Origin of the sequence: Flavobacterium ginsengiterrae (assembly GCF_039539785.1) — a bacterium.
Classification (GTDB): domain Bacteria; phylum Bacteroidota; class Bacteroidia; order Flavobacteriales; family Flavobacteriaceae; genus Flavobacterium; species Flavobacterium ginsengiterrae.
The window spans coordinates 115,344-157,351 of record NZ_BAABDU010000001.1 but is presented as its reverse complement, the minus strand read 5'-3'; the positions used below and the strand labels follow the sequence as shown (position 1 = coordinate 157,351).

General features: G+C 37.0%; 42 protein-coding genes (1 of these 42 only partly in view). 19 read left to right on the top strand and 23 right to left on the bottom strand.

The window, feature by feature from the left end; genetic code table 11:
- Both ABD859_RS00660 and ABD859_RS00655 read right to left on the bottom strand, forming a co-directional pair.
- Positions 1-2,364, bottom strand: a 2,364-nt coding sequence (locus ABD859_RS00660) for a DUF7507 domain-containing protein (protein ID WP_345138855.1), incomplete at its 3' end; no start/stop codon positions are given.
- 10 nt (positions 2,365-2,374) lie between these two features.
- Positions 2,375-2,995 (bottom strand): hypothetical protein, encoded by a 621-nt coding sequence (locus tag ABD859_RS00655; protein WP_345138853.1) that lies wholly within the window; start codon positions 2,993-2,995, stop codon positions 2,375-2,377.
- Positions 2,996-3,524: 529 nt separating this feature from the next.
- On the opposite strand from ABD859_RS00655, the gene ABD859_RS00650 reads away from it, so the two are divergent.
- Entirely contained in the window at positions 3,525-5,066 is a 1,542-nt protein-coding gene (locus tag ABD859_RS00650) for a helix-turn-helix domain-containing protein (protein ID WP_345138851.1), read from the top strand.
- Positions 5,067-5,206: 140 nt separating this feature from the next.
- On the opposite strand, the gene ABD859_RS00645 is transcribed toward ABD859_RS00650, so the two are convergent.
- From ABD859_RS00645 to ABD859_RS00630, 4 genes are all read right to left on the bottom strand, one after another.
- Positions 5,207-5,488 carry a hypothetical protein gene (locus ABD859_RS00645; protein ID WP_345138849.1) on the bottom strand — a complete coding sequence of 94 codons (282 nt, stop codon included), beginning with the start codon at positions 5,486-5,488 and terminating at the stop codon, positions 5,207-5,209.
- A gap of 19 nt (positions 5,489-5,507) precedes the next feature.
- Complete coding sequence (locus ABD859_RS00640) at positions 5,508-5,780, bottom strand: DNA-binding protein (protein ID WP_345138846.1); 273 nt, start codon at positions 5,778-5,780, stop codon at positions 5,508-5,510.
- Between the two features lie 72 nt (positions 5,781-5,852).
- Positions 5,853-6,164 carry a hypothetical protein gene (locus tag ABD859_RS00635; protein ID WP_345138844.1) on the bottom strand — a complete coding sequence of 104 codons (312 nt, stop codon included), beginning with the start codon at positions 6,162-6,164 and terminating at the stop codon, positions 5,853-5,855.
- A gap of 54 nt (positions 6,165-6,218) precedes the next feature.
- On the bottom strand, positions 6,219-6,602 hold the full coding sequence (locus ABD859_RS00630) for a hypothetical protein (protein WP_345138841.1): 384 nt from the start codon (positions 6,600-6,602) through the stop codon (positions 6,219-6,221).
- 40 nt (positions 6,603-6,642) lie between these two features.
- Here ABD859_RS00630 and ABD859_RS00625 point away from each other — a divergent pair, with 40 nt between their 5' ends.
- Together ABD859_RS00625 and ABD859_RS00620 are read left to right on the top strand one after the other, a co-directional pair.
- Positions 6,643-7,485: a S8 family serine peptidase gene (locus tag ABD859_RS00625; RefSeq protein ID WP_345138838.1), complete on the top strand. Its 843-nt coding sequence runs from the start codon at positions 6,643-6,645 to the stop codon at positions 7,483-7,485.
- An 814-nt stretch (positions 7,486-8,299) separates the two neighbouring features.
- On the top strand, positions 8,300-9,331 hold the full coding sequence (locus ABD859_RS00620; protein ID WP_345138835.1) for a lipid A-modifier LpxR family protein: 1,032 nt from the start codon (positions 8,300-8,302) through the stop codon (positions 9,329-9,331).
- 601 nt (positions 9,332-9,932) lie between these two features.
- Here the strand turns inward: ABD859_RS00620 and ABD859_RS00615 are convergent.
- Both ABD859_RS00615 and ABD859_RS00610 read right to left on the bottom strand, forming a co-directional pair.
- On the bottom strand, positions 9,933-10,997 hold the full coding sequence (locus tag ABD859_RS00615; RefSeq protein ID WP_345138832.1) for a hypothetical protein: 1,065 nt from the start codon (positions 10,995-10,997) through the stop codon (positions 9,933-9,935).
- Positions 10,994-11,152, bottom strand: coding sequence for a hypothetical protein (locus tag ABD859_RS00610; protein WP_345138828.1), 159 nt, complete (start codon positions 11,150-11,152; stop codon positions 10,994-10,996). Before ABD859_RS00610 ends, ABD859_RS00615 begins: the two co-directional genes overlap by 4 nt.
- Before the next feature lie 1,592 nt (positions 11,153-12,744).
- On the opposite strand from ABD859_RS00610, the gene ABD859_RS00605 reads away from it, so the two are divergent.
- From ABD859_RS00605 to ABD859_RS00575, 8 genes are all read left to right on the top strand, one after another.
- Positions 12,745-13,614: a sporulation delaying protein family toxin gene (locus tag ABD859_RS00605; protein WP_345138825.1), complete on the top strand. Its 870-nt coding sequence runs from the start codon at positions 12,745-12,747 to the stop codon at positions 13,612-13,614.
- The gene (locus ABD859_RS00600; RefSeq protein ID WP_345138822.1) at positions 13,601-14,179 is read left to right on the top strand and encodes an SdpA family antimicrobial peptide system protein; all 579 of its coding nucleotides are present in this window, start codon (positions 13,601-13,603) and stop codon (positions 14,177-14,179) included. The genes ABD859_RS00605 and ABD859_RS00600 overlap by 14 nt, the downstream gene beginning before the upstream one ends.
- Positions 14,163-15,068: a sporulation-delaying protein SdpB family protein gene (locus ABD859_RS00595; protein ID WP_345138819.1), complete on the top strand. Its 906-nt coding sequence runs from the start codon at positions 14,163-14,165 to the stop codon at positions 15,066-15,068. Before ABD859_RS00600 ends, ABD859_RS00595 begins: the two co-directional genes overlap by 17 nt.
- Complete coding sequence (locus ABD859_RS24150; protein ID WP_425554211.1) at positions 15,050-15,499, top strand: DUF1648 domain-containing protein; 450 nt, start codon at positions 15,050-15,052, stop codon at positions 15,497-15,499. Before ABD859_RS00595 ends, ABD859_RS24150 begins: the two co-directional genes overlap by 19 nt.
- An 894-nt stretch (positions 15,500-16,393) precedes the next feature.
- On the top strand, positions 16,394-17,632 hold the full coding sequence (locus ABD859_RS00590) for a hypothetical protein (protein WP_345138817.1): 1,239 nt from the start codon (positions 16,394-16,396) through the stop codon (positions 17,630-17,632).
- Between the two features lie 443 nt (positions 17,633-18,075).
- Positions 18,076-18,294: a hypothetical protein gene (locus ABD859_RS00585; protein WP_345138814.1), complete on the top strand. Its 219-nt coding sequence runs from the start codon at positions 18,076-18,078 to the stop codon at positions 18,292-18,294.
- Between the two features lie 35 nt (positions 18,295-18,329).
- A complete protein-coding gene (locus ABD859_RS00580; RefSeq protein WP_345138812.1) occupies positions 18,330-18,902 on the top strand; it encodes a hypothetical protein in 573 nt (190 codons plus the stop codon).
- Between the two features lie 144 nt (positions 18,903-19,046).
- Positions 19,047-19,433: a transposase gene (locus ABD859_RS00575; protein ID WP_345138809.1), complete on the top strand. Its 387-nt coding sequence runs from the start codon at positions 19,047-19,049 to the stop codon at positions 19,431-19,433.
- 158 nt (positions 19,434-19,591) lie between these two features.
- Here ABD859_RS00575 and ABD859_RS00570 read toward each other — a convergent pair whose 3' ends face one another.
- Positions 19,592-19,762, bottom strand: a complete 171-nt coding sequence (locus tag ABD859_RS00570) for a hypothetical protein (RefSeq protein WP_345138806.1) — start codon at positions 19,760-19,762, stop codon at positions 19,592-19,594.
- Between the two features lie 257 nt (positions 19,763-20,019).
- Here ABD859_RS00570 and nhaA point away from each other — a divergent pair, with 257 nt between their 5' ends.
- The gene (nhaA, locus tag ABD859_RS00565) at positions 20,020-21,201 is read left to right on the top strand and encodes a Na+/H+ antiporter NhaA (RefSeq protein WP_345138803.1); all 1,182 of its coding nucleotides are present in this window, start codon (positions 20,020-20,022) and stop codon (positions 21,199-21,201) included.
- A gap of 21 nt (positions 21,202-21,222) precedes the next feature.
- On the opposite strand, the gene ABD859_RS00560 is transcribed toward nhaA, so the two are convergent.
- From ABD859_RS00560 to ABD859_RS00550, 3 genes are all read right to left on the bottom strand, one after another.
- Complete coding sequence (locus tag ABD859_RS00560) at positions 21,223-22,533, bottom strand: DUF389 domain-containing protein (protein ID WP_345138801.1); 1,311 nt, start codon at positions 22,531-22,533, stop codon at positions 21,223-21,225.
- A 112-nt stretch (positions 22,534-22,645) separates the two neighbouring features.
- The gene (locus ABD859_RS00555; RefSeq protein ID WP_345138798.1) at positions 22,646-24,418 is read right to left on the bottom strand and encodes a chloride channel protein; all 1,773 of its coding nucleotides are present in this window, start codon (positions 24,416-24,418) and stop codon (positions 22,646-22,648) included.
- Positions 24,419-24,552: 134 nt separating this feature from the next.
- Positions 24,553-24,936 (bottom strand): hypothetical protein, encoded by a 384-nt coding sequence (locus tag ABD859_RS00550; protein ID WP_345138796.1) that lies wholly within the window; start codon positions 24,934-24,936, stop codon positions 24,553-24,555.
- Positions 24,937-25,211: 275 nt separating this feature from the next.
- Here ABD859_RS00550 and ABD859_RS00545 point away from each other — a divergent pair, with 275 nt between their 5' ends.
- Entirely contained in the window at positions 25,212-25,565 is a 354-nt protein-coding gene (locus ABD859_RS00545) for a YciI family protein (RefSeq protein ID WP_345138794.1), read from the top strand.
- Complete coding sequence (locus ABD859_RS00540; protein ID WP_345138791.1) at positions 25,558-26,775, top strand: DUF6596 domain-containing protein; 1,218 nt, start codon at positions 25,558-25,560, stop codon at positions 26,773-26,775. Before ABD859_RS00545 ends, ABD859_RS00540 begins: the two co-directional genes overlap by 8 nt.
- A 240-nt stretch (positions 26,776-27,015) precedes the next feature.
- Here ABD859_RS00540 and ABD859_RS00535 read toward each other — a convergent pair whose 3' ends face one another.
- The 4 genes from ABD859_RS00535 to ABD859_RS00520 form a co-directional block, all read right to left on the bottom strand.
- Positions 27,016-27,468 (bottom strand): response regulator, encoded by a 453-nt coding sequence (locus ABD859_RS00535; RefSeq protein ID WP_345138788.1) that lies wholly within the window; start codon positions 27,466-27,468, stop codon positions 27,016-27,018.
- Between the two features lie 979 nt (positions 27,469-28,447).
- The gene (locus ABD859_RS00530) at positions 28,448-28,609 is read right to left on the bottom strand and encodes a hypothetical protein (protein WP_345138785.1); all 162 of its coding nucleotides are present in this window, start codon (positions 28,607-28,609) and stop codon (positions 28,448-28,450) included.
- Positions 28,610-28,937: 328 nt separating this feature from the next.
- Entirely contained in the window at positions 28,938-29,555 is a 618-nt protein-coding gene (locus ABD859_RS00525; RefSeq protein WP_345138783.1) for an ATPase, read from the bottom strand.
- Between the two features lie 127 nt (positions 29,556-29,682).
- Positions 29,683-29,958 carry a hypothetical protein gene (locus ABD859_RS00520; RefSeq protein ID WP_345138780.1) on the bottom strand — a complete coding sequence of 92 codons (276 nt, stop codon included), beginning with the start codon at positions 29,956-29,958 and terminating at the stop codon, positions 29,683-29,685.
- A 472-nt stretch (positions 29,959-30,430) separates the two neighbouring features.
- Between ABD859_RS00520 and ABD859_RS00515 the strand changes: the two genes are divergently transcribed.
- Both ABD859_RS00515 and ABD859_RS00510 read left to right on the top strand, forming a co-directional pair.
- Positions 30,431-30,853, top strand: a complete 423-nt coding sequence (locus ABD859_RS00515; protein WP_345138777.1) for a hypothetical protein — start codon at positions 30,431-30,433, stop codon at positions 30,851-30,853.
- Between the two features lie 4 nt (positions 30,854-30,857).
- The gene (locus tag ABD859_RS00510; protein WP_345138775.1) at positions 30,858-31,019 is read left to right on the top strand and encodes a hypothetical protein; all 162 of its coding nucleotides are present in this window, start codon (positions 30,858-30,860) and stop codon (positions 31,017-31,019) included.
- Positions 31,020-31,707: 688 nt separating this feature from the next.
- Here the strand turns inward: ABD859_RS00510 and ABD859_RS00505 are convergent.
- Entirely contained in the window at positions 31,708-32,262 is a 555-nt protein-coding gene (locus tag ABD859_RS00505; RefSeq protein WP_345138772.1) for a fasciclin domain-containing protein, read from the bottom strand.
- 587 nt (positions 32,263-32,849) lie between these two features.
- Between ABD859_RS00505 and ABD859_RS00500 the strand changes: the two genes are divergently transcribed.
- Together ABD859_RS00500 and ABD859_RS00495 are read left to right on the top strand one after the other, a co-directional pair.
- Positions 32,850-33,380, top strand: coding sequence for an RNA polymerase sigma factor (locus ABD859_RS00500; RefSeq protein ID WP_345138770.1), 531 nt, complete (start codon positions 32,850-32,852; stop codon positions 33,378-33,380).
- Positions 33,380-34,168, top strand: a complete 789-nt coding sequence (locus ABD859_RS00495; RefSeq protein ID WP_345138767.1) for an anti-sigma factor — start codon at positions 33,380-33,382, stop codon at positions 34,166-34,168. The genes ABD859_RS00500 and ABD859_RS00495 overlap by 1 nt, the downstream gene beginning before the upstream one ends.
- A gap of 700 nt (positions 34,169-34,868) precedes the next feature.
- Here the strand turns inward: ABD859_RS00495 and ABD859_RS00490 are convergent.
- From ABD859_RS00490 to ABD859_RS00480, 3 genes are all read right to left on the bottom strand, one after another.
- Positions 34,869-35,288, bottom strand: coding sequence for a hypothetical protein (locus tag ABD859_RS00490; protein ID WP_345138764.1), 420 nt, complete (start codon positions 35,286-35,288; stop codon positions 34,869-34,871).
- Positions 35,285-35,623, bottom strand: coding sequence for a hypothetical protein (locus ABD859_RS00485; RefSeq protein WP_345138762.1), 339 nt, complete (start codon positions 35,621-35,623; stop codon positions 35,285-35,287). The genes ABD859_RS00490 and ABD859_RS00485 overlap by 4 nt, the downstream gene beginning before the upstream one ends.
- A gap of 261 nt (positions 35,624-35,884) precedes the next feature.
- Positions 35,885-36,604: a hypothetical protein gene (locus tag ABD859_RS00480; RefSeq protein WP_345138760.1), complete on the bottom strand. Its 720-nt coding sequence runs from the start codon at positions 36,602-36,604 to the stop codon at positions 35,885-35,887.
- A gap of 707 nt (positions 36,605-37,311) precedes the next feature.
- On the opposite strand from ABD859_RS00480, the gene ABD859_RS00475 reads away from it, so the two are divergent.
- Entirely contained in the window at positions 37,312-37,884 is a 573-nt protein-coding gene (locus ABD859_RS00475) for a Crp/Fnr family transcriptional regulator (RefSeq protein ID WP_345138758.1), read from the top strand.
- Positions 37,885-38,097: 213 nt separating this feature from the next.
- Here ABD859_RS00475 and ABD859_RS00470 read toward each other — a convergent pair whose 3' ends face one another.
- The 3 genes from ABD859_RS00470 to mobC form a co-directional block, all read right to left on the bottom strand.
- Entirely contained in the window at positions 38,098-38,289 is a 192-nt protein-coding gene (locus ABD859_RS00470) for a cold-shock protein (protein WP_345138755.1), read from the bottom strand.
- 370 nt (positions 38,290-38,659) lie between these two features.
- Entirely contained in the window at positions 38,660-40,168 is a 1,509-nt protein-coding gene (locus tag ABD859_RS00465) for a PAS domain-containing sensor histidine kinase (RefSeq protein ID WP_345138752.1), read from the bottom strand.
- A gap of 728 nt (positions 40,169-40,896) precedes the next feature.
- A protein-coding gene (gene mobC / locus ABD859_RS00460; RefSeq protein ID WP_345138749.1) for a conjugal transfer protein MobC crosses the window boundary here: on the bottom strand, positions 40,897-42,008 show its 3' portion. It continues 874 nt past the right edge of the window; only the last 1,112 of its 1,986 coding nucleotides appear in the window; its start codon lies beyond the right edge, outside the window; its stop codon occupies positions 40,897-40,899.

Below are 42,008 nucleotides of genomic sequence, written 5' to 3'. Positions count from 1 at the left end.
ATATGGATCATTTACCGCAGTTGGCGCATGATTTACAGTTGGTGTAGCTGAACCAGAGTTATTTCCTGGCGCAGGATCACTTTCTGAACCTGTAATAGATGCTGTATTCGCATATGAACCTGCTGCATTTACCCTTGCTACCATGGTAAGAGTTGTGCTTGCTCCATTAGCAAGATCTCCAATAGTCCAATCTGGAGCTGACCATGTACCTGTCGAAGGTGTGGCACTCACAAAAGTATACCCAGAAGGAAGATTATCAGTAACCGTTACTCCTGTCGCTGCACTAGGACCTGCATTAGAAGCTGTAATGGTGAAAGTAACATCACTTCCAACATTTGGTGTAGTATTGTCAACAGTTTTCGTTACAGAAAGATTCGTTTGAACTAAAGGCGTTGCAGTTGCCGAGTTATTTCCAGTTGTACCGTCTGGGTTATTTCCAGAAACAGTCGCTGTATTGGCATAAGATCCTGTTGCTCTAACAGTACCTGTAATCTGCAAAGTTGCACTTGCACCTCCCGCAAGACTTCCTACAGTCCATGTTGGTGCAGTCCAGGTACCAGTCGAAGGAGTAGCACTTACAAAAGTATATCCTGAAGGAAGTACATCGTTTACAGTTACCCCTGTAGCTTTATAAGTACCATTATTTTTGGCGGTAATGGTAAATATTATCGTGCTTCCCACACTGGCTGAAGCCTGATCCGCCGTTTTGGTGATCTCAAGATCAGCCGGGCAGAGTACTGCTTCAAAAGCTCGGGTCGTTACCGATGTTCCGCCACAGGCCGCAGTTACAGAATACTGTACCGAAACGGTACCTTCTCCAGTAAAGTTCAGCGTGTTTCCCGATAAGGTTCCAGGACCGCTTAAGATACTAAGTGTCCCTCCTGCAGGCGTTGGATTCAGCTGCACAGGATCGTCAACGCAGTATTTAGAATCAGGTCCCCCTCCGGCTGAAATGGGCTGAATAGCTGGATTTGATTCTGCGCCGCAGATCTGTACGTTAGCTGTTTTAAAGGTGTAACTGGTTTCATTGGTATTGTCGTTAGTACCATCTCCCATACTGCCGCTGATTCTATGTCCGACATATCCAAATTTGGTTTCACAGCTTTTTACCAGCATTGAGGTATGTCCTCCTGTTTCTACAGCAAGATAATTATCTGAAGCTGTCAGACCTCCTGGAACAGCAGGGTTATTAGCACTGCCGCTTCCTAGTCCGAGCATCGATCCTGAACTGTTACCGAAGGCATAAATTTTATTATCGTTCGTCAAAACATTTACTGAAGCATACTGAGAATCATGCTCCTGGGGGCTGAACCATTTTATGTTATTCATTACAGGCCCTGTCGTAGAAGTATATCTAGGCTGTATCCATGATAATCTTTCTCCATTAGTCCAATCACCCAATTGTCTGCTGCCGTTTTTACCTAAAGCATATAAATTACCATCTGCCGCTAAAATATAATGTGAACGTGTTGATCCGTTATTTCCTGACGAACCAATCATTTTGGGTGTAATCCCGGCAGGAATTGTCATCTTTGCAGCATAATGCTGATCCGCAGCCGCTGTATTATCTCCTAAAAAAACACTGGTTCCCCATACATACACTGTACCGTCAGATTTTAAAGCCATAAGACCATCGTTATTACCGCGGCAGGCCACTACATCCGTTAAAAATGGGTTCCCTGATTCCGAAGTCTGCACTCTATACCAATTCAGTGCGTTCCCGGCAGCGCCATTTCCTCTCACTGCAGCTGTCTGCGAAATCACCCATACATCACCGCCGCAGGTGGTAATAGCAAGTGTTTTGTAAGTTGCAAACATCATTTTAACATCCCCAGGCGTAACTCCGGGAGGCAGACCATTGGCGTTACCGCCTATCGTCACCTTTTGAAAAGTGGTATTCGTGGTCAGGGAAGCATCCAGAATGACCCCTCTGTAGGACCAGGCATATAAACCATCGGTTGCTAAAAGTATCCCCTGGACATTATCAGATGAACTGCTTCCCAGCATCGCCTTTAAAGGAACAGCACCCGTTGACAAGGCTGGAAAATTAGCCTTATTAATCGTTAAAGGCGCTAATTGATTGGCACCTGTGTTCGAAATCTTTTCACCCCAGGTCTGGAAAGAACCGTCTGAAGTCCTCACAATGGTCGTGTGAAAACTCGATACGAAATTATCATATTCAATGGTTGCCGCATTGGTATTGGATGCAGCTCCAAAATTAGACAGATCGGTATTGGGACAACCTGCAGGAGGTGTGGCACACTGTGCTGCCGCTGTCTGGCTGCCTATAAAAATTACAAAAAACAAAAGGGCTGTTTTTTGTAAATTCAATAAACGATTTGCATTAGTGTAATTTTTTATCATACTGTATGGATTATTTTATTACCTGAGGCAGATTGTAAGTCTGTACCTGATTGTTAAAATCATAAAAATCAAACATCAGATACGTTTCCTGATTAACGATCCCTGATAGTTTATACTTCATTAATTTTGTTGTGTTCACGGCCATGATTTCTTTTTCAACAGCAGCACCGGTCAAAGCAACACCAATTCCCGCTATAGACATGCCCGGCATTGGAAGTTTTACCGCATTGTTTTCCCTGCTGCTGATTTTAGCGGGAACGGTAATAATTAAATCTGAATAATTTCGTCCTCTGACAATGGGCTCCGAGAAAGTAATCTTTGAAAAATCAAAAGTGATTTTGACCGGTTCCACCTTGACACGAAACCGATCAGGAAATGAATCATGAGTACATGCATCGTCATGTTTTTTAGATTCCTGAAAAGTAATATCATATACGCCCGGTTCCTGAAAAGCATAGGCATTGACCTCATTGCCCCGCAGGGTACTGTATAGATTCTTTTCAGCATTGGCCACTGTCCAGATGACGGTCTGGTCTATATGTCCAAAATCAATTTTTTCACCAAATGAAATCACTTTGTAGTAATCCTGGTGATTATTATTTTGAGCTGTTACTTCATAATGGATCAACATCAATACTATTAAGTTGAAGCCGCAGTACCTGGCCATACTTTTATACCGCCTGTAAATATTCCCGATCATAATTATAATTTTCAAAATTTGACCGCGAATGTACCTTTTTGAAAGTCTCTTCCTAAAGTATTGTCTTTACCAATTACGTAAAATAAAAAATATTCAAGCGCTGAAAAAAACACAAATCACTGTTAATATGACAGTTACACAAAACGCTAAATTGTATGGTTCTGTAGAAGTAAAATAAGGATTACGACAGGCGGGTGCTCGATGTGAATCGCCTTACAGAAGCACAGATGTCATAAAAAAGCTTAAAATCTACAAGATCTAGGGATATCACATTAGAATTAATTTTGTTATACTGTCTAAAACTATTTTTTTTAAAATCGATTTTCTTACATTAGCAGCTTTGACCGTCTGACGGTTTATCGTTGATCTGGGAGTATCGCTGTACTGAAACTGCCCGAAAATGTAATTTCTTTTACCAACGTATTTTTTTCACCGCACTTTAGAATTAATTATAGTATATATGCACTTTAGAAACACTCTGCTGTCTTTTATCATACTAATCATCAGCAATCCTTGTACCGCTCAGGAGTCTAAATTTGATCGTATTTTCACAGAAACTGCACAAAAACTGTTGAGTTCCAATCCAAAAAAAGCATTAGAAAATACCGATTATCTCTATTCTATTGCTGTGGATGACAGCCAGAAAATGAAATCCTGCATGCTTAAAGCTACCTTGCTGCGCCAGTACGGCCTGAGAAAGGAAGCAGTAGCTTCACTAAAAAGAGCCGACAGTATCGCCGCCAGAGCAGATAACTATACGATGCAGGCTCGAATCAACGGATTTTTATCAACGCTGTACAGGGAAAATAATATCTACAGCTTAGGCAGCATTCATCTTCAAAGGGCTGTAAAAGCCAGCAGGAAGATCATCGATAAAAGTGAGATGAATAAGTTTCTGGGGAATCTTTCACAAGAAACGGCTTATTACCGTATGTATGCCTCGGAGTATAAAAAAGCAATCAGCCACCTGAAAAATGGAAACAAGCTCTTTCAAAAAACAGGTCCTGAGGTAGATAAAAATTTTCAGACGGCCGTTAATGACGAGATGATTGCTAAAAATTATCTGTCCCTAAACGAGGTTGATTCAGCCTTCTTTTACTACGACAAAGCCCAGAGAGAACTTTCAATTTCCGGATCAGCTGAAAGTCCATTGAAAGGTTTTATATTAAACGGTCTTGCTGCGGTTTACAGCAAAAAAGACATGCCGGCAAAAGCGCTGGAAAATTTTAAAGATGCCGAGAAAATTGCCGATGATTCCAACTTTTTTACGTTAAAACAGGAGGTGTATACTTCTTTAATGGATTTCTATAAAAATAATGATGCCGCACTGTACATTACTTATAATGAAAAAAATCAGAAACTAAATCAAAACGAAGAGAACAGCAGGAAAGCCATCGCAGATGAACTTATAAAAACCCTTCGCAGGAAGCAGTTTAACAATGAATCCCATTATCAGCAGACCACATATATAATCATTGGATGCTGTATCTTTATTGTACTGATTACCCTGGCACTATATTTCTATAAGCGCCAGTCCGATTATAAAAAATTCAAAAACTACATCAACAAACAGGACTCAGCAGTCATCAAGGATGTACAGGCATCGCCCAAAAAAGAAGTGGGTAAAGAATATATGTCGGAGACGGCAGAAAACAATATTCTCAAAAATCTGGATGAATTCGAAAATTCACAATCATTTCTGCGCAAAGATATTTCTTTAAATTCGGCAGCTGCAGAGCTGGGCGTCAACCACCGTTATTTATCCTATGTGATTAATAAGCATAAATCAAAAGATTTTGCGGGTTATATTAGTGAACTGCGTATCAATTATATAGTAGAGCGTCTAAAAAATGATCCAAGTTATTTAAAATATAAGATCAGTTTTCTCGCTGACCAGGCCGGTTTTTCTTCACACAGCCGATTTACCATCACATTTAAAAAGGTGACGGGGTTTTCACCGCTGACTTTTATAACCTATCTCCAGAAGGAAAATGAAAAATAAAATGCTGTCTGACTGCCGAATTGGAATTCCTTTAATTTAAGGAATGCCGTAAAGAGTCTTCTTTACCGTTTCAATAGTGCCTTAAAAATACATGGTCTTTCATGTCCATGCAGCCACATCATAAACTCACAGCCCGCTGATTACTGTTGAATCCGCCACTTGAAGTGCAGATTAATTTCGCTTCTGCAGGCCGGATGGTAAGAAGGCTGGTAACTTATACAGCCTAAATCCTGAAGCTGTTTAAAATATTTATGATAGGTTGGAATCGTATGTATATGCGAAAGCGCCATGATCCTTCTTCTGCTGACTTGGATATTCTTTATACGTCCCTGGCTGTATCCTATATTTAGTAAGGCAATAAGGATAGCCAGATGCCACACGTTTAGATTTTTATCACTCAAATAAAGGGAAAATAAGTGCATGATCTGCTCCCTGTTTCTTTCATTTTTCATCTGTAAATAATTTTTGAAGATCCTCTCTGTTATAATAATACGAACCCAGGACTTTTTTAAATCTGACCCTGCCTCCTATTCTAAGAGCCTGCACCGATCCTGCCGAGATATCCAGCATTTTTCGAACGGCTCTGCTTTTGAGCCATTCCGGCTGGATTTCAGCAGTCTTTACATCCAGCGATTCTTTCAGAACTTCACCAACTTTATCTAACAGCAGTATGCCAAACTGCCTCAAATCTTCTTTTGTTACCGCTTTTCCCATATCCTTTCTTTTGACATAATTTCAATATTCACAGCCAGAATCCTGCACAAAAAATCCTCAAAATAAATCCCGTCATGGCTTTGAAATGGTACGTATTTCAAAATCAAAAAAATAGATCCTGCTTCCTCTTGTCTTTTTAAAGGAGGGCTCATATCTAAGATAACCGTATTCATGCAGTTCCTGCAGGCATTTATGATAGGTATACTTGGAGGATATTTTAGCAATGGGTGATAATTCCCCCCTGAAAACTTCTATTGGATTACTAAAACCCTTAACAGCACGAAAACAAAGCAGCGCCGTATAAATGGCAATATGCGTGCTGCTGATCCTAAAATCTTTTTCGATAGCCGAAAAAAAATCCGTTAAGGGTTTTAGATTTTCCATAAAAAATTTATTTACATTCTGAAATACAACAGGCTCTGTGATTACTTTTAAAAATCAGATTGACGCGCCCTGTCTTCGGGACTGCTTTTTTTTCTTCCCTTCATCCTGATCTGAATCGCTGTCATTTTCGGTTCCTTTTTTCATTTCTTTAGAGGTGCTTTTGGACTCTGACTCGCTTTTCTTCTGCTCTTTGCTTTCGCGGTCATTGATGCGCTGCATCTGGGAATCATACATCCTGATAGTTTTAAACTGCGGATTGGCTTCCACAAAACGTTTTCTTTCCTCTCCCTGAACGACAACAGTTACCGACTGGATATTTCCTTTTTTAAGAGAATTAATCAAATCTTCCCTGAACTTAGGCGTATCCAGCTCCTTTATCGAATGCTTTTCCAGTGCCGCTTCCAGATTATAACCGTAATTCTGATGGTAATGGGTCATTTTAAAGTTTCCATTAGATTCGGCATCAGAAAAGTCAAGCTTGCACCGTGACGATCCGGAAGTTTTGGAAAAAGGATTTGGGTGCGGTACTATCAGCATCTCTAAAAACGGCTTTAAAAATCTGCAGGGACACGCAACAAAAGTGGCAGGAATAATAGCGGCAAATCGTCAAAATACTATTGGGATAAATGGTATTGCGGAAAATGTTAAAATTATGTCACTTAACATTTCCTATTCCGGAGACGAAAATGATAAAGACATTGCAATGGCGGTTTATTATGCTGTAGATAATGGCGCTAAAATTATTAACATGTCATTTGGAAAAGAATTTTCGGTACATCAGCAATGGGTTTCAGATGCATTTAAATATGCTGAAAAGCATAATGTTTTATTAGTCCATGCGTCAGGAAACGAACGTTTTAATGTCGATGAAAACCCGTATTATCCAAGTGATAATACTTTTGACGGCAGACCTGAAGTAAGCAGTAATTTTATTAATGTCGGATCCATTTCAGCCCGATTAGACAAGACATTTGTTTCGAATTTTTCGAACTACGGAAAACAAAATGTGGATTTATTTGCTCCGGGTGAACAAATTTATACAACAGCGCCGGGGAATCAATATAAATCTGATTCGGGAACTTCACTCGCTGCTCCGATAGTTTCAGGAATTGCCATTATATGGTCATATTATCCTACACTTACCGCGGCTGAAGTAAAACACATTATACTAGAATCAGGAACAACCTACAACCTGGAAGTCATTGTACCCGGGACAAACGACAAACAGATTTCATTTACAGAATTGTCAAAATCCGGTAAAGTTGTAAATGCCTTTAATGCTATGAAACTTGCCGAGAAAATAAGTAAACACAAAAAATGACTCTGCTTATTAAATCAAATACTTGCCGCAATTTGTCCGTTGAACGTCTTTACTTTCTTGATCTAATTTTATACTTTTTCCCGCGCAAAAACTTCATCCGATTACGAATGTAGCGCCGATTTCGCCCATAACTCTCTGCCTTAATCAACCGTTAATTATGGCAAAAATTAACGTATTTAGAAGAAAAGCCCATTATAACTTCGTAAATTTGTAATTAGACAAATTGGTGCAATCCAGCTGGTAACCGTAACAGTAACTAGTATGAAAAAGCTTTATTTATTCTGTTCAAGCAGATGACGGCCGCAATTTCAAATGCACAAACATCCAAGGAGCTTCTTGGAAATGGAATTGGTAAAATGGACACAAAACAGCGGAAGTGAAAAAGACATTCAAAATTACTTAAGACAGATCAGGTTTATCGGATTTTATTGACGGCGGCAAATTCGAAAGTAAGGTGGGTGAAAACAGACACCATGGCAGGTGGAAGCTGTCAAAATATAACAAAGAGCTGACGATCATATCTGCACTTCTGCCAGTCAAATTTCGAGCAGATTCTTCTGTAAGAACCAAAGGATTATAACCTGCGGACAGCTGGGAGGCTTTGAGTGCAAGAAAGTACAAATCAGCCGCAATAATCACATACAAATAAGGGGCCGGCCAGCCGTCTACTATTGATGATCCATTCTGGATATAGTTTTATTTTTAAAAATCCGTTTCAACATTGGAGCTGGTAATAAACGGCTAAGACTTTTACTTTGAAATGGGTTTCACATTGCAATATTGACACTCGTTACTCAATTACATACTAACTGTTATGAAACAATTCTTTTTATATCTGCTTCTGCTGCATTCGGTTAATATCCTGCCGCAGGGCAGATCCGGTTTCCAGGCTTTATTGACAACAGAGAATGATTTTCTGGGCATTCATAATAAGGACGAGAACTATACAGGAGCCGTCAAATTTGAATTACTGACGCCTGAAATAAAATGGAAATGGCTTCCGTTCTATAAATTTAAAAATGAATCTCCGGTGTTCAACATACAACGTTTCGGTTTCGGAGGAACAGCCTATACGCCTCAGGATATTGCGGCCTCCGAAATTGTAAAAGGTGACCGTCCCTATGCTTCGCTATTATTTGTCAGTGTGGGAAATATATCCTATGACAGATCCCGGGGATTGATTTTACAATCTGATCTTGTAGTGGGTTCTATCGGCTCTCCGGGTCCGGGCAATGCTCAGGCTTATGTCCATAGAAATCACTGGTTTGGTTCAGAAAGACCTGAGCCTGAGGGGTGGGATAACCAGATTGGATTCAATGGTTCACTTATTGTAAACTACAATACCCGTATGCAGGGATTGATTACGCCGCAGCAGTCCTTTTCAAACTTCCAGTGCGTGGTGCCCTACTGGACCGCAAAAGCTGATATTGGTAATTACATGATCAATCTGCAGGGAGGCTTTAAATTGGATTTATTCAATTACAACTCTTCCATACTGCAGGATTATGCCGTCAGTTTCCCTGCCTTAACAGAAAACAGAGAGACGCCGAAAAAAAATATACGGTTTAATTTTTTTGTCGAACCAAGCTTTCGAATCGCTGCCTACAATGCCACCCTGGAAGGACTGCTCTTTAATGATCGAAGCGTCTATACGATTTCCCATCAAGATGTCAACCGTTTATTATTTGAAGTTAACGGTGGCATCAATTTCATAGCAGGTGATTTTTTCTACGCTAAATATTCTTTTTACGGCAGAAGCCAGGAATACCGAGGCGGCAAATCCTTTCATACCTGGGGAGGCATCACTATTGGTTTTTCCCCCTCAAAATGGTATACTAAACGCTAGTTAACAATGCTGAATCCCCACATCTAGCTAGAGAAAAATCCATATTGCTTTCGAAAAAAAACTTTAGAAATTTCTAATGTTTATGTATTGCAGGATTTCGAACTAAAAGCATTTCCCTGCTGAAGAACCATATTTACCACTAGTAATAAACGATAATTTAATCCTATATTTTCATATTACCAAGCACTCATTACTCACATTAATACCTTATAATACAAATAGTTACAACTTACTTATCCTAATAATCTACTGCTATTAAAGGCATAAATTTACTTTTCTTTTCTTTTAAAAATTTATTACTTACTCGGAAAATACTTCTGTTTAAATCAGCCAAACTTTTCAACCAACCTCACGTTCACAGGCCACAACTCAATGAAAACAATCTTTAAAAGAATAAAAAAACTAAGTACAAATTAAGTAACCAGCTAACCATAACAAAGCATTACCGCTAAAAGTGTACTTTAACATTTCCCGATACGTCAGGATTACATTATAATTCATGATTAATCTATTACACACTAGTTTTTTCTGTTCGAACTGCCGCAGCTTATTAATCTTTTTTTAACATATTCTGAAAATCCAGCATGGTCATGCTCTTTTATCACACCTGCTTTTCCAAGATATCCTTTCCATAATTATAACGGTATTTATTATTATTATAATTGTTTTGAGTTTCAATAATTGGATACCATAAATCGATATAATTTTTGTAATCACTAAACTGCTGGCTGGTTAATATATCTATCAGCTCTTCGGTAGTACTTACATTATAAATATTAAAGCTGTAAAGTCCTGTTTGTTTAACATTTTCTTTAACTCTTTTCTTATTTTCAGCTCTGCTTTGTGCCAGTGCTATTTTAATGTCAGATTCTTTTACTTTTGCCGCAGTTAATGTATTTCCTAATTGCTCTTCTAACAGCTTGTCAGGATTTATTTTGAAATTCAACCTAATGGTGAGTTCTTCCTGCTGTTCCTTTGTCAAAGTTTTAACTGCAAAACCAATCTGATTTATCATCGTCTTTATCACCAAAAGAGTATCCTGAGAACAGATCGTTTGATAAGCTTCGTAATTATAATTTACTGCAGTATCAAATTCATTCACAGACAGTTTTTGCCGTTTTTCATCCAAAATTAGTTTTTCTTCATATTTATCTTTTGAACCGTACCTTTTATCAATATAACTCTCAAAACTTAAGCTGCTTCCCTTGTCAATTACTACGCTGAGGTCTTTATCCACCAGACAGGGCATTAGATACTGGTTATTAAAGGAAAAAGTATCGGTAAAGTAAACTACAAAATAATTTATCTTTTTGCTGTTGAAGTCTAAAATACTTGTAACAACTGGATTATTCTCAACTAAACGAGTGGTCTTATTATCCATGAAAACATAAAGTCTCTGCAGATATAAAACTAAATAGTAGTTTTTGTTTTGTATAAGCTCTGGCTTAAAGTCTTTCTTCATCCTGATCTTAAAAACCGGAAGCACTTGAGCATCTCTAAACAGCGCCTTTTTGTTTTCAATGGGATCAATTTTCTTTATGATACCTTCCATTTTTGAATCTCTGTTTATCTGCTCATATATCATCTGCTTCTGCTTTTCTGTTTGAGCATATACAGATACAGCTGCCTGAAAACAGGCAGCTAGTAAAATTATCTTTTTTATCATGGTTTAACTCCATTAATCTGATAGACACCCATTGAGACATTTATTTGGTCTGCAGTGTAAGTTTCATATGCACGGGTATTGCTGTCAACGGCCATAAAAGGGCCAGTTGTTTCGTCATAGCCCGCTAAAGCTGCTTCGTGCCTAAGAATTATCATATATTTTCCTTTTATATAATTGGGGCAGAGTAAGCTTTATGCTGCTTACTGTTTTGTTATTTATTTTATGCACTGTTTGCCTTTCAAAATAAACTTTCAGAGTTTATAGAGATACTTACCCATAATAATCTGAATATAAACTAGTTGTACTACACCACCCTTTTTATTTAGTAATTTATGTTATAAACATTACTTATATAAGATTAATAAGTCTAAGCTAAAAACTTTTTGCAGGGTTTAAGTACGGGAATCCACATTTGGCAATATTTTTTTAACAAAGAAATTTCTTTTATACTGACCAAAAATAAAAACGACGTAGGCCCATTCTAAAAGCAAATGAAAACCATTTGCATTATTAGTAAACTAGAAAACTCTCTATTCAATTATACATTAAAATTATATGATCTAAAAAAATTAACAAATCTGGCGTAATTATCATATGTTTTTCTTGCGGTAGTATGGGCTTTATTCTATTTTTCATTTTATGGATCACCAGTCTTAGAGTTCTGGCAAAATCATGGTACAAGGGGTTTGGAGTTGATACCTTTTTTGCCACAAAATGCTAAGGCGAATTTGGAATATTAATTTTCTTTTTAAAAGAGAGACTGATTTATATAGCATCCCAAAAATGGAAATGTACAATTATAAAAAACAATTAGTAAGCCTAAAGCCACTGTAAAGAGGACCGTACAAGCTATTTTCATAATCATGGCTAAAAAATCAAATGTGCAAAAAAGAAAAAAACAGCCGTTGATGCTGTCCTGTACGCCCTGCAGGGGCGTTTTGAAATGAAAACACGGTTAATGAGTCGAATCATGGGTTCGCTTTTGGGCAACCTCAAAAAAAACATAAACCACTCATCATAAAGACCTTCCTAAAACACAAATGTACATTTCATTTTATATTAGTGTACTATTTCATTTTTTCGCTAAAACACGAGCTTAAAATCAAGATGTAAACAAAAATTATTACAAACTTCCTAATGTAGATTTAGCAGAATCAAATTGCAATACTGTTGAACTTCATACCTTTGCTAAACAAAAAATTCAACGCTAATTTTATTCATTTTCCACAAATCTACTTTTCGTGGCAAAATCGCGGCACATTATTTTTTAAGAAATTAACCCCTCAGTAAAATCAACATTTATTGAATTTAGGTTCGAATATAAGTGTCACGTAAATATATTAGGAAGAATTGACATCGAAAAATTATAACTAAGAAAATATCGTAAGAATTACAGCTTGTTACTACGAGCAACTTGTTTGAATACGTATTTCAAACAATTCTAAAGTTATTTTAAATCTAGAAACATGGGGTAGATCCCCTGCCTTTGGGCATCTACTTAAAAATACGGATATAATATATTTTTGTATACGAAACATCTTGCATTTTCGACATTATCTTCTATATTTGCCCTAATTAGTCTGAAATTTTTCACAAATACTATGACAAAACTTACCAATACAATCTATTATGAAACAGCGGGAATATGCAGAAGGCATCTTAAAAAATAATGGTTTGACTATTAATAATTATCACATATTGAATATATAAAAACTAATTAAAATCTATTAATCAAAAAATTTAAACCATGTATGTAATAAAAAACTACTTATCTAAAATCACATTCGCTTTAGCATTTAGTTTAATAGTAAGTTGCAGCCCATCCGAAAGCAGCCAGTCCGGAACAGAAAAAGCAGCTGACTACACCGATGTAGAGCTATTCAAATCCATTTTCTTTGGTGTTGGAGAATTTGCAGTCCATATTAACCAGTTAAAAAGTAAAATAGATTTAACCAATAGCCTTAAAGGCGATAAAAGAATTGAAGTGGTTAATAAGCTGGACCTTCTTGTGAAAGAAATCAAAACCAAAAATCCAAGTTTTTTCCCCGAATTCAAACAACTTGTCACAAGTGGTGATCAAAGAAAAGTACAACTTGGCATCGAATTGGGTTCTACTATGATTAAAGAAAATTTTGAGGTGATATTTCCTGAACTGAAGAAAGTTTTTCGTAAAGTAAAATCTGACATATATACCGGTAAACTCAAACTTAATAAACAAGACAGTTTTAAAACATACATTGAAACATTTCAGACAGCTATTGACAAAGGAGAATATGACAGTTTACTCAAAAAAAACATGATAACCGATGAAAATGAGACTGTAGTTCCCTGCACATGGGCTGTTGCCTGTGTAGCATATTTTGCGATAGCAGCACACAATACAGTGGCAGTTACCGCCTTGATTTATTTTAAATTTGCATTTTATGGCCCTAGTATCGATTCAGGTAATCAAGTAAACTATGACGGAGCTATTAATTGCGGGTTAGATTGTACGGGAATGGATTATATCGGGCCTGACGATATAACGCCACCTGGTCCAATAGTAGATCCTGAGGAAGCTACTTTAAGAACAGAAACATTGGTTAATGAAATTGCCGAATATTATGCAGAGAGGTAAGATACTCGATGGGACAAAGTATTTTTTTACTTTTGCCGTCTGTGCCATTTTTGCATTTATATTTATCGCAGGAGTTTTCCTTTACACCGTAAATGAGAACCCGATTAAACTAAATATAAATTTGGAAAATAAACTTTTTACATTTGTTCCACAAGGCTGGGCTTTTTTTACAAGAAATCCAAGGGAGGCTCAAATTGTAATTTACCAGAAAAACGCCGACAATAAATTCGAAGAAATTTCGCAAAGGCACTCCTCTCATAATAATTTATTCGGGCTAAAGAGAAGGGCATCAAAGATACTGTCTGAATTACAATTCATTAAAAGGGAAATAAATGATAGTCTATATCATAATACGATGTGGAGCTATCAGGAAAAATTATATTCTAAAGTGCCCCTGGAAGTAATTTCAGTTAAAAATCAGATGGAAAACCAAATCTTGTGCGGTGAATATATCGTAATCTATCAAAAGGCCGTGCCTTGGGCCTGGAGCCGATCGTTAGGCAGAATAAAAATGCCTGCAAAAATAATTCGCCTTAACATAATATGCAATGATAGAGAAAATTAATAACCGCATTAAAACTTCTTGTTTAGAGCTTTTCCCATATACAAATACTGTCGGCTTTGCAAGGAGTATACTTGCCCTGGGAACTTTACTTACTTTGGTTTTAAATCCAATTAGTATTTTATTTCATAAGAAGATAGACGGTACAATAATAAACCCTGTACTAAACCCCATTATACCTATAAATAAATACAACTTTTTTACATTATGCGGCTTTGACAATATTATATACATGAAGGGATTGGCTATAATAATTCTTTGTATAACTATTTCAGGGTATTTCATAAAGATTACTTCATTATTGCACTGGTGGGTTTGCATAAGTTTTCTTTACTTTTCTTCGATCATCGACGGAGGCGATCAAATTGCATCAATTTTAAGCTTCTTATTGATACCATTTTGTTTAACTGATCCAAGAAAAAATCATTGGATGTATATAAAACCTAATGACTCAGCAAAAAATATTATTGGATTGTTTTCAATCTGGATTATACGAATTCAAGTCGCAATAATATACTATCACGCTTCTTTAGGTAAACTAAGTGTAGCGGAGTGGGTAAATGGTACAGCAATTTACTACTGGTTTAACCATAGCGTCTTTGGAATGCCTACAGGTATTTCGGCAGTTATGAACAAACTTTTAAGTAATCCAATTATTGTTTCATTACTTACTTACGGTGTTATTATATTGGAAATTTTATTATTCTTAGGATTAGCTGCATCTGTAAAATATCGCAAAACAATTCTGTGCTTTGGAATATTATTTCATTTTTTTATAATCATCTACCATGGAATATTTTCGTTTTTCTTTTCAATTTGTGCCGCTTTAATACTATTTCTTTATCCTACTTATCAATCTATTAATTTTAACTTATGGTATCAAAAAAAATAAAACTACTTTACCTCATTAGTATATCGATATTTTTAACCTATCTTGTACTATTACTATATCATTATTCAGAAATTGCACAAACAGTCGCTTCTCATGTGGATATAACTGGGAAGGTAGACGGTTACAGCAGTAAAAAGTCATTGCTGATTTCTTCTGGAGTTAATCTACTTATACTACTTTTTATAGGATTTTTGGTAAAAAACCCACAATCAGCTAATTACCCAGTTGAGATCACTGACGAAAATCGAGAAAGTCTACATAAAAAAATGCAATTTTTTTTATGTATTATAGCAATTATTACCACCTCCGTTTTTTCATATATGACTTTTAAAGCAATTGGCATGGAAAAAAACTTTATATATCTAATTTTATACTTAATAATTGCCCCATTAATTACAATTCTATATTTTGGGAGAGGACAAAAGATTTAAAGCTAAATTCAGCAATTAACTCCTAGAGAAAATTGACACCTCTCAAACAAATTTAAGTTGAATTTAGGGAAATTTGTAAGGTTTAAATTTTGTGCCAAATTTTGACACATCATTTTCATCAATAGTAAAAATCACAAAAAGCGGTAAAGAATTTAGGTCCGAGTAGATGAGGAATGAACAAAAGAATACTATATTAACCAGAAAGACGAAAGTACTTTCAGGCTTGCCAGTATCCCACTATAATAGCCCATTAATAGAGATTTTTTCCGCATCGTTTATCGTATAGTAATTTGGCAAATCTTCATGAATATGATCTATAATTTCTTCTTACTGCAAGACTGCAATGTTCTGAAATTTTTCACATTTACATACTTAATAACATTTGTCCGGTCAATTTTTCGTATTCAAGTATGGACTCTATAACGATCATCACTACAAAACCAGATGGACTTCATACTTTTTTCACATAAAAAGCTGAGACGAATTTTGCCGATGCTTTACCGTTCTAACTTTCGTGTCAGAATCATGGCATACTGATTTTTGAGAAAGTGAAAACCCAACAAAATCAAGCTTTGCTGAGTTTAGGTTCGAATCGGATGCAGACAGTAATATTGCATTAAGTAATAATGACCACTATGGCTCGAGTCCCTTTACGCCTATAACATGCTCAGCTATAACAAAATACAGCAAAATACGATTTTTTATTGACTTTGAAAATTCATTTACTAATTCAAAAAAAATAATTCTGCTAACTGAAAAACAACAAAAATATTCCTTTTCTCATGACTTTTACCAATTACGGAAAACCGTGAAATATTCTTTCAATTTATACATATATTTGTCTTACTATATTTTCTTACAAACCATTTTTTTTTACACTTAACTAACAATTACATGAGAATTTTCAAATTTCATTTTTCATTAATTTTACTATTTGCGTATATTCTAACATTCTCAAGTTGCGCAAGCGATGACAATTTAGAAAAAAGCACAGTCCAGCCAGAAACTCCTTCACCACAAATACCACATAAATTAGAGTTTTCATATCAAACTATTTTTAACGACAAACAAATTCAAAAGCTTGTAAAAACAAACGACAATGGTTATATAGGCATTTTCACTGACACTGATTATATTAACCCTGACTATATAGTAATTAAATTTGATATTAATTTTAACATTATTTGGGAAAAAAGATATGGGGGACGTAAAAAGGATTATCCAAATTCTATTATACAAGATAAAAATGGTGATTATATAATTATAGGACGCTCTGAATCCAATGACGGAGACCTAAGTGAAAACTATGGAAATTTTGACCTTTGGCTGTGTAAAATTGACAAAAATGGCGATTTATTATGGCAAAAAAGCTATGGCGGATCAAAAGATGATCTCTTTCAGGACATACAACCAGATGGAAACGGATTTGTATTAATTGGTATGTCTAATTCTAATGATCATGATTTTCCAGCAAACAGAGGAAGTTTTGATAGTTGGCTTATCAAAATAAACAAAGATGGAATTATAGAAAATAAAGTGAATCTAGGCACAAATTTAGATGACTATGGATCTCAATTAATTCCTTTCAATGATAATTTTATCGCACTGATTTCATCTGTTGGTAATAGCAGCTACCAATCAATTATACAATTAAGTTCAAACGGTCAAATTATATGGAAAACGCAATTAAATGACTTGAATTCCGGGGCAATGGCATTAACTCAAACAGGAGATATTCTTGTCGTTAATAACAGCGCTAAAGATTACATATTATACCGATTAAGCTCAAATGGAGCCATTAAATTACGGCAGAATATTACTTTTTATGATAAGTATAAGAAACAACCTTTTACAAAATCAATAATAGAATCAAAAGATGGCGGTGTAATAATAGCTGGAGAATTAGGTGGAGGAAATTATAGTGATGCCATTTTCTTTAGAACAAATTCAGATTTTTCTTCTCTGATTTCAAAACACATTATTGGAAATGACATGGACCTTGTCGCAAATATTATTCCTCTACAAAATTATAATTATATTATTCCCATCATGACCTCATCAACCGACTTACCAATGGAAAGGGATAAAAATATATTTATCTCAACTATGTTTCTTTCTATAATAGAAGATTAAAAAAGAACCTACAACACACACAGAACGCCCTTGAATAAAAATTTCAAATTATTATCTTAAATCAAGGCAATTTCTTTAATCATCTAAATTTGTGGAAATTTGTCAGTGGAGGTCACTCTAGTACATAAAAAAACATTCTAATTACAAGTAAAACTAAACTTAAATAAAAAAGAGCCTTAATTAAATTTCAGATTGAGTATAGAGCAGCCCCAGCCCCGATAGCAGTGGAAATCCTTTTGTGCCGGAGTTCGGTATAAAATATTGAAACGCATAGCGGGATAAAACTCCTATAAAATTAAATTAAAACAGCATAATAAATTATACAGTGCTCCCCACTCCAATGAACCCGGCTGAACATCAAACGGCCCTAAATAAAAATAAAATCCTAATTTTGCCTTTCACAACAGATATTAAGCTGCCGCCCTTAAAGCTGCAGGCAGAGAATGAAAAAGTTTGAAATAAAAAAAACAGCGCAAGGCAGCTGGATGGTTTCCGATAATGAACTCCCGAGGTTTACCTGCCAGTTCGAGGAGAGAAAATTCCATTACTCAAGGACCATCACAGAACTCTTTGACCCCACAGGCGGCCCTGGAGAAATAAAGCTTCCGCAGAGGATGGAAAAATGGCTCGCGCATTACCATATGGACAAAATAAACGGCTGAAAACCGAAAATCGGCTTAACTAATAAATCAGAAAAATGAATAAAATCACATTAACATGCATAGCGCTCTGCCTGTCGTATTTCTCTTCCGCCCAGAACAGAAGCCAGCAGAAGTGGGAAAAGGTAACCTCAGAGATGACAAAGGCAGCCCAAGGGGATACCATCAGCTCCAGATCCAAAAAGAATCTGCAGTGGTCTGATTTTAAAATGACGCCCCAGTTAAACAAAAACACCGGCGCCCATATAGAACTGACATTTGGCGTTTTTACCAAAAAAGTTAATGTCTGGACCGGAACCATCACGGTTGACTCCTATGGCGGGATCAGAAGGGACCTGTCATGGGCTGATCCAAAACAGCAGTCCGAGCAGCTTTTAAATTACCTGCAGCTGAAATATGAGATCGGGCATTATTTTGCAGAAAAATCAGAAAAAGAGATCAACGGCAAAAAGATAAATGCGGGCAGTGTAAATAAAATCAACGGCATCATCGAGACCTGGATCAATACCCGCGATAAGGCCCTTGGCGAACTAGATGCAGAATCTGATTTTGGAAAAAATGAAGAATCTCTCGGCAGATGGCGGCAGAAAATCCTTGGCAGTGAACTTTAAAATAACACAGCCACAAATAACCGCTTAAAAGGATAACCTCTAAACAAACATAAATGAAAAAGACAATCCTGCCTGTTATGCTCCTTCCGGCATGCGCCGGCTACCCGCAGCAGTCCAAATCCCAAATGTCCTTAAAAAATTTTGATGAATGGCGCACAAATTTTTGAAACGCTGGTTTTTGTTCCTAAATGGACGGAATCTCCACCTGAAAATTTTAAGCTTTTACTGGATGGAAAAGGCACAAGCTTAAAAGTTTTTTGGATTGTTTTTCATTCGCTGCACGAAATCACCTTTATTCTTGCTATTATTTTCTGCTGGAAAATTGAACCTGTTAGAAATTGGTTATTGGTATCGTTTGTTTTCCATTTTGCCGTTAAAGCTTGGACACTTTCTTACTTTGCTCCTAACCTTATCGATTTTCAAAAAATGGCTGAAAGTGCAACTTTTACAGAAGATCTTGCACATCGAAATTTTCTTTGGCAAACACTTAATTATAGTAGAGTTATCCTATTTGTTACCATTTCCTGCTAACTAATTCCGCTGTGCATCAAATTATTCAGTCTAAGGGCATAAAATACGAGAGGCAGCACAAACTTGCGCTGCCTCTCGTCTAGTTAGAATTTAATTTTAAACTAACATGGATGGGCTTTACAATTTTAAGTATATGTTTTGCCGTAAATGTTTCATCCTTATATTTTATAAGAAAGCCACAGCTGAATTTCGGCTGGTCGTATTTTGGGTCTGTAAATTCGATGCTGTTCACTAGAGCTATCTTTAAATATTTTATTTGAAGAAACATCCTGTCCCCGGCAGCCTGCTGCCCATAAAATCACAATAACAGAAAAAATGCTGCATTTCATAATGCTTCCAAATTTAGGGTTCACTATCAGCCGATGCAGAAACTTCACTTTGCTTTATACTGAGTTTTAAATATAGAAAAACAATTGTTATTATAGACAGAAGTAGAAAAGGCGGCAGAATGCGAATTTCAATGGCAGATGCTTCACATTTAAAAATGGCCTGTCATTACAGCATTGCTTTAAAATCTTGTATATCCAGCAACCTGGGAAATCAGCAAAGGGAGATTCAATAAAATAAAATCCCTAAATTTGCAGTTATGGGAAAACTGATCAATCTAAAAAGCTTTAAACATTTTTTTACCTCATCATCTGCAGGCGGGGTTATTTTACTCTTATGCGTTGTATTATCTTTAATTATAGCCAATTCAGCCCTTGCTGAGCCGTTTTCCAATGTTTTAAACTACGAACTGGGTGGAGAATTCCAATTGTTCAGCTTAAAATATCCTGTCTTAATATGGATTAACGACGGCTTGATGGCGGTTTTCTTTCTTTTGGTCGGCCTGGAAATCAAAAGAGAAATTATTGAAGGGGAACTCTCCTCCTTCAAACAGGCTTCGCTTCCCGTGCTTGCCGCACTTGGCGGCGTGGCTGTACCAGCTTTAATCTATGCCTTATTCAACTCATCAGATCCCCGCGCCAGTTCGGGCTGGGGCATTCCTATGGCCACAGATATTGCCTTTGCTTTAGGAATACTTTCGCTTCTGGGAAATAAGGTTCCTGCGGGACTTAAAATTTTACTTGCCGCACTTGCCATAGTGGATGACCTGATCGCGATTTTGGTGATTGCCGTATTTTATTCCAGCGACATCCATTTCAATTATCTCGGTTATGCAGCGGCAGTTTTTCTTCTACAGATACTCTTCAATAGAATAGGACTTAAAAACCTTTTCTTTTATATTATTCCAGGTATTTTCATGTGGTATTTTATACATCATTCTGGCATACACGCCACCATTGCAGGGGTTCTTACCGCACTGACGCTTCCTACAAATGAAGATGACAGCGAGTCGCCGCTTGAAAAGCTCGAACATATGCTTACCCAGCCGGTAAATTTTGTAATAATGCCGATTTTTGCTGCTGCCAACACCAACATAACCTTTCAGGACGGTATGGCCGAAGGACTTCTTGGAAATCTCGGACTGGGTATTGTACTAGGTTTATTTCTGGGCAAACCTGCGGGAATATTTTTCATGTCCTGGCTTTCGGTGAAGCTGAAAATTTCACAGCTGCCGGAAAATACGAATTGGCCTCATGTCCTTGGTCTTGGGCTTTTAGGCGGTATCGGATTTACGATGTCGATATTTATAGCCCTGCTTTCTTTCAAGAATCCCGAATTTCAGACAGAAGCAAAATTTGCTGTTCTGACTGCATCAGTATTATCGGGCATCTGCGGTTTTATGCTGCTGAGCAGCTATAATAAAAGAAAGTCAGACTCCTGATTAAATCTTATTATTTTAAAATTACTGTTTTCTGTAAAGCTCAACATTTTTTAAGGAAAGCCTCTGCCTCAGCCAGCTTTTGAATTTTTCTTTTTCTTCAGGTTTCAGATCCTTATCTGCTTCATAAAGCACGGCAGTTATTTGAATGATACTGTCTTTTTCATTAACCAGCTTGTGATTTGATATCGAAAGTGCATGAAGCGAGGGATATAGGATTCGGGATTCCTTTAAAATCTTTACATTATCAAAACTGTTTTCGGCCAGCTGTTTTTCCAATTGGGCGATCTTTACATCCTTGGCATTGATCTGGTTTTCAGTCCCCTTAATCTGGTTTAAAATATCTCCTTTCAGCGCGCTGAACCTGTCGGTGGTATCCTGGCGGATCACCAGATCAGTCCCTTTTAGAAACCTGTTTTTTTCCATCAATGAATCTAAATGATTGATTTCTTTCTTTGAAAACCTCTTGGTCAGAAAAGCAAGTTCAAGGGTCTTTTTTGCAGGAGTAAAAGAGCTCTTTTTAAATATTACGGTATATCCCTTAGAAGCAAATTCGTTTTCAATGAATAAATCCGCATTTTTTAAAAACTGCTGTTCACGGTAAAGCGAAAATGCCAGATAAGCGCTTGGAATGAGCATAACGGCGGTAAGCAGTGTTATGGTAAGGCGGACCTGCTTCTGCTGGCGGTCATCCACCTGTCTTTTTGCGGGATATTTGAGGTATTTAACAATCAGGAAAGTCGCAATGCCGATAAAAACACAATTGATGCAGTACAGGTAAAAGGCACCCAGGAAAAAAGTCCACTGTCCCGTTGCAAGTCCGTACCCCGCCGTGCACAGTGGCGGCATAAGCGCTGTCGCTATCGCAACACCGGGAATTGGATTGCCTTTTTCTGTTCTGGTTACTGCAACCACCCCGACAATGCCCCCGAAAAAAGCGATCAGAATATCATATATGTTAGGCGAAGTGCGTGCCAGAAGCTCCGATTGCACTTCCTTAAACGGGCTTACGGCAAAATAGACAGCAGAAACTGTTAAACTAACAAGTGTAGCGGTAAGCAGGCTGCGCAGGGATTTCTTGAGAAGATCAAAATCGTATATGCCAAGAGCAAAACCAGCACCCACGATCGGTCCCATCAGCGGCGAGATAAGCATCGCTCCGATAATCACAGCCGTGGAATTCACATTAAGCCCCACAGAGGCGATTAATATTGCGCATGCCAGTATCCATAGATTGGCACCTTTAAAGCTGATATTTTTAATAACGCCTTCCAGTGTTTTTTCCTTATTATCTTCCCCTTCGCGCAGGCTCAGCAGATCAGTTAGTTTATTCATGCGGCTTTTTTATACACTAATCTAAGCATTCTGCTGCTGGAAAACAAAAATTAAAACTTTTATATTCAAAATCAATTTGATTTTGAATATAAAAATACCCGCAGGCTGCCTGTTAATCAAACATCATTGCCTTTAACTGATTACGATAGGCCTCCAGAGCACTTCCTTTGTCGATGTATCCGTAATACAGACCGTCTCTTATCACAGGGAGATAAAACTTTCTGCTCTTTTCGAGTCTTTTCATCACTGTCTCCATGGTGTCTGAATAGTCCAGGGTTTCGCATGCAGCTTTCATGATATCTTTCATCAAAATATTGTCCTGCTGAAAGATAATTTCACGCACTTCAGAAAAGTAAATGACACCTGTCAGTTTCTGATTCTCTGTAACAGCAAACATACCCTGATCGGTTTGGGTGATCAAAGCTCTTAATTTTTCCATACCGTCATCTGCCGACAAGGTTTTGTGGTCTACATGAATAATACCGTCCGGATTCAGTGTCCATAATATATTGGTATCCTTGTTACTGGTAAATACATTTCCTTTTTTAACCAGCCCTTTTACATCGAGCGAATGCTGTTCAAATCGTTTTGAAATGGCATAACTGATAGATGCGGCAATCATAAGGGGAATAATCAGCCCATAGCCGCCGGTTATTTCGGCAATAAGAAAAATAGCCGTCAGCGGCGCATGAAAAAGTCCGCTCAGTATCCCGGCCATGCCGACCATGGCAAAATTGCTGACAGGCAGATCAGTGAGTCCTGTGAGATTTAAAAACTTAGAGAAAAAATATCCGGCATAGGATCCCAGAAAAAGCGATGGGGCAAAGTTTCCTCCATTTCCGCCGCTGCCCAGTGTAATTCCCGAAGCAAAAGCTTTGAGCATCATAGAGAAGCCGACAAAAAGCAGCAGAATCCATTCATTGCTGCTGAAATCCTTAAAAAGCGTATTTTCTAAAAGCTCACCGGGATTCGCATCGGCAAGTGTTTTAATGCTTTCATATCCTTCACCAAAGAGTGTCGGGAATACAAATATCAGCAGGCCGAGCAGCAGAGATCCTGCTAAAGCTCTCCTGTAAACTCCCACTTTTAAACCCGCGAAAAAATGCTCTGTCTTTAAAAAATTTCTGGAATAAAATACGGAGATAAATGCGGTAAAAAATCCAAGCAGTATATAAAATGGTATATTGTGATAGTCAAAAGTTTCCTGATGCCTGAAGCGCAGCAGCACCTCTTCGTTAAGGATGATAGCCGAAACCAGCGTACCGGTTGCGGCCGCTATCATAATAGGGGTAAAAGCTGAAATCGCCACATCAACCAACAGCACTTCTACAGCAAAAAGCACTCCAGCAATAGGTGCATTAAAAGCTGCCGCTATCCCAGCCGCCACACCGCATCCAAGTAAAAGAGTCCTCTCCTTGTAGCTGAGCCTGAACTTCTGTGCATAATTTGATCCGAACGCCGCCCCCGTAACCACTATAGGGCTTTCCAAACCGGCAGATCCTCCCAGTCCTACGGTTAGCGAACTCGTAATAATCTGGGCATACATCTGTTTTGGCGGGATAATGCTTGCTTTACGTGCCACAGTATGGAGAATCTGAGAGGTTCCTTTTTCGATACGGCCTCCCAGTACCTTCTGTACAACCAGTACAGTCAGCAGGATTCCGGCAACTGGAAGCACGCTGTTTATAAAACTGAGTTTCAGAATGCTGTTCCCATATGAGGCCAGCGAATAAACCCAGTGTGCAAAAGATTTAAGGAAAATTACGGCAAAGGCCGACATGATTCCAACCATAACGCTGGAAATAAATATAAACTGCTTTGGGGAAAGTTTTTTCCGCCCCACAATCAGCAGCGCTTCAATCTGAAGAAGTTTTTTCTTGAACATTTAGTATGTAAGTGATTTAAAAGTGGCACAAAAGTCCACCTGAATTAATGCAGCGATTAACCCGATGCATAATCTGCATGGGGCAAAATACAAACTAGCGCCCGCTGCTCGATGCAGCTGCTCATCGTTACATTTTAAAAAAGCTGATAGCGGTGGAGATGACCGTGAAGTCTTATGGAATATAAACTCGTAAGCCCGAAGAAGTCTCTGCCTGAATCATATTCAAACAATACATTTCTAAACAGATAGAAAATGCTAAGCTGAGTATATTCTAATTCTGTGGCTTTTCTTTTGATCTGAAAATCAGCCGAAAAACCCTGTTCCGAATCTTTCTTAACCAAACAAACGCCTTTTGCACTGTCCATTTGTAATTTAAATGCATCAGAAGCAAAAGGAATAGAATCTGACGAAATTAGATAACCGGCAGCTGCTCTTTTGGGAGAAATCCTTTGGGAGCCATCAGCTGAAAATGAATGCAGAAAGGCCAGAAATATATAAATAAGCAGCAGACGCTTCATCGGTTTAATTTAATTGCAGAGCGGCAAAGGTACAAAACTTTAAGCTCGCTGCTTAAAACAGTTTTACGAAGTAAAAAAAAAGCTTTACAGATTCTCGCGCATATTGGCAAATTTTTCCTACTTTGTACTGCACGCATCCGCATTATTTACAAAGAAATAGATCCTATATTTTTAATTAGTTTTACATTTTATAAAAATCCGCTGAAAAAAAATAAAAAAAATGTCCAAAATGCAGAGTCTTAAATGTCTTTAATTAAACTTAAAAACAATTTACAATGAAACAATTTTTATTATTACTTCATGAAGACGTGCAGAAAATGGCAGAACTCTCACCTAAAGAGATTCAGGAAATTGCCGAGGCGCATATGAACTGGGCCGCAAAATTAGCGGAGAAAGGTCATTTGATTTCCGGGGACGGTCTGCATGAAAAGGGTGTTCTGATCACAGGAAAAGACAGCGTTGTTAAAGACGGTCCCTATATGGAGTCCAAAGAAATTATAGGCGGTTACTATCTGATCCAGGCAGATGACCTGCAGACCGCAGTTACGATAGCAAAAGAATGTCCCACACATCATTTTGGCGGCACCACCGAGATTCGTCCTATAATGGAAATGGAAGATTATGAATGATTCTGTATTTCAAAAGGATCAAACGGATTACAGAGCACTGTCCGGCAGGCTGTTCTCTGCATTATTATCACGGTTTGGAACAGATTATATCTCCGAAATTGAAGACGCCGTACAAAATTCCTTTTTGAAATCACTTAAAATTTCAGATCATAAAAAAAAGCCCGATAATCTGGAAAACTGGCTTTTTATAGTGGCCCGGAATGATGTGCTGAACCAGATTAAAGCTAAAAAAGAAAAGCATGATACTGACGGCTTCCTTCCTGAGCAGGGTGATCAGCCAGCTGATCAGCAAAAGGATTTAAGGCTCCAGACCATTCTTTTTATCGCTTCAATGGATATCATTTCGGCGCAGTCCAAAATAATTTTCATCCTCAAAAATATTTTTGGACTCAGCGTCGCTGAAATTCACAGCTGCACGCTGCTGAGCGAAGAGGCAATCTATAAAAGCGCCGGCAGAACAAGAAAAAGCATCCGGCAGCAATACCATTCCAAACCGATAGACCTGCACTTCATTGGGAAAAAAAAGGAAACTGCCATCATTGGGGAAGAAATCTTATATTCTGTTTTTAATATCGGCTTTGACTCTTTTAGTGAAAAGACACAGGATATCGTAAACATTGATTTATGTCTTGAGGTCTTTTCTCTGGCCAGACTACTATTGAATGAATTCAAACTGGATTCGACAAGCAATCTGCTGGCAGTTTTCAGCCTGCATACAGCGAGAATTCCTGCAAAAATCGAGAACGGAAAACTGATTCCGTTCTTTGATCAAAATCGGTCAAAGTGGAATGCCGAATTGTTCCAGCTGGGGGTGCTGTACCTCAAAAAGCCGAAGATTGAAACCCGGTTTTACATCGAAGCCCTTATAGCGCTGAAGTACATGACCGTTGAAACTTTCGGAGAAAATGACTGGAACGATATAATAAACTTATACAAACTCCTGCAGCGGATTTCACCTTCCCCTATCGTAAAATTAAATTACTGCTATTGTCTGAGCAAAACAGGAAACACGAAAGCTGCACTGGAGATGCTGGCGGAAGTGGAAAAAGAGCTGCCGGACCGGCATGTTTATTTCAATATCATAAAGGCGAAAATAATGTCCGAAACAAATCCGGCAGAGTCGGCCGATCTGTTTAATTCCGTGGTTAATGACTTAAACCAAAAGATTAGAAAAGAACATTTACTAGAAAATGAATTAATACGGTTATAGCCCCAGAATTTTAAAATCTGTATTAGATATTTGTGGAATTAGTCATTCTAATTTTTTTTAGAAATAATTCCTTTAAATCTTTATTGAAAAAAAATCCTGTCTGTACTACACAAAAAAGGTTCAATATCGGTGTTTTGCTTAATTTTTAAAGATAGATAAAAAAGAAGCAAATACCTCTTAGCTCTATATTTTTCCGGGGTTAGTTCAAACAATTTTTCAATGGCAATTATGGGCCGATAATCATCTGACATGAAAGACTTTATCTGTTGTCTCTGAACTTTTCCAATCATTTTCAATAACCAATTCTACAAGATTTTTAAGGTCCTCATATCTGCTTGGTTTCACTGCATAATAATCAGCTCCTAATGAAAATCCTTTTTGAATACTCAATTCCGAACTATCGCCGGAATAAATTATAATCTTTATTAAAGATGGGGCATTAATCCTATTCTTAATAAGCTCAAGACATTTAAAACCGTCTATGCCCGGCATGGCAATATCTAAAAAAATAAAATCTGGAAATCTTTCTGTCATTTTTGACAGCTTTTCCATAAGCTCCTCTCCGCTGGCTATTTCAACAATCTCGAATGGTTGTTTTAAAGATAAAAACGCTTCATGCAGAAGCATGAGGTCGTCCTGATCATTATCGGTAAGAAATATTAACTTTGCAGCTTTTTTTCCAGTTTCCGGCATGGTTTGTTAGTTTCTTAAAAAAAATAAAACTATAATGTAAGAGTCATAGCGGGGTAATTTGAATCAGCTAATTGCCTTCTTAAAAAATCGAATTATATCCATAATCCATTTATAATACTTTGAAGATATGACAAGTATTTGAGCAAAGCAATGAAATACATTACATTTACATAATTTCCATTCTATAAATGGGAATTATGTAAATACACAATAAGAATTAACTTACTATTTTGTATTATCCTACTTATAGCAGTTGTGGTAGAATAAATTTTCAGAAAAAACTTCTTCGCAGGAAAATGACTGCAGAACCCTCAAAATCCCTTTGCTCTTGTGGACAGGACAGCAGTTTTACTGATAATCCATAAAATTACCATGGTTTAAAAATGATAAGATACTTTAAAATCTCAAACTTTTTTACTGCCTTGAATCTTGAAATAAATCAATTCTCAATCTTAATCGAACATCAGCTGCAATTGCAGATTTAAGGTGCATATTGTAAAAAAAAAGAACTATAAAATAAAATCAAAGGAAAGCTTTAAAGAAAACTAAAGTTTCTTAACGCGAGTAAAAGAATCTAAACAGTCTTGGAAATCCCAATGTCAATAACCCTAAAATAATCCTTCCATTCAATTTAGTGAAAGTTCCAGCTAATACTCCCTTCACCGTCCAAAATCAAATTAAATAAATCTAAAAAAATTAAAAGCGCCAATTAAAAACAATCTGTAGAAAATAGAAGAAAAGAAAAAAAATATAACTAACTAACTAACTAACTAACTAACTAACTAACTAACTAACTAACTAACTAACTAACTAACTAACTAACTAACTAACTAACTAACTAACTAACTAACTAACTAACTAACTAACTAACTAACTAACTAACTAACTACTCTATTTCAGTTCCATCACTTTTCTTATAAACCAATAAAAAAAGCCCTCATTTCTGAGAGCTTCTAATTCCTATTATAATAGTATCAAGCTATAAAGAACTCGCTTTTATCCTTATAATCTTGCCGTCCTGCATAACCACCAGATCGCTGTTATTTTTCTTTTTAAATTCAATTAATTTTGCAGAAACTTTATCCATTGCCTCTATAATCTTCTTCTGAGTCGGTGTAGTTGTTATTTTGCATTCTTTCATCAGTGGGTATTTATGAGTTTATCGAATTTGATATATAACAACACTATTACTTTAAAATGTTTTTTGCGCTATTAAATCAGCTTTTACGCATTATGCTTTTATTATCAATCTATTACAACACTCCTTATATTTGTGCAAGCGGCACTTGCATAATTCGAAAGAAGGGTTAAACTTCTGAAATGTTAAGAGGAATTATCATCAACTAATACACAAGTCATCCTCAGACGTAACTTTAAGAAAAAATAATTATTTAATATCCCAATAGATCTGGTTAATTATCGTGACACTGTCACGACAATCCTCCTTTTTTTTAAATAAAGAAATCCATCTATATGTAATATTTCAGCACATAATCAATAAACCAGTTGGGAAGTTCAGACGGATCTATTTCCAACGACAGCTTATTGTCTGCAACTTTGGCAATTAATTTATACTCTTCACTTGAATTATCAAATAAATAGCATTTATCCGCATTTTCAACCATTGTCATAAGATTGTTTAGGGTATTGTAATAGCGGCTTGAAATTTTTTCCGATGAAACATTGTGCCCTCCCTTAATCACCCTATTTTCAACGCGCGAAACATTAACTTCAGGATCATCAATGCAGATAAAATATAAATAGGTCTTATAGCCTTTTTGCTTTGCCTCTTTTATTTCTTCTATTTTAGAAGGATGGCTCATTACCGTTTCAAAACAGAAATCAATTCTGCTTTCCTGCAGGTGATGTCTGAGAAAAGCGCTTATAAGGGCTCCTTCATAACTATGGGTTTCTTTTTGCGCATCAACGATAACATTTTCTCTTAAGCAAAAATCTATTTTATGGTTATTCTCAATAGATTTTTTTATTAGAGACACGGCTCTTTCAGTCTTTAAAAATTCATTTAAATCTTTCTGGGTAAGATTTAATTTAAACTCACTTAAATCAATATATCCGTTATTTGCCAATTCTTTTTCGATTAAATCAGCATTAAGAAATATACCGGCATTATATTTTTTCGAAAAAGAATCAAACAGCGTGCTTTTTCCCGAACCGTTTGGTCCCGCGAATATCCGTAATCTTGCCTGAGACATATTATTTTCTTTCTAGAACCATTCCTTTTCTCAATGCTGATACATCAATCGAAGGCTTTGAAATTTTTCTTATAACCCTTACGGATCTGTCTGGATTGACGGCAATAATTTCGTGATCGCGAATAACTTTAATGGTAAGGCCTAAAGCCATAGAGCTTCGTATAGCTTTAGAGGAAGCTATTTTTGCAGAATCTAACAGTACGCTATCCTCTTTAGAAGACAGCATTGTTTTTCTTCTCTTGCTATAAGCGCCGATATACCTTCTTTTGTTTTTCATAATTCAACTTTGTTCAAAAATACGAAATAAGAATTAGTATAACAAGCATAAAATAAGGGCTTTTGGAAATCCCATCTCTTTTTAAAACAGGGATTTTCAAATACATCACTTTCCCAACGATTACTCTATCACCGGCCATAACAAAATTAAAGTCAATCTAAAAGAATAACTAACTAACTAACTAACTAACTAACTAACTAACTAACTAACTAACTAACTAACTAACTAACTAACTAACTAACTAACTAACTAACTAACTAACTAACTAACTAACTAACTAACTAACTACATCAGCCTTTTTCAGCGAACTGAAATTTGGAATATATATTCCATTTCATAGAAATCAAATTATTTCGTATTTTTGAAGTATGAGTACTAAAATTCAAATAGAACAAGATTTATAATTGACAAATTAACAGATTCCATTTTAAACACAATCTCTGGAGACAGTTTTCAAACAGAAGTCAGCAGAATGACTAAAACTGACTTGAAAAATGTAACCAAAAAAAATGGCTGGAATTTTGACTGGAAATTAGAATTCAAAGATTTACAGAAAGAAGTTTATAAGCTGACAATAGTAAACAATTCATCTATTTTGCAAGGCCTTCTAAGGATAACTATTGAACAAGACCATATTTATATAAATTTACTTGAAAGTTCTCCGTTTAATATTGGTAAAGACAAACTTTACGAAGGTGCTGCGGGAAATTTAGTAGCGTATGCTTGTAAAGTTTCTTTCCAAAAAGGCTTTGATGGATTTGTAGCATTTACAGCTAAAACAAACTTAATTAAACATTACGAAGAAAATCTAGGTGCTTTTCATTTTAAAAATCAGAGAATGATTATTGAAACTGAAGCAGCAAAAAAATTAGTAAAAAAATATTTTAAATCTTAAAGAAATGAACTTCATTAAAGAACCTAAAGGGGTAGACTTTATCATTCAAAGTCCGCCATTAACTGACCAGGAAAGAAAAGAAATTAGTGATTTTATTGCAAGTCGAAAATCTAAAACAAATGCTGTAAAAAAAATTGCAAAAGGAAAAACTACGATAAAAAAATAAACCCGATCGCATAACATTTACAATGGATTTGAGCAATTGATTTACTGAAAAGACGGCCTTTCACTTGAATGATTTGATTTTTCTGCTCGTTATCAAGGCTGACAATCCAAAGTATGGACTTCATTTATTTCCAAGTACGCTTTATTAGCAAAACACTGTTTTAAAACTAAAACAGGATTCAATAAATTTCCATACCACAAAAAAGCCTGAGAAGCTGCATTCTTAGGCTTTTCAATTTCATAGTTGGCGGAAACAGGAATCGAACCAGTGTTATAAACAGTATCAGAATATCAGCAATCAAGTAACTATAAAATATATCTGCCTATTAAATCAACCACACTTTTCTTCCAACCTCCCTCTTAGACGCAAATCAAAAAGTAAAAAATATACAACAATACAAACCAATCCCAAAAAAGAGAAAAACGCGACCAAAACTAACTAACTAACTAACTAACTAACTAACTAACTAACTAACTAACTAACTAACTAACTAACTAACTAACTAACTAACTAACTAACTAACTAACTAACTAACTAACTAACTAACTAACTAACTAACTAACTAACTAATATAATTGAGTTGAATTACGGCATCCATTCATATTATATAGAATAAATATAGAGATTAAAAGCAAAAAAGCCTGTGAAGTTATTTCACAGGCTTTTTTTGTCTATATAAATCCCAGCATTACATTTTTGGAAGCAGCACCGCATCCACAACATGAATAACGCCATTTGACTGGTTCACATCTGAAATGGTAACTTTTGATTTATTGCCGTTCTCATCGGTAATATATAAGTCTTTGCCTTCCATCCACGCAGTCAGGATTCCTCCGCTGACAGTTTTTAAAGATGCTTTCCCCTTGCCAGCCTTTATCGCTTTGGCAATATCAGAAGCATTCATCTTCCCTGCCACCACATGATAGGTCAAGATTGTCTGTAAAGTTTTAATATTTTCCGGTTTCAGTAAATTGTCAACTGTGCCTGCAGGCAGTTTGGCAAAAGCTTCATTTGTCGGAGCAAAAACGGTAAAAGGCCCTTTGCCCTGAAGAGTTTCAACTAACCCCGCCGCTTTCACCGCTGCTACAAGTGTGGTGTGGTCTTTTGAGTTTACCGCATTTTCAATAATGTTTTTGTTCGGATACATAGCAGCTCCCCCAACCATTACCGTTTTCTGTGCAGAAGAAGTAAATCCAAATCCAAGTACCAAGACTGCCAAAGCTAAAAATTTTCTAGTTTTCATGATTATTTTTTTAAAAGTTATATTGTCATTTACGCTTTAAATTTCCATTCGGTTTTTAATTTTTACAGGAAAATTCAATATTATTTAGAAACTGCTGATACTGGGAGCTTTAAGAAACAAAAAAAATGCGATTACTTTAAGAAATGAAAATGCAACAGTACAGATGCAAAACTGCGCAAGTGCAGCTAATACCGATTCCTCCGCAAAAAAGTAAGCCCGATTTTTTTAATTTTAAACCTATCTTCTTTTTGGGCAAAATTGACGCATAAAACGTTTTGTAAACTGCAGTCGCAGAAAATTCATGCTTTATGAAACCTTGTGCCGAAACCGCACTGCCTGAGGCCGGGGGTTTGTTTATTCCTCAATTACCGCACAGCTTCCATATTACCCGCAGCGACGGAAATCCTTTTGTGCCGTAGAGCGGCGCAAATACCGGAACGCACAGTCGAAGAGCTTCCAGAAAAATATTTTATAGAATGGATAATGCCGAACATTCCCAATTGAATTCCGCCGGCAATTCCTTATTTTTACACCATGCTGCGGCTTTAAAAGAAAATTGAAATTTATTTAAGCTTTAAATACAATCTATGACTCAAGAAGAATTGCTGGCCCTTATCTACAAAAAAGACGAAAGGGCTTTTACCCATCTGTACGATATGTATTCTAAAAGTTTGTTTTCGGTCATCAGCGTACTGATTAAAAATCGGGAAGAAGCCGAAGATGTCCTACAGGAAGTTTTTGTCAAAATCTGGAAAAACATCGATATGTACAGCGAAACCAAAGGACGGTTCTACACATGGATCCTCAACATTGCAAGGAATACATCGATTGACAAGCTTCGTTCCAAAAATTTCAATGACGGCCTGAAAAACCTTTCCTCTGATAATTTCGTACATCTGTTGGATGACAGCAACAAATTAACCAATAAAATTGATGCAATAGGAATTCAGGAATTCGTAAAAAAACTAAAACCGAAATGCATTGAAATTATTGATCTGTTGTTCTTTAAAGGGTACACCCAGCTGGAGGCGTCAGAACAATTGGCAATCCCCCTGGGCACTGTCAAAACACAGAATAGGAACTGCATCAACGATCTGAGAAAATATTTAAAGATATAATGGAAGCACAACAATATATTGAGTCAGGCATTTTAGAACTATATGTTTACGGCCTGCTGTCAGAAAAAGAGAATTTGGAAATTTCCGAACTAGCCAAAAAAAATCCGGATATCGAAAATGAAATCATTTCGATAGAAAAAGCTGTTATGGCCTTATCATCAAGCTTCTCCCCTTTTCACTCGGCTGCGAACTTCGAGAAGATCAAAGCGAATTTAAAACTAAAGGATAGTAAAACTATCAATATCAAAGAAGCCTCAAACTGGAGGCATTATGCAGGCTGGGCTGCTGCCGTGCTGCTGATGCTGGGTTTTGGCTACCAGACTTTGGAATTAACGAAATCCAGACAGGCTGTAAGTGAAGCCGGCAATGAAAAAAATAAAATCCAAAGAGATTATGCCTATTTAAGCGAGCAGAATAGAGAAACGAAAAAAAATCTGGTCATAGTAAGGGATATTAAAAACACTGGGGTTACCCTTGGCGGCCAGGCGGCTTCCCCTTCGTCTTTTGCAAAAGTGTACTGGAACAAAGAAACAAAAACCACCTACATCGACGCAGCAGGACTGCCAGACCCTCCAAAAGGAATGGTTTATCAGGTATGGTCATTAAAATTAAGTCCTGTACTTACCCCGACGAGCATCGGCCTATTGGATAATTTTAAAGCCAACTCACAAAAAATGTTCGCTGTCAGTCAAACCTATTCAGCAGAAGCTTTTGGAATTACACTCGAGCCGGAAGGCGGAAGCCCGACACCAACAATGGAGCAGCTCTATACTTTAGGGAAAGTTTAAACATAAAAGATGTTCTAACGAAAAAGCTCATATTGAATAGGATCAATATGAGCTTTTTAGATTTGCATTTTTTTTTAGCCGTAATCCTTTTTAAAGTTTTATCTTCCTATGTTTTCTTTTTTGCAGAGAAATAAACCAATTTTAATTCCGATGGAACAACAAGCAAGTAATTCATAGAGCAAACAAAGACAACTCTGCCTTAAGCATAGCAATCTTTTCAAATTCTCCATAATATTTGTAGAATCGTATATTAATTTACTGACCTAAACAAATTGATTTTTTATTTTTTTTTTTTGCATCAATCCCCAGCAGGACATCCAAACCAAATTCATAAGGCCAATTTAAGACAACCCCTATCAATAGTATGCCAATCGCTTCAAATCAGCCATAAAATTTATAGAAATTTGTCCCGTAGAGGTCACTAAAAAATACGAAAACTAAAAATAAAATATTGAAATTTTCGAAGCACAAAAAAAGTCTGAAAATCTACATTCTCAGGCTTTTAAATTTTATAGTGCCCGCGGATGGGTTCAAACCATATTCTACAAGACTTTGTCTTTCCATACTTTATCATCTTTCAAATATAACCAACACATCTATTACACCTATTCTTGTCTGACCCCATTTTTTTGATTTAAGGCATCAATTAAAAACCAACACCGCTTTATCTATACAGGCATCAATAAATTGACTGACTAACTTATGGTTTATCAAAAAAAGTCTGTTCTACCGGTACATTTACTTCATATGCCGAGTAAGTTACACTGAGATTCATGGGAGCATAATGACAGGCCGATGCATAGATATATTCGTCCGGATTTTTTTTATAATTCCCAAATGTTTCCACCATCTCTACAGTTTTTCCTGATATGCTTTTATCAATAATCCTTTGGCTGGGCAGAAAAGTATTTGCATCGATTAAAAATATTACAATTGTACCGCTTTTACGAGTGAGGCGTATTTTATAATTTTCTTTTCCGTTTTTGGTTTCTTTACCCAATAAAGCTGCCCTGCTGCCTTTTTCTTTATATTCAAAAAGATCACCATTAAGATCCAGCTCCTCTACTCCTTCTTTTATCGTTTGCTGATCTGCATCTACAGGTCTCTTCTGTCTTGTCAAAGGAAAAAGCGTCCAGCCGCCTTTGGCGTCATCACTGTTGTATTCACCTTCCCTTTAATTAACATATCCATACGCATACCTTTGTTTTGAAGCGCCCATGTTGTGGTTGGAATATTTAATCCCTGCGTTGTAGTAGTGCCGACGGTTTTGATACTCTGCATTGATCTGATTTTCTCAGCTCCTCCAAATGCCTCGATATATTGGTCTATGACATCGTCAGCTGTTTCTCTTTTTACATACATTTTATTACCAAGCCCTAAAGAATACAACATATCATTAAGTTCCTCCAGAAGTTTTTTCCCTGAATTACCTTTCTGCTCGTAATAAAAGTTCAAATAGTTTTCACTTTTGGTCTGCTTATACTTTCCATTGATGTAAATCTAGCTCATGTAAGGCAATATTAAAACAAAATAAGATGAGCATTGCTGCTCATATTTAAATTATTTATTTTTCTAAAATTTGTTCAATTTCAAAAGGTTAGAATTTCAAAATCCCATATTACTAACTTTGAAAAACTACTTAAAATTTTCAGCTATTAAAAGCAATCTGCAAACAACATATTAAAATGAAGAATAGAACAAGCCGCATATTTGTAATTAAAACAGTAATGAAAAGCCCATTGTATATTTTGTAAGTAAATCGATTCCGAGAAGAACAATGATTAATGCTGCAAAAAATATGACATAAGTAATGGTTCGGGATTTTTTATTGAATTCTAAGGTATTGAGATCAATAAAATAATCTGAGTAAACGGCAGGAGAAACTTTTATGTGCGGACAAAACAAAGCCGCGCCTTGAAGAAAATGTGCAATCAAGCGATATTTATTTTTTGGGACATACGACAGTCCATTCTCAGCTGTGGAAAAATGAATCGGAATCCGTGCACGGTCTTTAAAACCAAAAATATAGCCTGGAGAATATTTTGTGCCGATTCTTATATCAATATCGCTTCGATATGGTTCTGTGCTTTTTTCCAGTTCTTGATATAAAATACTTCTGACACTTCCATCAAACTGCTGGTAATGCAGGCCGTTTCGATCGATGTAAATCAAGACTGTTTTTTTCAGCTTATGATGCTGGTAATTTTTATAAAGCTTCCAAATCCCAAAAAAAATCAAAGGAAAATAGATCACATTGAAGATGATCTCATTGCTGGACAATGGGCTGTTATGCTCCAGCTGAATGCTCAATGGAACTGCTGTCAATAGAGCAAGCATCGCGATTAGTAAAAGTCCGAACAGTCCATACATCAACACAGTAAGAAACAAATGACGTTCTGAACATATTTTTGGAAAATTTTCTTTAGTATAATTCATTAATCCTTTATTATAAATTTAAAAGAAACTATTTTGAGAAAGATTACCTATTTAAATAATGCAATAAAAATCTATCTCTTATTCAAATTAAAACAGAATTAATTAGAAAGTAAAACTTTTAAGCTGATTTTTCGTCCTACATCAATGTATTATTTTAGAAACAAATCAGTCCCTACAACAAAAATACTGAACTTCAGATTTTATTCTTCCATTTTTTAACCTCTAACTAATGAGCTTGAACTTGAATTTCTTTTATTTATGAAGCCTGAATAAAAGTCGGTTTTCTCCATTTGATTAAAAAAAAGCCGGAAGTCTAAACAAGCTGCCGGTTTTAATAATAATCTTATTTAAATAAGTCAAAAAATAATGCAGTCTGAGTTCCGGATCATAAACGCCAAATGGCTTAAAGGCCAAAAGCAACAGCAGTACAATATGAAAAACTGCGACAGCATTTTTTACCAGATTTCGAGACTTGGGAACCCGTGGGATATTCAATTTCATTTCTCAAGTGTTCTGTATTGATGTAGTATCGGATGCTGAAGATTTAGCTGACAATAATACAAAAAAATAACAGCTCATCTTTTTAATAAATTGGATTTGGCCGCCAACACAAAACTAAAACAGAGGAACTGTTTTAGTTTATACACCCTTTATAACCTGAACTGCAGAGCTACATCCATTATCCAAATTATTTCTTATCTTAGCGCATGGATAAAAACTATATCTTACTGCGCAGCCATATTGAAGAAATTTGTCGCCTCACTGACCAGGAATGGAATTATATAAAGCCGTTTTTCATCCATAAAAAACTAAGAAAACATCAGTTCCTTACTCAAAAACATGAACCGGCACCTTTTCAATATTGGATCATAAAAGGACTTCTTAAAACCTATTCCATTGATAAAGCAGGCAGAGAGCATGTTCTTCATTTTGTTTCAGAACAGCAATGGACAAGCGATTTCGGAGCTTACCAGAATCAGATTTCGCAAACTATAGAAGCTGACTGCATTGAAGACTCAGAATTTTTCTGTTTATTTTTAAAAGACCGGGAACATTTGTGTGTTGAAATACCAAAAATGGCCCATTTCTTTAGAATTAAATCCCATTTAGCATATACGGGTCTGCTGCACCGCATCCTCTCATTACTGACAGAAACGGCTGCGGATAGCTACCATGATTTAATTCAAAATAATCCAGACTTGCTTCAAAGAGTTCCCGAAAGATTTTTAGCATCTTATCTTGGAGTAACATCTGAGAACCTAAAAGCGATGAAAGGTTAAGAAATTTGTACTGCTGTGTTTTCTGCAGTGTCCCTTTAAGACAGCACCTGGAGAATCCTGATCCCAAATACATGATTCTCTATTTGTTTTGAGCTGTATCAGGCAGTAAAGAGAAACTTGCTTTGATGTGCTGTTACCGACTCCCAAATATTTGATGAAATAAAAAAGCACCTGTTTTGTACAGATGCTTCAATAAGTTTATTGTATATTAGACTAGGCTAAGACTACATTTACTGCGTTAGGACCTTTACGGCCTTCTTGGATATCATATCTTACCGTGTCATCCTGACGAACGTTTTCTGACAGACCTGAAACATGAACAAAAACTTCGTTTCCGCCATCCTTAGGAGTTATAAATCCGAATCCTTTTTCTTCATTGAAAAATTTTACTGTACCTTCCTGCATATTAAATATTTAATTTGCTCAAAGATACTCTATTAATCATAGCAGCGGGTAAAGTTTGACTTTTTGTGATTTTATTAACTTTAAAGACATCATCAGCTTTATTTTACAGCATTTTTCAAGGGCTTTTCTAAATGTGCGCCGCTGTTTTCTGCGCATTCATAATTAGAAATCGCGCAGCGGTTATGGAGATCGGCTTAAGGCTGATCTTTTTCTTTTAATTCAAAACGATCCATTAAAGCGTTGCTGCAGAGGGCATACGATAACACTCTGCTTGTCATAAAAAAAATCATGGAGACACTAAAATTAAAACGACCAGCCGCCGGACTAATTGTCTTAGCATGCTTATGTGCTAAATCAGAATATCGCACTCTCAAATAGTTCTGTGTGCCTGCTTCATGGGCAGCATAATCTTAAAGACCGATCCCCCGCCTTCCATACCTGCAGCCGTTATGCTTCCCCCGTGCTGCTCCGTAATTTTTCTGCACAGTGAAAGCCCCAGTCCGCTGCCCTCATACCGGTCTTTGGAATGAAGACGTTCGAATGCCGTAAATATTTTCTCTGTGAATTCCTGCTCAATGCCAATGCCGTTGTCTTGTACGCGGATAAGGACTCCATGGCTTCCTTCTTTCTCAACGAGCTCCGAATCAATAGTAATTTTGGGCGGTTCTTCAGGTCTTGAAAATTTCAACGCATTGTGTATCAGATTATAGAACAGCTGTTGGATCAGCACCTTTGAACCTTCAATTTCTGGAAGCCATGAATTCAGTACGGCCGCATCCTTTTCGTGTATGGCAAGTTCCAGGTCGGTCTTAACCTCCTCAAGCACCTCGTTGAGATCTATCTTTTCCACAGGCCGTCTCTTCTTATCGACGCCAGAATAGTCCAGAATCCCTTCAATAACATCCTGCATACGCTGTGTCGTATTGTCGATTTTATTCAGGTACCACTCCTGCTTTTCCGACAGCCCTTCGTTGGCGACGCTCCTAAGCCGGCTGATAAAAGTTTTGATCTTACGCACCGGCTCTTTGAGGTCGTGGCTGACCAGATTAGCAAAATGAAGCAGCTCTTCATTTGAACGCCTCAGCTCTTCATTGCTCCTCTGAGCCTCTTCCCGAAGTTGCTGCTCGAGAGCTTTACGATGTCCAATATCTTCTATTATTCCTGTGATTTTAACTGCTCTTCCGGTTTCATCCCTGAGTACCTTCCCATTGATGCTGGTCCAGCGAACCGACTGGTCCTCATTTACGATACGCGCCTGATAACTTATCAGTCCCGTGTGCTCCGCTTGGCGGTGTGCCTTCTCCCTGACGGGAATATCCTCAGGGTGGAGTTTCGATATTATGGTATCATTAGTAATAGGCCCTTGAATATTCCAGATCGAACGGAAGTTGCCCGAGGTTGTAATATTTCCATTGAGAAGATCAATTTCATAGGTGCCCATGCCCGAAGATTCAACAGCCAATCTGAGCTGTTCCGAGGTGCTCTGGGCTTCCTCCCGAGCAAGATGAAGTTCGGTCACATCCATACCGGTGTTCATCACGCCGTATACCTTGCCCTGTGCATTGAAAAGGGGAATGAAACTGTAATTGAAGTAAAAGGTCCTGTACTCGCCTTCCATGAGCAGGTCTACTCTTTTGTCTTTGGCGTGAAAAGGGATGCCGGTTTTATAGGCCTGCAATGCCTCTTGAAAAATATGCTGCTTTTCAATTTCGGGCACTACCTCAAAATAGGTCCTGCCGATCACATCGTTCCCTTTCCCTAAAGTCTTTATCATCGCCGCATTGGCCGTCTCTATCCTTAGTTCTTCTCCTGTATATACGCCGATGGGCAGGTGCGTATTTTCCACCGCATCCTTTAAAATCTGTAAAGTTCTTTCCATAATCAGGCTGTTTTTCCTTCAGCAGTCTAACGTTTTTTGAAGCAGTCAGGTTATAGCATTATATTATTTTTTTTTAAATTTCGACGTTTCAAGTAAGACAGACCTCCAACATAGACGCTATATACCAGAAATAAAAGAAAATCATTCTTTGATGGAAATGCCTGCTGCTCCTGGATAAGTTCTTTTCAGAAGGATTCCATGATGACTGCTTCCAGTCATCGTCTATCACCGCACAAAAAAGTCCCACAGCGGTTTACAGGATATAGAGCTTTAAAAAATTGACTTATTCCGTTATATGTACCAAATTTTATTGAAAGGTAGATTTTCTGGTTCTCGAAAACAAACCTATTTAATAAATTCATATAATTTACATATTGAACATGGGAATTATATAAATTTATTGTAGGAATTTAACTTCATTTTGAATATTGTAAAGCTTTTTAATTCAAATTGAACCTCAAAGTGCAGACACACCTGCAGAAACTGTCACTGTAAAAGAGGCCGTTTCTTTTTTAGTATTTTCATTTGTGTTCAAGTCAGCCTATTTACAGAACAGTAGTACTGTAATCTGATTTAACTTTTTCACAATTTGTGGTCTAGATAGCATTTATTAAAAATAACTTTGCCAGATAAACGCTGTATTTATAAAATAAGGACTTGATGTATTAAAACAATTGTGCCGGTACCACAAACAACAATGTGGATAGTAAAAACCATAACCTAATTCATCATCTTTTCTTCTTTTTCACCACCAGATGCTTCAATGCGGGATCATGTAAAAGCCTGTCCATCTCGGTATAGATGATCTCCTGCACATCCCTTTTGATCTGCGCAAAGTTCTGCTGAATCATCACACTATCGAGTTTTCGAACAGATGGTATTTCCTTGTAGCCTTCCTCTTCTTTCCGCAATGCCTCATGGTCGTTTACAATTGAAGAATGAAACGTTTTCAATTCTATTTTACAGTCCGGATTATCAGCAGTCATCCCCACAAATTCACCTGAACTAAGTGATGAAATCTTCGATGCGGGCACAGCGGATTCCAATTGTCTGGAACGGCTTATGGAAGTGTCTGCACTGTTAATCGAGATACTCTCCCTGTCCTGCATAATCTTTCCGAAACGCTCAGACAATTGTTTGGCCGTATCCCCCGTAACCTGCCCTGAGATGATATTTCCCGTGATGTTTAGAATCACATCGGCCTGCTCACGTCCGTAGTCTTTTCTAAGCTGACTGAAGTCCTGCACGCCGAGGCAGGTGCTTACCTTGTTGCTTCTTGCCGTGGCAATCAGACTGTCCATATTGTTGAGATAAATGGTGGGAAACTCGTCAAAAATGAGGCTGGATTTAAGCTTGCCCTTCTTGTTTACAAGCTTGATCAGACGGTTGACATAGAGCGACAATACGGCTCCGTAAATCTGGATCTTCTGCGGATTGTTGCCCATACAGACAATTTTAGGCTCATCAGGATTATTGATATCAAGCGTAAAATCATTACCTGAGAGTACATAATACAATTGCGGTGAGGAAAGCCGTGCCATAGCAATTTTAGCCGACGCGATCTGCCCTTCCAATTGATCCATGGCATCGTTGAGATAGGCATTGACAAAAGGATTGATGAGCACCTCAATTTCCTTGTCGGTACGCAGCAGGGTAAAGAGGCTGTCATAGTCAATCTGCATGAGCTCGATGACATGCGGCAGGGTGCAGAACCCGCCGTCATTGTAACGTCTTAAATACCAGATCACAGCCGATAAAAAATTGATCGGTGATTCTACAAAAAAATCCCCCTGGCGTTTGATCCATTCCCGATTCAGTCCCATCAGTATCGTCCTAGCCG

What these genes read in the sequence shown, in the direction of transcription:
- ABD859_RS00655 (WP_345138853.1), bottom strand. Translation starts at nt 2,995, where the DNA reads ATGTTGATCCATTATGAAGTAACAGCTCAAAATAATAATCACCAGGAT.
- ABD859_RS00650 (WP_345138851.1), top strand. Translation starts at nt 3,525, where the DNA reads ATGCACTTTAGAAACACTCTGCTGTCTTTTATCATACTAATCATCAGC.
- ABD859_RS00645 (WP_345138849.1), bottom strand. Translation starts at nt 5,488, where the DNA reads ATGCACTTATTTTCCCTTTATTTGAGTGATAAAAATCTAAACGTGTGG.
- ABD859_RS00640 (WP_345138846.1), bottom strand. Translation starts at nt 5,780, where the DNA reads ATGGGAAAAGCGGTAACAAAAGAAGATTTGAGGCAGTTTGGCATACTG.
- ABD859_RS00635 (WP_345138844.1), bottom strand. Translation starts at nt 6,164, where the DNA reads ATGGAAAATCTAAAACCCTTAACGGATTTTTTTTCGGCTATCGAAAAA.
- ABD859_RS00630 (WP_345138841.1), bottom strand. Translation starts at nt 6,602, where the DNA reads ATGACCCATTACCATCAGAATTACGGTTATAATCTGGAAGCGGCACTG.
- ABD859_RS00620 (WP_345138835.1), top strand. Translation starts at nt 8,300, where the DNA reads ATGAAACAATTCTTTTTATATCTGCTTCTGCTGCATTCGGTTAATATC.
- ABD859_RS00615 (WP_345138832.1), bottom strand. Translation starts at nt 10,997, where the DNA reads ATGATAAAAAAGATAATTTTACTAGCTGCCTGTTTTCAGGCAGCTGTA.
- ABD859_RS00610 (WP_345138828.1), bottom strand. Translation starts at nt 11,152, where the DNA reads ATGATAATTCTTAGGCACGAAGCAGCTTTAGCGGGCTATGACGAAACA.
- ABD859_RS00605 (WP_345138825.1), top strand. Translation starts at nt 12,745, where the DNA reads ATGTATGTAATAAAAAACTACTTATCTAAAATCACATTCGCTTTAGCA.
- ABD859_RS00600 (WP_345138822.1), top strand. Translation starts at nt 13,601, where the DNA reads ATGCAGAGAGGTAAGATACTCGATGGGACAAAGTATTTTTTTACTTTT.
- ABD859_RS00595 (WP_345138819.1), top strand. Translation starts at nt 14,163, where the DNA reads ATGATAGAGAAAATTAATAACCGCATTAAAACTTCTTGTTTAGAGCTT.
- ABD859_RS24150 (WP_425554211.1), top strand. Translation starts at nt 15,050, where the DNA reads ATGGTATCAAAAAAAATAAAACTACTTTACCTCATTAGTATATCGATA.
- ABD859_RS00590 (WP_345138817.1), top strand. Translation starts at nt 16,394, where the DNA reads ATGAGAATTTTCAAATTTCATTTTTCATTAATTTTACTATTTGCGTAT.
- ABD859_RS00585 (WP_345138814.1), top strand. Translation starts at nt 18,076, where the DNA reads ATGAAAAAGTTTGAAATAAAAAAAACAGCGCAAGGCAGCTGGATGGTT.
- ABD859_RS00580 (WP_345138812.1), top strand. Translation starts at nt 18,330, where the DNA reads ATGAATAAAATCACATTAACATGCATAGCGCTCTGCCTGTCGTATTTC.
- ABD859_RS00575 (WP_345138809.1), top strand. Translation starts at nt 19,047, where the DNA reads ATGAATGGCGCACAAATTTTTGAAACGCTGGTTTTTGTTCCTAAATGG.
- ABD859_RS00570 (WP_345138806.1), bottom strand. Translation starts at nt 19,762, where the DNA reads ATGAAATGCAGCATTTTTTCTGTTATTGTGATTTTATGGGCAGCAGGC.
- nhaA (WP_345138803.1), top strand. Translation starts at nt 20,020, where the DNA reads ATGGGAAAACTGATCAATCTAAAAAGCTTTAAACATTTTTTTACCTCA.
- ABD859_RS00560 (WP_345138801.1), bottom strand. Translation starts at nt 22,533, where the DNA reads ATGAATAAACTAACTGATCTGCTGAGCCTGCGCGAAGGGGAAGATAAT.
- ABD859_RS00555 (WP_345138798.1), bottom strand. Translation starts at nt 24,418, where the DNA reads ATGTTCAAGAAAAAACTTCTTCAGATTGAAGCGCTGCTGATTGTGGGG.
- ABD859_RS00550 (WP_345138796.1), bottom strand. Translation starts at nt 24,936, where the DNA reads ATGAAGCGTCTGCTGCTTATTTATATATTTCTGGCCTTTCTGCATTCA.
- ABD859_RS00545 (WP_345138794.1), top strand. Translation starts at nt 25,212, where the DNA reads ATGAAACAATTTTTATTATTACTTCATGAAGACGTGCAGAAAATGGCA.
- ABD859_RS00540 (WP_345138791.1), top strand. Translation starts at nt 25,558, where the DNA reads ATGAATGATTCTGTATTTCAAAAGGATCAAACGGATTACAGAGCACTG.
- ABD859_RS00535 (WP_345138788.1), bottom strand. Translation starts at nt 27,468, where the DNA reads ATGCCGGAAACTGGAAAAAAAGCTGCAAAGTTAATATTTCTTACCGAT.
- ABD859_RS00530 (WP_345138785.1), bottom strand. Translation starts at nt 28,609, where the DNA reads ATGAAAGAATGCAAAATAACAACTACACCGACTCAGAAGAAGATTATA.
- ABD859_RS00520 (WP_345138780.1), bottom strand. Translation starts at nt 29,958, where the DNA reads ATGAAAAACAAAAGAAGGTATATCGGCGCTTATAGCAAGAGAAGAAAA.
- ABD859_RS00515 (WP_345138777.1), top strand. Translation starts at nt 30,431, where the DNA reads ATGACTAAAACTGACTTGAAAAATGTAACCAAAAAAAATGGCTGGAAT.
- ABD859_RS00510 (WP_345138775.1), top strand. Translation starts at nt 30,858, where the DNA reads ATGAACTTCATTAAAGAACCTAAAGGGGTAGACTTTATCATTCAAAGT.
- ABD859_RS00505 (WP_345138772.1), bottom strand. Translation starts at nt 32,262, where the DNA reads ATGAAAACTAGAAAATTTTTAGCTTTGGCAGTCTTGGTACTTGGATTT.
- ABD859_RS00500 (WP_345138770.1), top strand. Translation starts at nt 32,850, where the DNA reads ATGACTCAAGAAGAATTGCTGGCCCTTATCTACAAAAAAGACGAAAGG.
- ABD859_RS00495 (WP_345138767.1), top strand. Translation starts at nt 33,380, where the DNA reads ATGGAAGCACAACAATATATTGAGTCAGGCATTTTAGAACTATATGTT.
- ABD859_RS00480 (WP_345138760.1), bottom strand. Translation starts at nt 36,604, where the DNA reads ATGAATTATACTAAAGAAAATTTTCCAAAAATATGTTCAGAACGTCAT.
- ABD859_RS00475 (WP_345138758.1), top strand. Translation starts at nt 37,312, where the DNA reads ATGGATAAAAACTATATCTTACTGCGCAGCCATATTGAAGAAATTTGT.
- ABD859_RS00470 (WP_345138755.1), bottom strand. Translation starts at nt 38,289, where the DNA reads ATGCAGGAAGGTACAGTAAAATTTTTCAATGAAGAAAAAGGATTCGGA.
- ABD859_RS00465 (WP_345138752.1), bottom strand. Translation starts at nt 40,168, where the DNA reads ATGGAAAGAACTTTACAGATTTTAAAGGATGCGGTGGAAAATACGCAC.